This window comes from Capnocytophaga sputigena (assembly GCF_002302495.1).
In the GTDB taxonomy this organism is placed as follows: domain Bacteria; phylum Bacteroidota; class Bacteroidia; order Flavobacteriales; family Flavobacteriaceae; genus Capnocytophaga; species Capnocytophaga sputigena.
Genome location: NZ_CP022379.1, coordinates 2,453,357 through 2,511,027, shown reverse-complemented (window position 1 = coordinate 2,511,027; position 57,671 = coordinate 2,453,357). Strand labels below are relative to the sequence as shown.

The following is a 57,671-nucleotide window of genomic DNA, read 5'->3' as shown; positions in this document are numbered from 1 at the left end:
GACTTTCATTTATGGTAGGCGAGAATACTAAAGTGCATTGGCGATACACCGACAGCTATATACACAATGTATTACGACAATATCCTGAAAATTTTAACTTTGAGGATGTAGAGAGACTTCCTGAAGCACAACAAAGGGAATACCACATAGCCAACAATGCTAAAGATATCAAAGAACGTTTATTTATAGTGGGGCACAATGAGGAAATCACAATGGTTGCAACAGCTACTTTTGTGCTCACATTATTGCTCTTTACTGTACGTATTACCTCGTTGCGTACAGTGTTACTCTCTATTGTTTGTGGTGGAGTGCTGTGCTTGCTGCTCGGCTTAGTGCTCATATTTGTTTTGAGTAGCAATATGTTTGGAATGCGAGATGTATATGTAGTGCTGGAAATTTTATGGTTGACTTACCTTTCAACAATTGCTTTATCTATTTTCTCTGATAAAAAACAATATCGAGGTATTGCAATGAATATTTCACTATTTGGTTTTTTGCCTATGACAATTGTTACTCTAATAGCTATTGTTGAGAGATATGATTGGTGGTATCCTTCATCAATTACTGAGGAAATTTATTATTACTTTTGGTACAATATAAAAGAACTTATAGTTTCGATAGGAGGAATACTGCTTTCACTTGTGTTTATAGGACTTTACACGAGTGTTATCAAACGATGGAAGGCATTGCCGGAGTAGAGGTTAGGGGTCAGGCGTCAGGGGATAGGTATCAGGGGACAGGTTTTAGGGGTTATAGGTTATTAATTATAAAACATTTATTATCAATTGAAAAAATATTTATTAGAACGTTATCCAGCAATTTGGAATACGCAGGTGGTACTGTTATTACCACTGATATTCTTATCTCATTTAGTCTTTTTCGCTTTGGGATTTATAATGCTCAATGATGAAGCAATGAGTAATTATTACTACTATTTGGGAGATAATTTCAAAGAATTGCCTTTGTTGTTAAGTTTTATTATAATGGTATTGTTATCAATAGGTTGGCTTATACTTCTTTTTAGAAATAATGCTTTTAAGCGTTTCTACCCTGTAAGTCGTTGGCAATTGTTTGGGCGTTTTGTAGTGTACCTTGTGATTATCTTTGGAATGACAAGCACTTATGTTTCGTTTATAGCAGGTGAGAAAGCTAAAGTTCATTGGCGGTATAGTGATAGCTATATCCATAGCGTTTTGCAACAGTACCCTGAGAATTTTGACTCTCCTTACAAAGAAGTACGATATAGTAATGAAAACCAAATAAAAGAGTTCTTTATTGCGCGAAATGCTAAGAATGTGAAGACCAATACGTTTATAGAAATAGTAAAAGACGAATTGAATACTATTACAGCTATAACTTTTGTACTCACATTGTTGCTCTTCACGGTGCGCATCACCTCATTGCGCACGGTGCTATTAGCTATTGTTTTTGGAAGTTTGTTTTTTCTATTTATCAATTTGTTAGGTTTACTTATTTTATATCTTGTGGGCAATGAGAATGATTTGTTCACTTCTATCACAATAGCATGCGCAAGTTTCCTCGTTCTACTCGGCATTTCTGTAAATTCTAAAAACAAGCTATATAGAGAGATTGCTATGAATAATACTATTTACTTTTTTTTGCCTATAATAGCTGTTGTTTTTACAGACATTGTAGAAGAATTTCATTTGTGGCACTTTATAAAAGACCATTATGGAACGTTTTGGGATAACCTACGAGAATTGCTTTTTTGGGGTATTGGTATATTGCTAACCATACTTTTTATAGGGCTTTATACAGGAGTTATCAAGAGGTGTAAAGCAATGCCGGAGTAGAGTGTCAGGGGTCGGGGGACAGGTGTTAGGTTTTAGGGGGGGTAAATTGTTAATTATTAATTGTAAATTGTAAATTGAAAAAATATTTATTAGAAAATTATCCATTGATTTGGAACACTAAGCTGTTGCCAATGTTAGGTCTCGCTGCTTGCGGACACGTTTTTTTCTTTCTGTTGGGCTATATCGTTGATAAAGGCAGTATATATGAAAGAGTTTATACCATAGGAGAAGAATTTTTCCCTCTTCCTTTTTTGTTACACCTTATTGTGAGTATCTTGCTATTAGTGTTCTGGCTAATGCAACTCTCTAAAAACAATGCTTTTAAACATTTTTACCCCAGCAATCAGCTGAAGTTACTCGGTTTATATACACAATACTTTATAATTATATTTGCGGTACTCACTTTCTCTCTTTCGTTTATGGCTGGTGAAAAAACGCACTTACTTGTGATTGATAGACCGTTTTATGGCGCTGAGGAAGGAACTATTGTGCAAGGGCTGCTCATCGCATCGCTTTTTATCTCACTGTTAGTGCTTTGTGTACGGATTACTGAGGTTAGAACCTTATTGCTTACAATTGTATTTTCGGGGGTATTATCACTCGCGTTAGGGATGGTGTCGGCATTTTTATTCAGTATTTTTTCTGATGCCAATTTGTTTTTTTTACTTGTTGTTTGGATGTATGTGGCAATTCCTTTTATTGCTATATTGATAGTTGTCACTAATTTAGCAACAATGCCCAAACTCTTTTCGGGGATTCTCATCAACTTTTCACTGCTGTTCTTTACCCCTGCCCTTTACGGAGCTATCTTATTAATTTTCAAAGAAGAGACTTTTGACAATATGCCTGTATTGAATTATGGGATACTCTTGTCTAATTTCCTTTTCATATTGTTATACGCTCCTGTACTGCACCAATGGAGAGCAGTGCCGGAATAGGTGTCAGGTATCAGGTGTCAGGGGGCAGATGTCAGGAGGCAAGAGGCAGATTTTATTAATTATTAATTGTTGATTATCAATTGAAAAAGTATCTTTTAGAACATTATCCATTAATTTGGAGTAGCCGAGCAGTGCCAATGCTAATAGTTGCTCTTGGCGCGCATTTGTTATTCTTTTTGTTAGGACTTATTGTTCCTAACAGAGGAGGAATGGGATTTGCTGAAGGCTTTTGGGCACTTCCATTTGAAATCTATCGCATTGGGCTTATTGTCTTCTTTGTGAAATGGCTGATGGATTTGTACAGATTCAATGCCTTTAATTGGTTTTATCCTAATAGTCCGCTAAAGTTGTTTGGAACTTTTGTACTCTTTTTTCTTGTAACCCTGAGTATAATCGCTCTCCCTGTATCATTTGCTTTAGGGGTGTTATGTACTTCTTCTTTTGCAGGCACCGAGATTAGTGATTTAACTAATATTCATTTCTTTATCACCAAAGCTCCTTTTTCACTTTTTGCCTTAGGGATTGCACTTATCATCTTCTGTGTGTATATTACCAAATTGCGAACTTTCTTACTCACCATTGTTTTCACCAGTATTTTAGCACTCATTTTAGCGATGTTGTGCATTATAATTGCTATTGTAGGTAATATTGATTTTCAGTTAGTTGTATGGATATATCTATTCACTTACTTTGCTGTAGCGATAGTCTCGGTTATAGGAGCACCTTTGCTTCCCAAACTCTATAGTGGTATTCTCATCTGTTTCAGCCTATTGCTCTTCCCTGCTGCTATTTTCACCATTGCTTTGCTAAAAGTAGATATCGACCAATTTTCTCAATCACTTTACTACCAACTTTTAGCTGTGGCTTTCCTATTTATATTTCTATACAATTACCATATTCAGCAGTGGAAGGCAATGCCAGAATAGGTTTTAGGGGTCAGGTATCAGGTATCAGGGGTTAGGGGTTAGGAGATTAAGATTTTTTATTTCTTACGGGGAAGAAAAAAGCTCTGGGGCGTTCTTTGAAGGCTCGCCATACACACCTAACTAAGTATTTGAGCTCGGAAGCTGGAACTTCACGAGAGCGCAAGGCTATCCACAACGACAGACCAAAACTCACTATAAAATTCCCTAAACCAATGATACCTATTCCAAAAACACACCAAAGGATATTTTCTAAACTGATGATAAAATTCATACCATACAAGCCATAAGCGAAATTACCGCTTGAAAAAGTGATGTGGCGTATATCGATAGGTAAACCAAAGAACTCACCTACAGCCCAAGCGCTCCCCATAAACACTCCAAACCAAATATTTGAAACAATACTTGGCCACTTTTTTTGCATCCAATTGGCAACGCGTTGCATACGCATTTTGCCAAAAAATCCTTTGAGGAAAGGGTGCTCGGATAGGCGGTAATAGAAGTTATTGAAGTTATTCACACTGGCAACATTACCGGCAATAATACCCGATAAAAACAAAAATACCCCAGCAATACAAGCGTGTAAAAATACTGGTGAGTGCCATATATTGAGATCTTCTAACAGATGCAAACTCTTTTTAGTGGCAATATTATAGCCCTCTAAATAACTCATTCCTATCACCAAAAGCATTGACACGGGGAAAGCTCCAAACACATTGCCCACAAAAGCGATGAACTGCGAACGGAATAAACGCGTGAAGAGTGCTGAGAACTCAGTATATTGACGGCGTTTTTGTTTATCATTGTTGTCATTTAGGTTCTCTAAGGTTTTGGCAATGGTAGAAGCCGTCATTGCAGGTTGCTTGGTAGCTAAAGTAGATCCTGTGAGGTAAATAATCACAAAACCAATAGCATAGTTTAAACTATAGTTCAAAGCACGGAAAAACGCACTTTGGTCTGGGTCCATAGACATATAGAGCTTTATCAAGCACATAAAACTCACAATTACCCCTCCCCATAAAGCGGTTTTGAGCATTTTGAAATACTCCCTACCTGTGGAAGTGATGTAATGTTCCCCCGTTTTACCGGTATAATTTGTAATCTCGTAGGTAATGTTGTAAACACTATCATTTATCAATTTGCGAATATTGTTTTTCTTAGAATTGGTTTTTACCATATCTAAATAGAAAGCAATTGCTTTTTCGCGCTTGTCGGCTTCTTTTTCTATAAACAAGTAGTTATAAAGACGCTTGATGCGTTTAATCTGCTGACGGATAAGCAAAAGTGTTTGGTTCACGCTAAAGGTTACCCCATATTTTTCGGCGTTAGCATCGGCTTTGTTTACAAAATCCTCACATTGGGCAGCTAAGATATTGAGTTGTTTATAGTCTAATTCGTGTTCTTGTATATAGAGATAAGGTTTATTTTCTTTAGAAAGGGTACGTGCTAGTTGGTTTAGTTCATCGTCGAGAGCAATAAAAGGACTATTGAGTTGAGCATACTCAGGCACCATACGGTGTACATCAGTTTGTAGAGCGAGTCCTCCCATACGTTGTGAGAGAATCATTATCGCCAAAAGGATTTGTTTAGAGGTTGTTTTGCGCTCTGTATCTTCATAAAAAGTATTAAAAGAGAGGATATCGAAAAGTTCCTTCCAATTGTCTAATGGGATTTGCAACACCCATTTAGCATCGGAAGGGCGATAAAATATTTGGTTTAGTACGTATTGGATATTCTCTTGAGAAGGTTGATCTGGCAAGAGCTGACGGCTGATACGGCGGCGCAATTCCTTGAAAAATGAAACGCTATTGAGCAAGCCAGCATCGGTAAAAAGAAGTACTTTTTGTTTGTTAGCAAATACATTGTGGAGTTTTTCTTGGAAGAAAGCGATGCGCTCGGGATCGTGTTTAATTTCGGCTATGAGTTCATCGATATTGATAGGAGTTTTTTTATCTTTACTTTTGCGACGAAAGTAGTTCACTACATCAAACACGAAGTCGATATCTTCATAGTTAGATGAGTGCATATAAGTCTCAAAGATTTCATAGATAGATTTATATTTTTTTGCGAATAGCAACATATTTTTCAATTAACAATTAACGATTAGCAATTAATAATTTAGAATGGGGCAAAGATACGAAAAATTTGTCAATTCCCCAATTTGTTAATTTGCAATTTTATCAATAAAAAAGCTGCCCTCGTGATGGGCAGCCTTTTATTACTTATTATTTGTTACTTAATTACTTATTAGAAGTTATATCGTACAGCAAAGCTAAAGGTACGACCTTCGCCGAAGTATACTTGGTTTCTTACATCAATACCTTGATAAGTTTTACTACGATCAGTAGTATGGATACTTGTGTATGATTCAGCGATATAGTAAGTATCTAATAGGTTATAAGCGTGAGCTGAGAAAGTGAGACGTTGTTTATCAGTAAGTTGCCATTTATAAGAAGCTGAAAGGTCAAACAAATGATAAGCAGGTAATTTTATAGCTCCTTTTTCGGCTACTGTTTTTTCAGAAAAAGTACCTATATTTAAATTAGCATATAGGTTATCTACATAGCGCCAATCGATATCAAGATTTAATCCTTTAGCAAAACGAGGGAGGAAAGATAACCCTAAAGCAGCTGTTGTTTGAGCTGTTTGTCCTACTTTTGCTTTATCTAAGTATAATTTAAGTTCAGCAGCCCTACCAACAGGCACCTCATTTCCTTGTAAGTCTATAGCATTACCATTCTCATTCAAAAGAGTTCCTGAGGCATCGCCTTTGTAATACCAGTCACCAAATGAGAACATACCATTGAGCTTTAAGTAATCAGTAATAGTAGCTTTGAAATCTACTTCCACCCCATTGTGTATTTCTTGAACACCCAAAATGTTTGCATAGCCTGTATTACTGCCACGTCCTCCTGAAGAACTTCCGAAAGTGTAAGTTTGACGAAGGAATCTATCTTTCCAAGTAGTGTGATAAAGGTTTAAATTACCACTGAAGAATTTAGATTTAAAACCATATCCAGCTTCTACTCCAAATATCTTTTCATTGGCAAGCGAAGGATTTAAATAGTTTAGATTGTTAGGATATACAGCGTTGAAGAAAGGTTGTTTAGAATAATATCCTATGTTAGCATACACATTATGTTGTTCGTTGATATTATAATTCACTCCTCCTTTGATATTATAACCTATTAAGTTCTTAAATCCTGTTTTAGTATACATTACCGTATTAGGATTTGTAGTTACAGCACGAGAAACTCCATCTTTCAAAAAGTTATCGATACGCTGGTAGGACTGCATTGAGGTAGATCCTTGTACGAAAGCTGAGAAATGATCGTCAGAGTATTCAAATTGAGAGAAAAGTCCCATCCATTTCACCTCTCCTTCGCTACTATAGCCTATACGATTTTCAAGAGGTTCTACTTTTTGGAAAGGATTCCAAGATGGTCTAGTAGATACCGCAGAGCGAATTACAGTAGGGGTTGCCAAATTCTTGTTGTTATTTCGTGTATTATCGGTATAACTGTTGTTACCCAACAAATCAGTTACTACTTGATAGTGATAACCATAGTAATAACGACCATCTAATCCCATATTCACAGTGAAACGGTCATTAATTTGGTGTTGCAAGTTAGTAAGGATACCATACCAGTCGTGTGAATTTACTGAGCCATTTAAGGTAAAGCCTTCACCATAACCTGTAAATGCACGGCCACCACCTGGATTAGCAATTGTTACGTTCTTACCAGCTTCTCTTGGATGTTGCATAGGTAGCAAATTATCTACAGTTTCACCATTGTTATAGCGCACAACCTTATCAAAATCTATTTGCCCATCATCTTTACGGAAAGAATTTAGATAGTTTTTTTGAAGTGAATAAGTAGTGGTTCCACTAGAAGTTTTTGAAGAGATTGAGTGTGCTACCCCTGATGAGTTTGTACCCATACCACGACCTAATGAACCATATATCACGGTACTAAGAGAAGTACTTTCGTTGATATTCCAATCCCAGTTGAGCATTGCTACGGGTTTGTGGTAAATATTCTTTTTAATAGTATGTTCTTCACCATCTAAGTATCCCCAATCAGAATTGTATCGACGGTTAGGCTTATCTTCAGAACCATATTTTTGATAATCGGAGATAAGCGGGCTCACATTGCGTTGATTATGCCATTGAGGAGCCCCTGTGAAGGTAAATTGGAAACTGTGTTTTTTAGAAGGTTCATAACCTAATGCAAAATAATAGCTATAGCCATCGAACTGAGTTCCATCAACATATTTACGTCCAGTATTTTTGCTGAATAACACAGAAGCAGACCAACCAGTGAGGCTTTTCCCCGTATTGTAAGAAACAGTACCTTTATACTCTTTGTTAGTACCATAATTAAAGGCAATATTTCCGCCTTCTTGCATATCGGAAGCGCGCAAAATAAAGTTCATAGTTCCCCCTACTGATGCAATTGCTAACTTAGAAGCTCCCAAGCCGCGTTGTACTTGCATTGCAGAAGTTACATCTGAAAGTCCTGACCAGTTACTGAAGTATACGGTACCGCCTTCCATATCGTTTACAGGCATACCATTTACCATTACAGCAATGTTTTTACTATCAAAACCGCGCATATTGATTTTAGAGTCGCCAAATCCTCCTCCGCCTTTGGTGGCGTAGACAGAAGGTGTGCGATTGAGTACTTCAGGAAGTTCACGTGTACCCAATTTTTCGACAATTTCAGTAGCTTGAATAGTAGAGACAGCTACTGGTGTTTTACGCTCTTTAGCAATGTCTAACAGCGTACTTTTTGCAGTTACGACTACTTCGCCCAACGATTGTTGGTCGGTAGAAAGAGTAACCTTTACGTGTGCTTTACCGTTTACTAATTTGTAAGGAACGGTCTTGGTTACATACCCGAGGTATGAAAACTCCAAGGTGCCTGTAGGGGCATTTACATTTAAGGAATACTTACCCTGCATATCGGTGGAGACACCGTGGGAGGTACCCTTAACCAATACATTAGCCCCCATCAGAGGTGCATTGTACTCACCATCAATTACTTCACCCGTTATTGTTCCGCTTTGGGCATAGGTAATTGTTGCAAGCAATAAAATTGCGACATTTAAAAACCAGCTTTTCATTTATATTTAGTTAATTAGTTTCTCAGCCGATAGTTAGTAGATTGCTCATACACAAAGTGACTAAAAAAACAAAAAGCCGTTTCACTTCTTATTTCAGCGGCAAAATTAGTGTTTTTTTATGAAATGCAAACTTTTTTGTTGGTTTTTTTATAAACAGAGTAATCAACATATTATCAAGCATTGAATATATAGGTAATTTATAAATTTTATCTCTAACAATAAAAAACCACAACAAGGTTGATAATAAGACGCTTACATTTATTAGTTGCAATTATAACAAAAATATATTGTTAAAATTTAACGTTTATTTAGATATAAAATGTATTTTTGCAGGCTAAAATTTGACCAATTACAATGAATAAAACAAAAAAATGTATTAAAACTTTTGTATTTATTGGAATTCTATTTTTCTTATTTGGTGGTATTACAGTATTAGTACAACTATTAGTTCCCTACCTAAAAGATATTTTTGAACTCAATTACACTCAAGCAGGACTTATACTCTTTTTTTTCTTTTTACCTTATTTGTTATTTTCCATCCCTGCAGGATTGATTATCAACAAAATAGGATATCAACGAAGTATTACCTTAGGACTTATTATTGTTGCCCTAGGTGCTATGCTTTTTTACCCTGCTGCCGAAATACGCTCTTTTTGGGCATTTATGACAGCTATTTTTATACTAGGTAGTGGCATTACCTTCTTACAAGTAGCCGCTAACCCTTACATTGCTGCCTTAGGCAGGGAAAGCTCTACCCCCAGAAGACTCACTTTCTCTCAAGCTTTCAACGCTTTAGGGACTACTTTGGCTCCTATTATTGGGGGCGTCTATTTATTAAGGGATAAAGTGAAAACAGGGGGCGAAATACAACTTTTAGATTCTTTTGAAAAAAGTATCTATTTACAAAATGAGGCACTAGCTGTACAAATTCCTTTTCTATATATTTCATTAATAGTAATTGCTTTGGCTATTGCATTTAGTATTGCGAAACTGCCTTGTCATCCCGCCGAGGAGGAAGAAACTATAAATCACACTAATTATTTTTCTCTTTTAAAAAGAAAATCATTGCTTTTAGGGAGCATTGCTATTTTTTTATATGTAGGTGCTGAAGTTGTTATAGGGAGTTTTACTATTAATTATCTAGTAAAAATCAATATGGCTGAAATATCGGAATGCCCTATAGGAGAACCTATGTGGCAAGCCTTAGGAGTCATTTTCGACAATCCCAACCTCATCAATGCCGATCCAAAGGCTATGGTTGCCATATTCTTGTGTTTCTATTGGGGGGGAGCTATGGTAGGAAGATTTATAGGAGCACGAATTAGCCGGCGTTTTTCTCCCTCTAAAATGCTGACGACAGTAGCTTTATGCAATGTTGCGCTCATCTTACTAGCTATCAACACTACAGGCCTTTTTTCAATGATAAGTTTGCTATCAGTAGGCCTTTTCAATTCTATTATGTTCCCTACTATTTTTGCTTTGGCTTGTGAGGGTATTGACGAACTGAAATCTCAGGCTTCTGGACTATTATGTACTATGATTGTAGGTGGCGGACTGATTCCTATCTTATTTGGTTTCTTTACCGACCAAGTAGGATTTATTTTGGCTTTTCTCACCTTAGTAGCGTGTTATGGTTATATCACTTTCTTTGGATTCTACAAAAGCAGTAGATGATTTTCAATTGATAATTCATAATTGCTAATTGACAAAAAAATCTGTTAATTTGCTTTAACAAATTGGCTGATTTTTTTGAATCCTTTATAAATTCCTAAAAGTGCTGCCAATCTCACCCCTTCATAAACCAATGGGGTTGCTAAATTTGCCAACTTCATTTTAGCTTCGTGTCTTGAAGCAAGCACATCGGCATCAATAAAATACAAAAAAGGAGAGGGGACTTGCCATACTATTAGTTCTATAATATAAAACAATAGAAATACATAAAATAACTGCCAGTGGTAATGCAACAACTTCTTTTTCTCTGTAGCCAAATACAACAGCAAAGCGCTGTTTAGCAAGCTCAATACACCAAAAATACCATTGTTGTTGAATTGCATCACAACACTAATTCCTACTAATATAGCTGTTATCAAAAGTAAATAACCTATATTTTTGCACAACATAAATCCATATAAATAATCTTTAAACTTTATATTTAGAGCCAACAAACGGTCACGTTGTTGTTTTTCTTCATCGTTTAAAAGCTCGTAAGCTGTTCCTGCTGAGGGCATCATTTCCTTCATTACCTCTTTGAGCAAACGTTCATCTTTAATCTGTTCAAGGAGTTCAGTAGGGTATTTCCCTTGTGCTAAAATCACTTTTGTTCGGGTAATTAATCTTTCTTTATAAGCTATTTTTTCAGTGATATTCATTACTATATTTTAAAGAAGAAAATGCCAAAGATTATAATACAACCTTTGGCATCTATAATTTACTAATTGAAAAATTGACTAATTTGTTAATTCTACAAACAGTTCTTCTCCTTCTTTTACTACTTTAGCAACTTTCTTGCTAGTAAGTCCTTTGATAGCCTTATCCCATTTCTTGTTAGAGAAAGCTGTTTGCGTTTTAAGAGTTTCTAAAAGAAGTTTTTCTGAAGTTTTTAGTAGTTCGAACACTACTTTTTCATCTTCTGACAACTCTACCGCTTTCTTTTCAGGACGCATTTGTGGGAAGAAAAGTACTTCTTGTATGCTTTCATTATTGGTAAGGAACATAATCAATCTATCCATACCGATACCCAAACCAGAAGTAGGTGGCATACCATATTCAAGAGCGCGCAAGAAATCTTGATCGATGAACATAGCCTCATCATCACCTTTCTCAGAGAGTCGCAATTGTTCTTCAAAACGCTCTCGTTGGTCGATAGGGTCATTGAGTTCAGAGTAAGCATTAGCAATCTCTTTACCACATACCATTAGTTCAAAACGCTCAGTAAGTGCAGGGTTGTCACGGTGTTCTTTGGTAAGTGGCGACATCTCTTTAGGATAATCAGTGATGAAAGTAGGCTGAATGAAGTTGCCCTCGCATTTTTCGCCAAATATCTCATCTATGAGCTTGCCCTTGCCCATTGTTTCATCTACTGCAATACCAATAGAATGTGCAAAGGCTCTTAATTCTTCTTCTGTTTTCCCTGTGATATCAAAACCTGTAAAGTGTTTGATAGCGTCGGTCATTGTAACACGAGGATAAGGAGCTTTAAAGTCTACTTCGTGTTTACCAAAAGTAGCTTTGGTAGTACCATTCACTGCCATAGCACAGTGTTCAAGCAAACGCTCGGTGAAGTTCATCATCCAATGGTAATCTTTATAAGCCACATAGATTTCCATCGCAGTAAATTCTGGGTTATGAGTTCTATCCATTCCCTCATTGCGGAAGTTTTTAGAAAACTCATACACCCCATCAAAACCTCCTACAATAAGGCGTTTTAGATAGAGTTCGTTGGCAATACGCATATAGAGTGGAATATCCAACGCATTGTGGTGAGTGATAAACGGACGCGCACTAGCTCCCCCTGGAATCGCTTGCAACACAGGTGTTTCTACCTCCAAATAACCTGCATCGTTAAAAAACTGACGCATCGCATTGAACAGTTTCGTACGCTTGATAAACACCTCTTTCACGTGTGGATTTACTACCAAATCTACGTAACGCATACGGTAGCGTTGTTCAGGGTCGGTGAAAGCATCGTGCACTTTGCCATCGGCATCTACTTTAGGCATTGGCAGTGGGCGCAATACTTTAGACAAGAGGGTAAAGTTCTTAACGGCTACAGTTTTTTCACCCATCTTGGTGATGAATAAATAACCTTCTACACCTATAAAGTCGCCTAAGTCGAGGAGTTTTTTAAATACCTCGTTGTAGAGTGTTTTATCTTCCCCAGAGCACATCTCATCGCGATTGAAATACAACTGCATTGTGCCCTCGCTGTCTTGTAAAGTAGCAAACGAGGCTTTTCCTTGTACGCGCAACGACATCAAACGACCGGCAACCACTACTTGCTTGCCTTCTTCATAATGATCGGCTACATCCTTAGAAGTAGTATCGACAGGATATAATGGAGCGGGATATGGATTAATCCCTAATTCTTTCAATTTAGAGAGTTTTTCTCTACGAATGATTTCTTGTTCTGATAACATTTTTTTTAATGATTAATGTTCAATGATTGATACTACTCTTTATACACTCCCATATTGAGGTATTTGTTCATACGCTTTTCAACTAAGCGGTCGGCAGGAAGTTTTTTGAGTTCTTTATAGGCGTCGAGAATCACCTTGCGCACGGTATTGAACATCATTTCGCGATCGTGATGTGCCCCTCCAAGAGGTTCTTTGATGATTTCATCAATGAGTTTGAGTTTTTTCATATCGGGAGCGGTGAGTTTGAGAGCTTCGGCAGCCTCTTTTTTATACTCCCAACTACGCCATAAAATAGAAGAACAAGATTCTGGTGAAATTACTGAATACCACGTGTTTTCAAGCATATATACCTTATCACCAATACCGATACCCAATGCTCCTCCTGAAGCTCCTTCACCTATGATAAACACAATCGTAGGTACTTTGAGCCGAGCCATTTCCAAAAGATTACGAGCAATAGCTTCCCCTTGTCCGCGTTCTTCGGCTTCAATACCAGGGAAAGCACCTGGGGTATCTACAAAACACACTACAGGAATATTAAATTTCTCGGCTTGTTTCATCAAACGGAGGGCTTTGCGATATCCCTCAGGGTTAGCCATACCAAAATTGCGATATTGGCGCATCTTAGTATTTGATCCTTTTTGTTGACCAATGAATAAGAAACTTTGATTATCTATTTTGCCAAAACCTCCTATCATTGCCTTGTCGTCTTTTACAGTACGATCACCGTGCAATTCTAAGAATGTATCTCCTGCAAGCGCCTTAATATAATCCAAAGTATAAGGACGCTCAAGGTGTCGAGAGATTTGCACCCTTTGCCAAGCCGTAAGGTTACCATAAATCTCTTTTTTTACTTGGTTGAGCTTCTTTTCTATTTTTTTGCAAGCGTCGGTCATATCCACATCACTCTCATCTCCAATGGTTTGACACTTTTGCATTTGTTCTTCTAACTCTTTGATTGGCTGTTCAAAATCTAAATATTCCATAGACTTAACTATTAATTTGGTTTATTTTCAGAGGGCAAAGATATAAATTAATTAACAATTGACAATGAACGAGTAACAATTTTAGTTTGAGGTGCCATATATTCTGCGTTTTGAAGGTTGTTCACATTCGTAGTGAAAAATAGTTTGAGGCTCTATTTTCAGCTTTTTAAGATCTGTAGTACTTTGTTGCAGTTCTAATATTTTAAACTTGTGATACTCAATATTGTTATAAGGATCTTTATAAACATTTTTAGAGGCGTCATACTGCAAAAAAGAGTCTTCAATATCAGACGAAACTGTCTCATCTTTAAGCTCCATATACATTGCTTGAGGATCGTTTAATACATCAAATCGAAGCATTTCTTCCAGCTCTTTATCAACTTCATCCTCGTCTTCTTTAGCAAAGGCGAATTCACTAAGTTCCTCTATAGGTATTTTTTTTATTTGCTTTTTAATACTTCTTACAGCTTCTTGATTCTGTTCAAGTGTCCCCACATTGATAAAAATCAAACAAGTATGCCCTTCTTTTTCTACCAAAGCTCCTGCTCCATCAAGTTGATAATGAGAATGCTCGCCATACCAAATGAGAAAATCATTATTGTCATTCAAAGTAAAACGAGCTGTATTTTTAAGTCCTTGCGTTAGCAAAGGCAACTCATTTGAAAAATCAGCAATAAGTGTTAGGGTATTGCCTATCTCTTTTTTACTAAATGTATGTACGTAACGACTTGGTAAACAATTAGGATTCTCATTGAACACAGAGAACGTTTTGCCGTTCTCATACTGAAGATAATTTTTTCCATCTTCAAAGTTGGCAAATCGAATACGTACCTCATCAGGTTTTAAGTTTTTGTTGTGATTGCCATAAACTAAAAAGAGAGGACTCTTCTTAGGTTTAAAGAGTACTATTCCATCGGGAAGCACTTCATAAGTCCCTGGCACTATCGTCATATAACCATATAGTACAAATATTTTGTTAGGAAAGAGAAAAATACCTCCTCCTCTACCTTTATAACTTCCCACTAAATCTTTATTTTGAGCAGAAACTACACCAAAAAGCATTAAAAAAATGAGTGGTATAAGAGTTTTGTTTTTCATAACGCTATTTTTTAGGGACAAAGATAGTAAAATAATTGACATTTAACAATTAACAACCGATATTTAACAATTAGCCAATTTCTTTTTATAAACTTTTTTTAAGAAAAATTTGGCAGTTTCAAAAAAACATCTTACCTTTGGCTCGTTTTTAAAAAATATTATTTACTATGACTTTCCCTACTGAACTGAAATATACCGCCGATCACGCTTGGATTCGCCTTGAAGGTGATATTGCAACTGTAGGTATTACCGATTTTGCTCAAGAGCAACTCAGTGATATTGTATATGTTGAAGTAGAAACCGTAGGAAGTACATTAGCTAAAGACACTATTTTTGGTACTGTTGAAGCTATCAAAACTATTTCAGACCTCTTTATGCCAATGAGTGGTGAGGTGCTTACCTTTCACGAAGCCTTAATTAAAAAACCTGAAATGGTAAATACTGACCCTTATGGTGAGGGCTGGATGATACAAATAAAAATTAGCGCACCACAAGAGTGGGATAACTTGCTTTCTGCAAGTGATTATCAATCCCTTATCAATGCTTAAAAATTATAAATACTCTTGGTTATGGGTGATTTGTACCATAGCAGTTATCTGCTTGAGTCTCATCTCCTCTAACAAAATGCCCAAACCTCCGCGTATTCCTTATGCTGATAAGATAGTGCATTTTGGGTTTTATTTTAGTTATACCACCTTGTTTGTACTCTCATTTGGGAAAGAAACACGATGGATACAACCTATTAAAAAAGTATACCTATGGGCACTTGTTACTGCCCTTTTATTAGGAGCTACAATGGAGATTTTACAAGGGCTGCTCACCACTACTCGTAGTGCCGACTCTATAGATATGCTTTTCAATACATTTGGCACAATTGTTGCTTTAATATTTATAGCAAGATATAAAGAATTATTTAAATAATTTCTTTCAACTATATTAGTAACCTTTAAAAAGAAAAATCATTATGCAACCTAAAAAAAATCCAAAAGCCGACTTGGCTAAAAGCAGTGGATTGTTCTTTGCAATAGGATTTGCTCTTGTTTCTGGACTATCTCTTTTCGCTTTTGAGTACACTCGCGAAGACAAAGGGCCAGATAAAGTCACCTTATCCGATGCCGACAAAAATCTCGACGAAGAACAAGAACAATTCGTAATGGAGCACCCTGATACTCCACCACCGCCACCACCACCACCAGCTCCTGCTGTTGTAGAAGATGTGAAAGTGGTAGATAACAAAACTGATATTAAAGAAGAAATTCTCGCTAGTACCGAAACCAGCAAAAAAGAAGAAGTAGTAGCTGTACAAAAAATTGAAACTCCTCAAGAAGAAGAAGTTGCTATTGATGTGCCTTTTGCTGTAATTGAAGATAAACCAATGTTTGAAGTTTGCAAAAACGTTCCTAAAGACAAACAAATGCAATGCTTCAAAGAGAACTTGGACAAACACGTGAAAAACACCTTCAAATATCCACCAGCTGCTCTTGAAATGGGTATCCAAGGACGTGTGAATGTGAGTTTCCGTATCAATACTGATGGTACTGTATCTATTCTTGGTGTTCGTGGTACTGATAAATTACTTGAAGAAGAAGCTAAACGTATCATCAAGTCTATACCTAAATTGATTCCTGGTAAACAACGCGGTAAACCTACCCCTGTAACGTTTGCTTACCCTATCAACTTTACACTTTCTAACTAATTAAATTAACAAAATATAAAGTCAGTAGTGAGGACTCCTTACTACTGACTTTTTTAATTACACAACTTTTATCAACCCCTATCACCATTCATATCATTATGAAAAATCTAATCTTTACACTTTTAGCTATGTTCTTCACTATTGTTAGCTATGCTCAATTAAAAGACCCTGACGGTAATCTTATCAGTCGTTACCCTAAATTCGACAAATGTAAAAATGCAACTGAAGAAGAGGCAGCGTTGTGCTTTAAAACAGAATTAAACAAATTCGTGAAAAGACATTTTATCTATCCTAAAAAAGCTAAAGAAAAAGGACTACAAGGGAAAGCTATCGTTTCTTTTTGTATCAATGCCCAAGGGAAAGTTGAAATCATTAATGTTAGTGCAACCGATAAAATCTTCGAGGAAAACGCAAGACGTCTTATTGAAAAACTTCCACAATTGATTCCTGCTGAAGAAAACGGAATTCCTACCCCTATAATGTTTGCTTACCCTATTAATTACTTATTAGGCAATAACTTTTAAAATTCTCCAAAAAATGAAAAAATATACACTTATACTCTTAACACTACTTTTTGTAGGTTTTAGCTACGCACAAAACAAAGAAGAAGAAACTGATATACCCTACTCCAGAGTAGAACAAAAACCAAGATTTCAGGAATGTAAAGATGTTCCTGAAGGTGAAACTTTCAAATGTTTTCAAGAAGTACTGAACAAACATATAGAAAACACACTAAAATATCCTACTGATGCTAAAGAGGTTGGGATAGAAGGAAGAGTAAATGTATCTTTTCGCATTAAAAAAGATGGCAACATAGAAGTTATAGGACTAAGAGGTGTTGATAAACTTTTAGAACAAGAGGCTAAACGCATTATCGAAAGTATGCCTAAACTTATTCCTGCCAAACAAAACGGGAAACCTATAACTGTAACTATTGCTTACCCTATTTTTTTTAAATTATAGTTATCAACTGATTAGATAATAACTTTCAAATCTTTTTGAAATGAAAAAATATATACTTATACTCTTAACACTACTTTTTGTAGGTTTTAGCTATGCACAAACAGAGGATAAAAAAGAAAAAACTACTGAAGTAGTAACATTTCCCCAATTTAAAGAATGTGAAAATGATAAAATGTCAAAAAAAGAACAATATATTTGTTTTATAAAAAACTTAGATAGGCATGTAGGAAAAATTTTTGAATATCCTGAAGAAGCTATAAAGGAACATATAACAGGTAGGGTTTACATAACTTTTTGTATCCGCACTGATGGGAGTATTAGTGTTATAAGTATTAAAGGTCCTCATAAACTTCTAGAAAATGAAAGTAAACGTATTATTGATAGTCTCCCTATACTTATTCCTGCCAAAGATAAAGATGGGAAACCAGTAGAAATAACACTAAATTATCCTATCAACTTTGAACTTCACGGTTAGTAATTTTCAACCCTCTTATATTTTGGCACACTTGTTGAATTACAGCTTATAACAAACAGTTAGAAAGCTTTTTAAACCTTTGTTGATAGTATTTTAATAACCTTTTAAAGAAAAATCATTATGCAACTTAAAAAGAACCCTAAAGCCGATTTGGCTAAACAAAGTGGGTTGTTCTTTGCAATTGGTTTTGCCGCTATCTCTGGGTTTACCTTATGGGGATTTGAGGCAAAAATGCAAAATAAAGACAACCTCAGCTATCAATATGCTGTAAATGACAAAGCTGTGATAGAGGAAGATCCCGTAGCAATTGAACTTCCTACTCCCGAAATGCCTCAGCAAACTCCTCCACCACCAGTACTTACTCAGGAAATTGAGGTAATAGAGAATGACAAACCTGTGGAAGAGGTACTTATCGGGAATACTGACCCTAGTGATCCCACTCCTTTAGCACCAGGAAGTATTCCAGTAGTACCAGATGTGGAAGAGGAAAAAATAGAATTGCCTTTTGCAGTGATTGAGGATAAACCTCTTTTCCAAGAATGTAAAAACGTGTCCAGAAGTGAGCAAATGAGTTGTTTTAAAGAACACTTAGACAAACACGTGAAAAACAACTTCAGATATCCACAGGCTGCACTTGATATGGGCATTGAAGGACGTGTGAATGTGAGTTTCCGCATCAATACCGATGGTACTATCACCATTTTGGGCGTACGTGGTACCGATAGAATATTAGAGGACGAAGCAAAACGCATCATCAGTTCCATTCCTAAACTGATTCCAGGCAAACAGCGCGACAAACCTACTGCTGTAACCTTTGCCTACCCTATTAATTTCAAATTAAGTCATTAATTTTTAAACCTTAGTCGTTAGTATTGTGTTGTTATCCTTAACACCCAATTACTAACGACTATTTTTATAAACAATTTTAAACCTAATGAAAACAAAAATACTTATACTATTTACTTTTCTTTTTGCAGGCTATAGCTATGCACAAATAGTAAGTTGCGATTTTAACGCCAAAGGGGTGCAAGAAGAAGAATTCCCTATTCCTTTTCACGTAGTAGAAGAGAAACCTAAATTTATGGCTTGTGAAGATGTTTCTAAAGAAAAAGAAGCAGAGTGTTTTAAAGAACAGCTCAACAAACACATAATTAGGTATTTCTATTACCCTAAAGAAGCGCTTGACAAAGGTATACAAGGCAGGGTAAATGTAAGTTTTCAAATTAACTCTAATGGCTCTGTAACCATTAGGGATGTTCGTGGAATTAGCAAACTCTTAGAAGTTGCTGCCAAAGAGATTTTTGAAAAACTACCTACTTTTATTCCAGGCAAACAAGGCGGAAAACCTGTGCCAGTAACCTTTAATTATCCTATCAATTTCAAATTGAGTAACTAAAATGAAAGCTAAAACTTTTGTATTCTTATTGTGTTTTGCTGTCATAGCGAATAGTTATGCCCAGCAAGATAATGATGAAGAAACAAATTATAGTGTGCTTTGTTCTATTTATGAACAAAGACCTATATTTGTGGATTGTAAAGACTTAGGATGGGATAAACAATTTCAATGCTTTGAAGAACAATTAGAAAAACATATCAAAACGCATTTCTGCTACCCTAAAAAAGCATTAGAAGAAGGAATACAAGACAGAGTAGTAGTAGATTTTACAGTCCAAATTGATGGAACTGTCGAAATTCTCAAAATAACAAGTACTGACAAGGAGCTCAAAGCAGTAGCAAGATCTGTTATTGAGAGTTTACCCCGACTTATCCCTGGTAAAAAGCACGGCAAACCTATAGCTGTAAAATTTAGCTGTCCTATCAATTTCAAGCTAACAAACGATTAATAACAAATATGAAAAAGTTATTACTAATACTTTTGTTTGCAATTACTTACTACAACAGCTATTCGCAAACCGATACTCTTTTCTATGCTAATGTAGAGGAAAAACCGAGATTCGCAGAATGTAAAGAGGTAGCTAAAACTCAAGAAATCCAATGTTTCAAAGAACAGATGGATAAAATTATAAGGGAATACATCAAAAGCATTACCTCTCAAGGGACTTGCGGCTTTATTCAAGGAAGGGTGAATGTGAGTTTCTGTATCAATCCCGATGGCACTACCAAAGTACTTCAAATGAAAAGTACAGATAAAGATTGGGAAGTTGTCGCACAATCTATTATTGAAAGTCTTCCGCCTTTTATTCCTGCCAAACAGAATGGGAAACCTGTAGTAGTAAAAATGTTGTGGCCTATACGATTTGAATTATTTTAAAAACTAAAGATACCAATGAAAGCAATAATTACCTTTACAATATTCTTCTTTGTAACATCAACAAGTTACTCACAAGCACGTTGTGGAGAACCAATAGCTTCAGATGTATCAAATCTTGACACGATTCCTTATGGGATAGTAGATAAAAAGCCAATATTTAAAGAATGCAAAAACTTAGCTAACAATGAACAACTTCTTTGTTTTAAACAACAGCTTGACAAACATATCGCAACACATTTGTGCTACCCTATAGAATTTTGTGGGCAAGGTAGAGTACTTGTAAGTTTTTGTATAGGTACTGATGGTTTTTCAAAAGTATTGAGAGTAAATAGTCTTGGATTACCTAAAGCATTTGAAGATGAAGCCAAACGCATTATTGAAAGTTTGCCTTGTCTTACTGCTGGTCAACAAAACGGAAAAACCGTAGCAGTAATTTTTGCTTATCCTATTCACTTTTAACTAATCGTTCCACTACGCTTCTATCGTTTGCTAATCGCTGTATTTTGTTCTGTCCACCGAGTTTGCCTTGTGACTTCATATAAGAGGCAAAACCACCTTCAGGGACTTCGGTTATTTTAAGGGGTTGGAGTACTTTACCTTGTATAAGGTCGTAGTAATACATATTCTGTTTTTGCAATGCCTCATCTATCACTTGGGCAAAGCGTTTCATATCAGTAGGTTTTTGCTCAAATTCTACAAACCATTCGTGATAAGGCAATTCACCTCCTGCCGGATTCACCTGAGGAGCAACCGTAAATTCTGTGATACGTGCTCCCGTAGCCTCTAAGCCCTCACGCATTGCCTCTTCCACTTCTTTACCAATCACGTGTTCGCCAAAAGCCGAAATAAAATGTTTGATGCGCCCCGTAACTACTATGCGGTAAGGCACCAACGAGGTAAATTGCACCGTGTCGCCTATATTGTAGCCCCAAAGTCCGGCATTGGTAGATATAATGAGCGCATAGTTTACCCCCAGTTGTACATCCTGCAAAGCCACTCGTTTGGGGGCATCGCTGAAGAAAGTGTCGGCTTCTACAAACTCGTAGAAAATACCCGAATTGAGCAATAAGAGCATTCCCTTCTCTTTCTGGCTATCTTGATAGGCAAAGAATCCCTCGCTGGCGGGATAGAGTTCTATGCTATCCACTTTGCGACCAATGAGGTGCTCAAACTGCTGACGATAAGGTTCGAAATTCACCCCCCCATAAATAAACAAATTGAAGTTAGGAAACAATTTTCCTATCTTGATACCTGAACGCGTGTATAACCGCTCGAAGTACATCAGCACCCACGAAGGAATCCCGCTGATGAGGGTCATATTTTTAGAAAAAGTTTCAGTAACAATGGCTTCTACTTTGGTTTCCCAATCTTCTATGCAATTGGTTTTGTACGACGGCATACGATTGCGCTGCAAATAAGCAGGCACATAGTGCGCTACTATACCCGAAAGTCGCCCAGTTTTGATGCCGTTTTTTTCACCTAAAATAGGACTTCCTTGCAAGAAAATCATCTTTCCTTCCACAAAATCGGCTTTTTTAGTTTCGTGTATATAACACAAAATCGCATCGCGTGCTGCCTGAATATGGAAAGGCATTGAGGCTTTGGTAATAGGGATATACTTCGCCCCGCTGGTAGTACCCGAAGTTTTGGCAAAATAGAGTGGTTTGCCTTTCCAAAGTACATCTTTTTCGCCCTCCACTACTCTATCGATATAAGGGCGCAAGGCTTCATAATCACGTATAGGTACGCGAGCCACAAAATCTTGATAGGTTTTAATTTCCTCAAAATGGTGGTCGCGCCCAAAAGCTGTATTTTTAGCTTGTTCTATAAGTAACTGGAATACTTTTTGTTGTGTGTCTATTGGAGCCTTAGCCCAACGGTCTATCTTTTTTTTAACGATAGAGGCAAATATTTTGGATAAATATGATTTGATCATAATGAAGTCTGTTTGACTCCGCAAAGATACTACTTTTTTTAATTTCAATATGATGAAAGCACTAATTTTATGCGTTTTGTGTGGGATATTGCCCTTACAAGCGCAATTTATTCTTCCTTCTAAAGATGTTTCGCTCATAGCAGTTATCGATAAAGAATATCATTTTTATCACCAAAAGAAGAACGGTAACTATGTAGCGATGCAACTCAACTTTCGCAGGGAATCCTTGCCCGATAGTACTTTCTACGCCTATACTCCTTATTGGACAATGGATGACAAAGAACTTAGCTACAATGATTTAGACTTGCGAAAAGATGCTTTTATTGAAATGAAAGATGTGCGCCCTACTATACTTGATGAAATGATTGGCAAAAACTTTGGTAACCCTACTGTGATGCTAAAAAAGCAGAAGACACATTGCTTTAGTTTGCTCAATACTTCGGTAGCCAGCGAAAGAAAATTAGAATTTGAAACCAAAGCATATAAGGGTGAGAGACTTATCATTGAAGACGAGAAGGGGTGGTCTCATATTGTTAAAGACACTCTACCGCGATGGGAATCTTACGAATTCCAATATTATGCTTATTTCGTTTTAGATGCAGGTAAAGAAAGATACTTTTTCTTACTCTCCGACTTAAAAAGCAGAGATAACACTCCTTATATCTCAAAAATTTATTTTCCTCCGAAAGAAAAAAATACAATCGCAGCATTAGATCGCTATAGTTGGCAAGAAAACATTAGCAAAATGGAAGAACTGCCTCCTATAGAGATGCGTTATACCAAATGGGTAAACTATTGGAATGTAAATGAGTTTTTGACACTTCGACCCCAAGGAAAACAATATGAGTTAGTAAATCGCTTTAACCACAAAGTGTTACCTAAATCCTATGACACCATTTACTACAATGAATACGGAGTCATTGGCAAGAATAAAAATTCTTTAGAGTTTTATAATTACCAGCATCAACCTATCAAATTCAAAGGGGTGAAAGTAGCTTATTTGTACAACATAGGTATAGAAGCTTTTACTGAAAAAGGAGTAGAACTATACGATATGGATGGACAGAAAGTTACAAAATTACCAAAAGCTTATAGAGGTTATTGTGGGCTCAGTTTTCGCGAGGAGGTGTATCGCCTCAATAAAGATACGATTGAGGGGCAGATTACTCATTATATAGATTTTAAAGATACTCCTCTGATGAGTGGTAGTGAAGTAGCTGATGAGAGATACCGCCTCATAGACCGCAATGCTGAAGAGGAGGTCGCCTTTATAAATGCAACAAACTATTACGAGAGAAGCTACTTAAGTTGGGATAAAAAAGAAGAGGAAAGAACACGTTTATTTCCGCACTTAGTCAGTGTAAAACGCAAAGGAAAAGTAGGACTTTTTTACTACGATTATTCAAAAGCTACAAACTATACAGATGAAGAAATACAAAATCTCTACAACAATTTCTTTTTTAAAGACAAAGATGGAAGCTCCATATTTATACTTGGGATGCTCCCTACTGTTATAAAATATATGAAAGGCAAACAGTTATTGCCTTTTGTATTCGATAAAATTGAGCAGAAAGAAAACGATGTGATCTACTTATACAAGGACGGCAAAATAGGATTCTACCCGCAAACCTCAGCCCAATACGACAAAGCCATTCCTCTCTCGACATCATTTTATGCAATAGAGAAGAATGGCAAAAAAGGGTTCTTGGATATTCACACCCTCCAAGAGTATTTTTAGTAAGGTATATCGTCCTCGGAAGAGGTGGTGGAAGGAGCACCAAAAGCCTGAGCAGGATTTGCCATTGGCACGGCATCAAAAGCTACATTTTGATTCATTTTAGAAGTAAATTCCTGAGGTATTGCCGATAAGAATCCACCGCTACTATATTCATCTAAATTTGCAAATCTACCTAAATGTCCTTCAAACTTCAAACGTATATTGTCTAACCCACCATTACGGTGTTTTGCTACAATAAATTCGGCTTGTCCAGCAGTAGGCGTTTGAGCTTCGTCATCCCATTCCATTATTTTGTAATACTCAGGGCGATAGATAAACGATACGATATCAGCATCTTGTTCAATCGCTCCTGATTCACGCAAATCGGATAGTTGAGGGCGTTTATGACCAGGGCGTGCCTCTACGTTACGCGATAATTGTGAAAGCGCAATTACTGGTATGTTGAGCTCTTTGGCAAGCGCCTTGAGGTTACGCGAAATGGTAGAAATTTCCTGCTCGCGGTTACCAGCTCCTTTGCTACCTCCAGCAGTCATCAGCTGCAAATAATCAATTACAATTAGCTGAATACCATATTGTGAGGAAAGTCGGCGTGCTTTAGCTCGAAGGTCGAAAATAGAAATAGAAGGCGTATCATCTATAAAAAGGGGTGCTTTTTCGAGGTCTTTCACGCGGTTGTTGAGCACATCCCATTCGTAGGCTTCCAATTTACCAGTACGAAGTTTTTCGGAAGAAAGTCCTGTTTCTGAGGAGATTAAACGAGTAATAAGCTGTACTGACGACATTTCCAAAGAGAAGAAAGCCACTGGAATTTTTTGCCCTACAGCGATATTGCGTGCCATAGAGAGCGTGAGGGCTGTTTTCCCCATACCAGGACGCGCTGCCACAATAATAAGGTCACTCGCTTGCCACCCCGAAGTGAGTTCATCTAATTTTGTAAACCCTGATGGCACTCCACTAAATCCATCAGTTTTGTTAGACAATTCTTCAATTTTCTTTACCGCTTTATACACCAAATCACCTGCTGTTTCAGTAGAGCGTTTTAGGTTGTTTTGGGTAACCTCATAAAGTTTTTGTTCCGCTTGGTCGAGCAGCTCAAAAGTATCGATAGTTTCGTTGTAAGCATCTTCTATAATTTCAGATGAAAGTTCTATCAAGCGGCGTTTGATAAACGTCTGCAAAATCAATTGAGCGTGGAACTCCACATTGGCAGACGATGATACGCGCTGAGTGAGGTTGATAAGATAAAGTTCTCCTCCTGCAGCTTCTAAGTTGCCATCTTTGCGCAATTGTTCAGAAACCGTGATAAGGTCGATAGGTAACGATTGGTTGAAAAGTTCAAAGATAGCTTGATAAATTAATTGATGTTGTTTTTTGTAGAACACATCGGGACTAAGCATATCGATAGCATTGTCAACACCGCGTTTATCAATGAGCATAGCGCCGAGCACTACTTCTTCGGCATTGAGGTTTTGCGGGGGGAGTTTACCGCGTTCAATACTCGTCTGTTGCTGAGTAAAACGCTGGTATTGAGGTGTAATTTCAGGAGTTATTATATTTTCAGATTCATTCATAGCGCAAAAGTACAAAAAAGAATGATACTTACTGTAATTATTTACTCACATAGATTGTTAATAAGGTGTTGATAACAATTTGCTGATTTGACGATTTGTGGATTTGTCAGTATATTAGAAATATAGAAGGTGTTGAGGATGAAAATAAAAATTGTGATACTTTCAATTTATAGTTAAACAAAAATAGATCACAAATAAATGAGTTTATTTTTAAGGGGGCGTTTGCAAAACGCCCCTACATAACATACTTTAAAAGTAATTGATTATCAGTTTTATAGACTTTTTCAAAATCCTTAGACTTTGACAAAATGTAATGATGCAAAAGAGATAACATTCTGTCAATCAGGGATTATTATTTTTCAACTATTGATTCATATTAATAACTATGAAATATGTAGATATTAAGGTTGCAGAAAGTTCTAATGGAAAAAATATTATTCAAAGTACAATAAAAAAAGCTCTAACTTTTGTTAGAGCTTTTAGTGACCTCGACAGGATTCAAACCTGTAACCTTCTGAGCCGTAATCAGATGCGCTATTCAGTTGCGCCACGAGGCCATTGTTGTTTTTGTTTTACGGGCGCAAAGGTACAACCTTTTTTGAAACCTGCAAATTTTTTAACAACTTTTTTTCAATTATTTTTTTCTTACTTCACTTGTACTCTCCATCCAAATGGGTCTTCAGCCTTGTTATACTGAATGTTAAGTATAGCTTGTTTGATTTTATCGGTATATAATTCAGCAGGACGATTTACACTGTAATCCTTGCCTTTATAGCCAAATCCAGAGATAGGGCTAATCACCGCAGCCGTTCCACAACCGAATGCTTCTTTCAATTCACCTTTTTCAGCAGCTTCGATAAGTTCAGTTACTTTCACTGGACGAATTTCGGTTTTGATACCTAATTTTTCGGCTACTGCAATGATACTTTTACGAGTTACCCCATCGAGAATACGCTCACTGGTAGGGCAAGTAACAAGGGTATCACCAAAACGGAACCATAGGTTCATTGTACCTGCTTCTTCTAAGAATTGGTGCGTAGCATCGTCTGTCCACATCACTTGTTGATAACCTTCATTAGCAGCTTCTTGGGTAGGGAAAAACTGACCTGCGTAGTTACCTGCAGCTTTAGCAAAACCAAAACCACCATTAGCCGCACGGCTGTAATAGTCGGCTATTTTTACTTTCACATCGCCTTTGTAATAAGCCTGTACTGGGGCGGTAATAATCATAAAGAGGTAGTTTTTAGCAGGGGCAGCTTGCACACCAGCAGTAGTAGCAATCATAAACGGACGCAAATAGAGAGCATTGCCAAATCCTGGTTTTATCCACTCACTATCAATATCTACAAGAGTGCGAAGTGCTTGATCAAACCATTCTTCAGGGAACTCAGGCATTGCCAATCGTGAGCAGGATTTATTGATACGTTTGTAATTTTCTTGTGGACGGAAGAGAAAAACGTGTCCGTTGTCATCTTTATAAGCTTTCATTCCCTCGAAAACAGCCTGCCCGTAGTGGAATACGCTTGCTGAAGGTTCAAGGGTAATAGGAGCATAAGGTTTGATGGTTGGGTTTTGCCACTGTCCATCTGTGTATTCACAGATAAACATATGGTCAGCAAAAGTTTTACCAAAACTCAGTTTTGAAAAGTCTATTTGGTTGATACGACTTTCTTTTACTTTTTCAATCTTTAAATTCATATTGTTTTAGTTTTTAATTCTTAAATTTTTGTCAAAGGTACGAAATATTTTTTAACTTTGTCGCTTAAAAGACAAAAATCTTTATTGTGTATCCACCAATATACTAATTATGAAATAATTATATTTAACAAATAACACTTTTTAAACAAATGAAAACAATTTATAGTATACTTATTATCTCTTTTTTCATAGGATATACCTCAGCGCAGGAACGCGATTCTATTGTAGGAGGATGGGAGTACCCTCAAAATTTTTATGAACTATACCGCCTTAACGCCAAGGGTGAAAAACTAACTACACATAGCAACGTTTTTATTATTCTTAAAAAACCGCAATCTTCATATACGGGAACTTATCAAAAAGGACAACCTTATGAAGGTTTTTTCATTCAAAAAGGTAAAATGCCTTTAAACTTTCGAGTAGATGAGTACGAAAAGGGTAAAAAAATAAAAGAATACTGCTTTGCTCCTCTTGGAAAAGAAAATAATAACTATCCCATCAAGTTAGATGAGATAGCAAAAGTAGAAAACGGGCAGGCTGTAACCGATGGCACTGTATTTAAAGAAAGAAAAATTGACAAAGTTACTTATCTAACAATCACTAATTACAAAAATGGCAGTCCGCATAAGTGTTTGTTTGTAATGTATCACGATATAATCAACGCTTGGTTGTTTAGTTTAGAAAAGGATTTTATTACAGTAGCTTATGAGGATAAGGAAGATTTGATGAACCTAAAAATCTATAAAAAAGACGATGAATTAGTAGGTGATTTACTGTCAGGAGGACGTACTTTTCATACAAGAAAACATAGTATCACTGTAGAAAAAGGAACGCCTAACGCAAGTATATACTACTATTTAGACGACAAGCAACAACTTAAAGAATACTTTTTTTTAATAAAAAGATATGACAATGAAGAAACAATAGCTTCTGATATTTTCATTACCTCCTTGTACACTCTTTTACCTATAACATATAAACACTCTATTACTGAAGCTTTTAGTGATTTAGTAAAAGGACTCAACAATGCTTTTGAAACAGAAGCTATCTCTTCTAAAGAACGTCTTAATTTTTTATCTTATCTACTCAATAAAAGTGAAGAAGAATTTACAAAGCTTTTAAAAAATGAACAAGTTATAGGGTTCTTAATCAATGAAGATGGAAAGCTTTACGGCACAAAAATCACTCCCTTACCTGATAAAACCTATCAAATCGACTGCTATAATGGCAATAATAAAAAGAAAAGTACTATAAAAATTAAAAAATTAGATGCTGAGATTATGCAAAATATATACCTAAAGATGTAATATATTACAATTTTCACTTGTTAGCTAAACAATGACTCACGAACTTATAAAAACCTCCGATGGCTCTACCAGCCTCTATATTCCGCAGTTAGATGAGACCTATCACTCAGTACACGGCGCACTTCAAGAAACTCAGCACGTGTTTATCAAAAATGGACTGCAACTATTTGAACAACAGAGCATCTCTATCTTAGAAATTGGCTTTGGCACAGGGCTCAATGCTTTGGTTACTTACAAGGAACACAAAGTCTTGCAGCTGAACATTCACTACGAAACGGTAGAAGCCTATCCTATTCCGTGGGAGGAAGCCTCACAAATGAATTTTTCGGAAGTGCTCTCCCCTACCCTATCCCCTATTTTTGAACAGATGCACTGCTGCCCGTGGGATGAAACTGTTGCTCTCTCTCCTACCTTCAGCTTCAAAAAACGACTACAACGCTTTGAAACTATTAATGATGTCGACACTTTCGACCTTATTTATTTCGATGCTTTTGGGGCGCAAGTACAACCAGAACTGTGGCAAGAAGCTATTTTTCAACAAATGTACGCTGCCCTCAAACAAGGAGGCTATTTGGTAACTTACGCTGCTAAAGGTAGTGTGCGCCGTGCGATGCAGGCTTGTGGTTTTATGGTGGAACGATTACCAGGTCCGCCTATGAAAAGGGAAATGTTACGCGCTCACAAGGATTAAAGCCCAAATGTCCGTTTTCTACATAGAGCGGAAAAGGTAAGTTGTTAGTATACAATGCTCCAGTACCTAAACCTTGAGGCATTGGACTGTGAAGTGTGTACGTCCACTGCGCGATGGCATTGAGCCCTATATTGCTCTCCAAAGCTGAGGTTACCCACCAACCTATACCCAATGTTTCGGCAAGCGTTATCCATTCTTCAGAACCTCGATAACCTCCTATGAGCGAAGGTTTTAAAATGATATACTGCGGTTGTATCTCTCTTAAAAGTCGTTGTTTTTCTTCAGAAGTAAATACCCCTATCAATTCCTCATCGAGGGCGATAGGCAGGGGTGTTTGTTCACATAGTTCAGCCATCGCTTCCCACTGTCCTGCGCGTATAGGCTGCTCGATAGAGTGCAATTGCAGGGCAGCTAATCGTTCTAAATACACCAGTGCTTCAGTTGCTTGAAACGCACCATTAGCATCCACCCTTATCTCTATATTACTTGCTGAAAACTCATTGCGCAAGGCTTTTAAAATACGATATTCCTCTTCAAAATCGATGGCGCCTATCTTCATTTTGATGCAACGAAATCCCTGAGCGAGTTTTTCTTTTATCTGCGCTTTCATAAAGTCGGGAGAGCCCATCCAAATAAGTCCGTTGATAGGAATTGCGTCTTTTCCTGTTGTAAAATCAGAAGGAAAAAGTTCGTACCACTGTGACGCTGCTGCCGACCTAAAGGCTTGTTCCACACCAAATTGTATAGAAGGAAAGGCAACGAGTTCTTTGAGCAATGCCTCTTCACCCAAATGCAGGTGTTGTTCTACCCATTGCAGTTTTGCTTCATAATCAGGTACATCATCAGCACTCAATCCACGAAAGAGGTTGCATTCCCCTATGCCTTTTTTGCCCTCTTGATCTATTACCAAAAAGAAGGTTTCTTTGGAGGTAAGCACCCCCCGTGATGTCCCCGACGGACGTTTAAAATTGAGAATATGTTTAATCATAATATCAATTTGCTAATTCGCTAATTCTTAATTTTCTATGATTTTTATCTATCTGTATCAATTCGACTATGGTATAAGTCTCTGGCAAGTATTTTTCAACTCTTTCTGCCCATTCAATAAAACACCAATCGCCAGAGTAGAGGTATTCTTCAAAGCCTATATCAAAGGCTTCTTCCTCATTTTTGATACGATAGAAATCGAAGTGGTAAATCTTATCATTAGTGCCTTCATAAGGGTTCACCAAACTAAAAGTAGGGCTGCTGACATTATCGGTACTGCCTAAAGCTCGTACCAAAGCCTTGATAAGGGTTGTTTTACCAAAGCCCATTACTCCCTTGAAAATCACTACTTTGGATTGCAAATGAGGAAGAATTTTTTCGGCAATAGCGTCTATTTCGGATAAAGTATAAGTAAATTCCATAAAGTTTGTTTCTTTTATTGGGCAAAGGTAGTAATAATTGAGAAATTAGCAAATTAGCAATTTTTCTAATTAGCTGGTCGTAGTTTGACCGGTTAGGGGTGTATTTTTGCCGGCAGAAAAAGGAAAAGTAAAACTTTTTTACACAAAAAGAAATACATATCCAAAAAAGTTTGTACATTTGTCATATAAGATTAAAAAATTACTTCAAAATGGAAGATTCTAAGTATCCTAAATTAGAGGAGAAAGTGTTAAAAGAGCTTTATAATACTTATGTCATACCTCCTTATCAACGTCCTTATAAATGGCATAAATCTCATGTTATTCAGTTACTTGATGATTTATATGAAAATATCTATATTGGCAGGCGAACTTATCGAGTAGGAACACTTATTGTCCACGATGAAGGTAATACTCATAATATTGTAGATGGACAACAACGCTTAACCACCCTTTCACTTATCTTATATTATTTGGGTGAAAAAGATAAGTTACTTCAGAACCAAGAATATACTAATGAGATTTCTAAAAATAATCTCGTCTATAATTATGACCAAATCAAACAATGGTTTGGTGCTAAGAGATTAGAAATAAATGAAGAAATGTTCTTAAACGAGTTAAAAGATAAATGTGAGTTTGTTGTTATTACAGTTTATCATCAAGATGAAGCTTTTCAATTGTTTGACACCCAAAACTCAAGAGGAAAAGAACTTTATCCGCACGATCTATTAAAAGCATTTCATCTGAGAGAAATGGATAAAGATGGTTATACAGATAAAGAAATAGAGCAATATGTTATCAAATGGGAAGATTACCTCCTTGATAAAGATAATCCTCTGCTTGACATTCTCAATAACCATTTGTACAGAATACGAAAGTGGATAAAAGGAGATCCTAAATATTCATTTTATAAGTCAGATTTAAACGAATTTAAGGGTATAAGCCTTTATAAAGGTGTAAAATACAATTATGAATTGCCTTTAAGAATTTTAGATGGAACTATACAGAATACAAAAAAAGATTTCTTACTACGTAATTTTGGTATTGCACAACATTATCCTTTTCAGATAGCTATGAATATCATCAATGGGCGAAGTTTTTTCGATTATGTGTTCTATTATATTGAACTAAAGAAACAACTTCTTGAAGGGAATAAAGAGTTTAAAGCATTCTATCAAGAAAGATGTCATGAATATTGGGGTTCTTGGAGAGTAGGTGATGTAAAGGTAAGAAATCTTTTTGAGAATATTTGTTTGCTTTTTGTAGATAGATTTAACCTTGAAGCTTTCAATGAAAGTGTCTATTATAAAGAATTTTACAAGAATGTATATCAACTGCGATTAGAGAATAAAGCAATATCAGAAAATAGTATTTTAAACCACTACAAAGCCTTTCGTTTCTTTAAGTCTATTCCTAAGAGTTATTCACCTGAGGAACTAAAAATAGATTTATTTTGTAACTATATTCCTAAAGGAGAGTGGAATGAAAATGAATATGTAAAGGGAGTAAAACCTATTTTTGATTTTTTAACCCATAAAGACAATGACGAATAATAAAGAAATAAAAAAAGCCATAACAATAAAAGAAGTTTTAAGTAACGACTCTTACATTATCCCTATTTATCAACGAAATTACGAATGGGAACAACCTCAAATAGAGCGTCTTATTAGGGATATTAATAGCATAGGAAAAAATGAACAGTATTATTTAGGTACCTTAGTCACCTTTAGAAGAGATGATAGTAGCTATGAACTCGTTGATGGACAACAACGCCATACTACCCTAAATCTTATCAAAGCTGTTTTAGATAAAAAAACTTCTTTTAACCTCAACTTTCAAGCACGCTCTGAGTGTGAACTATTTTTTAGAGAGCTTTCTAAAGGTATAGATAGCCTACCTGAAATTCCTGAAACAAAAAACATAAAGCTAAGGCAAGGGATTGAGATTATTAAAAGTGTTCTTAATGATATCGAAGATAAAGAAGCATTTAGAAATAAATTCTTACAACAAACTCATATTTTTAGAACAGAATTACCTAAAGAAACTGAACTAAATCATTATTTTGAAATAATGAATAATAGAGGAGAGCAATTAGAAAAGCATGAAATACTAAAGGCTCTATTTATGGATAAATTAGAAACAGACATGCAAAAGGAAGTTTTTGCAAAAGTATGGGAGGCATGTTCTTTTATGGGAGACTATATTTGGAATAATGGACTTCCTAAGGAATTATTAGAGAAAGAGGAATTCTCATTTGATGATATTGTGTCTTCACTTGGAAAAGATAAGAGTAGTAAAAACAATCAGCATCAAACAATAGTAGCCCTTTTAGAAAGGGGTATAGAAACACTTCCTGAAGGATTTAAGCAAGGAGAAGAAAGCAAAACGTATGATTATCGTTCTGTATTAGAGTTTCCTACTTTCTTACTTTATGTATATCGCCTTATAAATCCTAAAAAAGAAACTTCCTTTGATGATAAAAAACTTTTAGAGACATTTAAAGACTATAAAGATGCAGAAACTTTTATCGTAGCTTTACTCAAATATAGAATCTATTTTGATAAGTATATCATTAAAAATAGTCTCCTATCAAACGACAAGGAAAGCAATTGGGGAATAAGAGGATATGAATTTGAAAAAGAAGGAGTAGAAACAAAGGAAACTGCTTTTGAAAATACTGATGAAGAAAAGAAAATAGAGATGTTACAGGCTATGTTTCATTATGCAACTGTTTCTAATGACAAAAAGGATTGGCTCTTGAGGTTATTAAGAGATAAGGTAGAAGAGAAAGACTTATATAGTGTTTTAAAATCAGAATTAAAATCAGAATTAAAATCAGAATTAAAATCAGAATTAGAATTAGAAGAGGAAATTAAAGATATCTCATTAGGAGAAATTTCCTTTTGGTCAGTTTCTACTAAGATATTCTATTACTTTGAGTATATACTTTGGGAGGTATATTATGACTATGTAAGAGGGGAAGATAAAGTAGACAGTCCTGAAGCAATAAAATCTATCACCAACAGAATAAAGGAAGTTAGAGACCATTTCAAAAAATTCTATTTCAGACAATTGCCTTCTAAGGAGCATTTATTACCACAGAATAAAATTTCAACTATTGAGGTAGACAAAACGTTACCTCCTGACAAACAAGATGAGAAGCGAGAGAAAATACTCCATAGTTTTGGAAACCTTTGCTTAATCAGTAACTCTGAAAATTCATCAGCTAATAAAGAACATCCTGAATACAAAAAGAAATCATTTTATAATAATACAAGTCTTAAAAGACTGATGATGTTCGAAACTTTCTCAAAAGAAAAAGAATGGAATACCCAAGAGATTAAACAACATCAAGAAGAAATGGAAGCTCTTTTGAAATTTTATCAGCCTTCTAAAGAATAAACCTTCTCCCCTCCCCACTCCTAAAAAAGTGGGAATATTTTTTTTCAAAAAACACCACCATCGGTCATAGTTTGTCCATTTAATATTATATCTTTGCAGTATTATTTCTAAAGTTATACAATGAATCTTTACTTAGACGACCTCCGTACTACTCCTGAAGGCTTTGAGCGCGTGTATAGCTATGAGGATTTTGTAGCTTATCTTCAGCGTTATGGTTTGCCTGATTTTATCTCGTTTGACCACGATTTGGGCGAAGAGTTTTCGGGTTATGACTGTGCTAAATATTTGGTGGATTACTGCTTAGACCGTCAGTTGCCTTTGCCCGATTTTACAGTGCACAGCCAAAACCCTGTGGGCAAAGAAAATATTGAGCGGTTGCTAAATAATTTCAAAGAACAACAAAAAACAATTTTAAACGCAATTTAACTACTTAACACTTTTCACTTATTATGGCAAAACCTATTCAAATAGCACGTTTGGTGCATATCATTAGATTGCTTACTACTCATAAAAATGGGCTATCGGCTCAGAGTATTGCCGATTATTTAGCTGATGAAGACGATGAATATGCTTTCAGTAACCGCACTATTCGCAGGGATTTCGACGATATATACATCGCTTTTGGTATTGACATCACCCTTAATGCAAAGGAAAAAGTATGGGCTATCAACCCCGATAGCATTGCCAATAAACAAAGCATATTAGACCATCTGTTGTTAGTAGATGCGCACCGCAAGGCAAAAAATACGGGTACTCTCCTCTTAGAAGTACAACCTGAAAAGGGGTTGGAAATGCTCGACCCTATCCTTACAGCTATTTCTCAAAATGTATTGATTACCTTTACTCATACTTCCTTTGGCTGGGAAACTACTAAAGCATATCAGGTACTGCCTTATGCAGTGAAAGAATATCAAGGTCGTTGGTATCTCATTGCGACTGATAACAAACAGCCTATCAAACTCAAAGCTTTTGCTCTCGACCGTATCAGCAACTTAGAGGTAACCGACATCCAAGTGAAACGCAAAAAAATAGATATGGAGTCGTTTTTTGAACATTTCTATGGGGTTGCTATTACTGAAGGCGAGCCCTTGCAAAAGGTAGTACTTTCCTTTGATTATGAACAAGGTAAGTATATCAAATCGCTAAAACTACATCCTTCTCAAGTAACTCTAATAGATAATGAGGACGAACTACGCGTGCAACTCACTCTTGCTTTTCCTAATGGTAAAGCTCCCTACGATTTGGTGATGAAACTCTGTTCGTTTAGCTGTTCGGTAAAGGTTATCGCACCTCAATCTTTAGCTGATGAGGTTGCTCACTACCACAAAGCCGCTTACGAACAGTATCAGTCCTCGTAAAAAAATAGTCGTTCGTAAGTCGTTATTCGTAATTATTTTTTACCTTTGCCCATTAGAAATAAAAAACTTATGGGAAGCACTACAATTGAAGCACAGAACTACTGCATATATTTTAACGAAGAAGGAACGCGTTTTATCAATGATTTGATAGCTGAACGCCGTCCTTCTAAACTCTTCCTTTTAGTAGATAGCCATACTAACGAACACTGTTTGCCAGTATTCCTCCCCGATTTGGCTACCGATATCCCCTTAGAAATCATAGAAATAGAAGCCGGTGAACCCAATAAAAACATCGATACTTGCACTCAAGTGTGGTATGCCCTTTCTGAATTGGGGGCTGACCGCAAGTCGTTGCTCATCAATATAGGTGGAGGCGTTGTTACCGATTTGGGGGGCTTTGTCGCCTCTACTTTTATGCGCGGTATCGATTTTATAAACGTGCCTACGAGTCTGCTGGCAATGGTTGATGCCTCGGTAGGTGGTAAAACTGGGGTAGATTTGGGTGCTTTAAAAAACCTTATAGGGGTAATCAACAATCCGTTAGGGGTTGTGGTCGACACTCGCTTTTTGGCAACCCTACCTGCTGAAGAACTTCGCAGCGGAATGGCAGAAATGTTCAAACACGGTCTCATCAGTTCGCCTGAGTATTGGCAACAAATGTGTCAGCTAAATGAACTGCCCGTAGAATATTTGGGAGTGCTCATTCGTGAATCGGTAGCGATAAAAAATGAGGTTGTACACCAAGACCCTACCGAAAAAGGTTTGCGAAAAACGCTGAATTATGGTCATACTCTGGGGCACGCGATAGAATCGTATTGTTTACAAAACCCTGAAAGAGAACGCTTGTTACACGGAGAAGCTGTTGCCATTGGGATGGTGCTCGCTACTTATCTTTCGGTAAAAGAATTAGGCTTCCCGCAAGCTGAATGCGACCATATCAAAGCTGTTTTAGCTGAATACTTCCCCAAGCAATCTTTTTCTAACGAAGAAATCACCGATATTTGTCAGCTGATGCGTTTTGATAAGAAAAACGTAGGGGGCAATGTTTATTTTGTGCTTTTAGAAGCCATTGGCAAACCAAAAATTGACTGTATTGTTCCTTTTGAAGAGATTTATAAGGCTTTTGAATATTACCTCAGTTAATAACCATAACCAATAACTATATGAAGCAATTTTTAATCTTCTTATTATTTTGTTCTCTATGGGTAGGACGAGTGTCAGCGCAAAGTTATTGGCGCAAAACCAATTTCACTACCCAGCGTAGCACTCATTCCACTGACCCTTCTTTTCAGTATTTCATTTTAGATAAAGCTGCCTTTGCACGTGCGTTACAAGCAAGTGAAACAAGCCGAAGTGCTGCTATCATTGCCATTCCTAATGCCGAGGGAAAACTTATCAACTATTATATTACCCCTACTCAAGTGCTCTCGGAAGCGGTAGCACGCAAATTTCCTTCTATTAAAACCTTTGTGGGCAAGGGGGTAGACGATGATACTCAACATATCCGCTTTACGTGGAGTGATTATGGATTGGATGCAATTATGCAACAAAATTTGTATTATAGTTTTGTAGAAGCTGAAGATCAAGAAGGAGTTCATTATAGAGTTTATAAATATGAAAATACCGAAAAACCTTTGGTAGACTGCAAAACTTTGGATGTACCAGCACTTGTAGCAGAAAGTCAATCGCTACAACGCGCCACTTTTTCAAGCGCTAGTGTGCATCGCACTTTTAGAATTGCCGTAGCTTGTACCTATTCGTTTACTACGTATTTTGGAGGAAAAACACCTGCTTTTACACAGATTGTCAATATCTTAAACAAAGTGAATGAAGTATATGGACAACAGCTTTCTATAGCCTTTCAGTTGGTTTCAGACGACAGCATCGTTTTCGACAATGAAAATACAGACCCTTTTGCGGGGATTAACTACAGTAATTGGAATAATTATATCAACACTTCTACTACTCTACAACAAGTACTTGACAATAAGATAGGCAATGCTAACTATGACATAGGGCACTTATTCCACAATGGCAATAATGGAGGTAACGCAGGATGCATAGGTTGTGTGTGTGAAAGTGATGAAAAAGGGCGAGGTTTTTCGTCTTATCCTTTTGAAATAAGGGGAATCCTTCGCAGTGCTTTTGCTATAGATGTAGTCGCTCACGAAATAGGACATCAAATGGGAGCACGACATACTTTTTCATACCGCAGAGAGTTTGGTTCTGGCTCACAAATGGAACCAGGAAGCGGCACTACCATAATGAGTTATGCAGGTGTTAGCCGCGATTACGACGTGCAACAACACGCCGACCCTTATTTGCACCACCGTACAGTGTACGATATTACCGAGAACCTGCAAAGCAAATCGTGTGCTACGGAAAATCCTACAGGCAACACACCTCCTGAAATACCCGACCTAAAAAGCTATACCATTCCGTACGGCACTGCCTATCTGTTAGAAGGTTCTGCCACCGATGTTGATGGTGATGACTTGCTATACACTTGGGAACAAGCCGATAATTATACTACTTCTAACAGCTACTATTTCTCACCTACGATACGTTTTGGAGCTACAGCCCGCTCTATGAAACCCTCTACACAATCGTATCGCTATATACCTCGTTTAGAGCGCATTGTAGCAGGCACGCTCACCCAGCAGAGCCCCAGAAAAGGCGATGCTTGGGAAACGGTACTCAACATTGGACGCACCCTCCATTGGACGTTTATGGTGATTGACCGTCCTTTGGCAAGTAATCAAACGGGAAATACTGTTTATAAAACCATTGAGGTAGTAGTAAGTGCCGATGCAGGTCCTTTTAAAGTAACTTCTCACAACCAAAATAGCACTTGGGTAGTAGGACAGAAGGTGAAAATCGAATGGGATGTTGCCAATACTAATAAAGCTCTCGTATCAGTAAATAAAGTGAAAATACTCTTTTCTACTGATAATGGAGCTACTTTTCCACATACTTTGGCTACTGGCTTAGCTAATAATGGCAAAGCTGAAGTAACAATACCCGCAAGTCTAAAAACTACTCAAGGGCGTTTTATGATCAAAGCTGAAGAGAATATCTTTTTAGCAGTAAATGCGGGAACTATTACTATAAAAGAAGATGAAGATACCGATGGCGATGGCATAATGTCCAGTGTTGATAACTGTCCGTTTGTAGCCAATCCCGACCAAAAAGACACTGATGGCGACGGCATAGGTGATGCTTGTGATGATGATATAGATGGCGATGGTATTTTGAACGCTTTCGACAATTGCCCTACCGCATCCAACACTACCCAAAAGGACAGCGACAACGATGGTATAGGCGATGTTTGTGACAACGACATCGATGGTGATGGCATTCCTAACACTCAAGACAACTGTCCGCTGATTTACAACCCCGATCAAGCTGACCTCGACAGTGATGGTATAGGCGATAGCTGTGATGATGATATTGATGGGGATGGTATTCCAAATAAAGAAGACCCACAAGTGGATTACGTACTCATTTCCAATGCCTTTACTCCTAATGGTGACGGTATCAACGATACTTATACGATTGCTCACGCCGAAAAATATCCGCGTAACACTCTTTATGTATATAACAATTTAGGTCAGTTAGTATATGAAGCAAGAGGCTACAAGAACCAGTGGAACGGCAAAATGTCTAATGGAACATTGGTAGCTCGAGGCTCGTATATAGCGATATTCAGCATCGATGGCTCTGACGAAAAACAAACTAAATACTGGATTTACATCAATTATTAAAAGAAGATAAACTATGAAAAAGATATTTTTAAGTGCCTTATTACTCGCTGGAGTAGTTCAAGCACAAACTATCGACCCCTCTTATATATTTTACTATCAGCACCAAAACTTGGTAAACCCAGCAGCGGTAGGCTTAGAGAGAGGACACACCATCTCGGTGGATATACGCAACCAATGGCGCGGAATGACCGAAGCGCCTCAAACGCAAACTTTCTTCACCACTCACCGCCTTTCCGATCGCGTAGGGGTAGGACTTTCGCTTGCTAATAACAAAGTTTTTATACAGAAACAAGCTGGTATCTATGCCGATTTTTCCTACTCAATCCCTATTACTTACAACTCTAATTTGATAGGAGGTATAAAGTTTGGGGGAGATTTTTTTAATGTAGATGGCAGTGATTTGCGCACCTACAACAATATGTATAATATGTATTACCCTAATGGAAATCGTAAGCACCCCACTTACTACAACGACCCTTATTTGCAAAGTATTTCAGGGAAGTTTCAAACCAACTTTGGTGCGGGACTCTACTACGACCATCCTGATTTCTATATAGGTATGGCAATTCCTAATATGCTGGCTTCTGACAAAGTGCGTATGGATAACGAAGTAATGACTTCTATTGCCGATAATATGTTCTTCTATTCTATGGTGGGCTACTATTGGCGTGCAACTACCGATTTCACTGTAAAACCACGTTTCCAAACGCGATTTGGCAAAGGTGAAAAACCTTCTATCGACCTTACTGTCGCAGGCAATTTTGCTAATCGCGCCGAATTAGGTGTCACTTATCGCACTGATAAAGCTGTAAATGCTTATGTATTCTTTGAAATCCCTGATTACTATGTAGCAATAGGTTATGGGTTTGAAAGTTACTTCCAAACCCATCTCAACTTGCAATCGCGTAACTCTCACGAGTTTTTAGTTCAATTCAAATGGTAGTGTGAGCCACACGGACGATTATTTTACTATATATTGAAGTGTAGTGTATTGGGCAACGCGGAAAGCACCAAGAGGGTTTTCACGTTTGTTAGTTGTATTCACGATGTTGCCTATGGGGCGCGTAGGAATAGAAAATGGGCTTTGTCCTTCTGATAGTCTAACTAGCATTTGCACAAACTCCTTATATTGAGGATGAATACGGTAGAGAATAATATTCACCACATCGCCCTTGTTGAGTTTTTCGTCATTATCAACCCCTGCCATTATAAAGAAGAATTTATTATTAGCTATGTAATTATCGTCCAAGGTGCCATAAACAGTTTTAGAAATATTACTCTGCGACAACTTTAGTAGATAAGCATTAGCAACCCCATCATTAATACCATCGAAATAGAAACGCACCTCTTTTCGATCTGCTAAAAAGCCTCCATTTTCTTTCTGCACTATTTTGTTAGAAGGTATTACAGGGGCTTCAAGCATTTTATCTTTAGCAGTATAAGTTTGTCCGTCGAGCTCTACAATCAATTCATAGTTTTTGCCTAACTCAGGGGTGATACCCGCAGGAAATACATAACGGCTACCTCCTTTTAATTCATTTAGATTATCAGAAGTGATAGTAGAGGTACCATCCCAAAGGGTAAGGCTGTACGTTTGGCTACCCGAAACTATCTTCACCACTGCATTATTTACCGCAGGTGAATGTGTTTCACCAAAATAAGCTTCGGTATAGCTGATATCAACTATTGGGTAGGCTTTGGCTTCTCCTTTTTTCCAGTCGAGCGCTGCATCAATCACTAATTTCTTAGGAGCAGTATCCAAATTCAAATCGATAACCTCTTCGCAAGAAGTCAAAGCAAAGGCACTGAGGAGTATGATAGAAAGGTTTTTCATTTTATTCAACTATTTATAGAATTAGAAACTAAAATTATAAGTTACACTAGGTATAATACCAAAGATGGAGAGTTTCACGGCTTCATTTTTATGAGTATCTTCGTTTTCACGGAAGGAAACACTCACAGCATTTTTGCGGTTGTACACGTTGTAAACCCCAAATACCCATTCACTTTTCCAGCGTTTTGCTCTATCCGATTGTGGAGTATAAGTAGCCGATAAGTCTAAACGGTGGTAAGTAGGCAAGCGGTATTCATTGCGTTTGCTATAATCGGGGACAGTTTGTCCTAAGTAAGAATAGCGCCCTACAGGGTAGTTTGCAGGCAATCCCGATTGCAAGTTGAATATAGCACCAAACGTCCATTTAGGTGAAAGCTCGTAAGTAGCTGTAATCGAGAGGTCGTGAGGCTTATCATAAGGAGCATTATACCAATCGCCGTAGTTGATACCTATTTCTTCAGGGGTACGACCTTTGGTTTGCATTTCCGATTTTGAGAGTGTATAGGCTATCCAACCAGTAAGTCTGCCTGTATTTTTACGCAAGAGCACTTCCAAGCCATAAGCTCTGTTTTCTCCTGAGAGCAAGACACGTTCAATAGCTTCATTAGCTATTAAGTTTGCCCCATTGATATAATCCAAACGATTTTGCACCTTTTTGTAGTAAGTTTCTACCTCTATGCTGTATTTATCGTCAAAAACATTAGAAGCATAACCTAATGCCACTTGGTCGGCGATTTGAGGTTTGATAAACTCATCGCTAGGCGTCCATACATTCAAAGGCGAAGGAGAGGCTGTGTTAGAAATGAGATGTACATATTGGGCAGTGCGTGCATAACTCGCTTTTACTGATTTGGTATCGCTAAAAGCATAGCTCATTGTAAAGCGCGGTTCGAAATTAGAATACAAATCGATAATACGGTTACTGCCGTAGTATTTAGTACCTATAGCAGTACCTTGGTAGTACACTTGTCGGTTAGCATTGTAGCCCACGGGATTGTCATTAGGATAAATATTCACGGTGCGTTTGCCTAAACTGTAGAAATTACTAAAGCGCAAGCCGTAAGACACCGTAAGAGCTTCAGCTAATTTTTGTTCTACATCGGCATAGAAGCCCATTTCGGCAGCATAACGATGTTCGAGTATGCGTTCTTTGATAGTAGAAGCTGAAGTTTTAGGCACAATTTTCCCTGGTTTGAATATGTAGTACAAACCCTGTACTCCGTAAGTAAGTTTGAATTTTTCGGAAATATAGTTTTTGAAGTCGTATTTGAGGTTAAAATTCTCAATTCCCGACGTCCATTTCATATCAATAAAACTAAAATCAAACTTATAATCGTAGTTGCTGTAGATAGCCGAGAGATTAGAGAAAAGTTTATCAGTAAACAAGTGATTCCAACGCAAATTCACTAAGGCATTGCCATAAGTATTGGTGAGGTTCTCACTAAGTATAAAACTATCACGCCCAAAATACCCTGAAAGATAAAGCGCATTGTTTTCGTTGAGTTGGTAAGAAAGTTTAGTGTTGAGATCGTAGAAATAAGCTGAATTTTTATTGTCACTCAGTTTGAGGAATAGATGAGCGTAAGAAGCACGACCTCCTACTAAAAACGAGGCTTTGTCTTTCACGATAGGACCTTCGGCAAGCAAGCGTGAGGAAAGTACCCCTATACCGCCCGTTGCAGCGAATTTATTTTTATTACCTTCTTTTTGATAGATATCCAAAACAGAAGCGATACGTCCGCCGTAGCGTGCAGGAATTCCGCCTTTGTAGAGCTTCATATCGCGCACGGCATCAGCATTGAACACACTTAGAAATCCAAAAAGGTGAGAAGCATTGAAGATTGTAGCTTCGTCTAAGAGAACTAAGTTCTGATCGGCAGCACCACCACGCACATTAAACCCTGATGAAGCTTCACCAGCATTGCTCACCCCCGGCATTTGCATTAAGGTTTTGATAATATCCACCTCACCCACCAATACAGGAAGTTTCTTGACGGTAGTAATAGGAATTGTAGCAACGCTCATCTCAGGTTTGCGCACCGCAGTTTTAGGAACTGCTTGTGCATTGAGATCCACCCCTTTGAGTTCTATAGTTTCGGGAGTTAATTTGTAGTCCTTACGGATATTTTTGTTGAGCTCTATAGTTTCTTGGTGAGTGCCAAAACCTATATAGTCAATCACAATAGTATATTTACCTTCGGGTAAAGTAATAGAATAGAAGCCATACTCATTCGTAGAAGTACCCGTATGGAGTTCTTTGACAATGAAGTTTACCCCTAATAATTTTTCACCATTAGAAGCATCGGAAATAGAACCGCTAAGGGTGTACTTGTGTTGTGCAAATACAGCAGTTGTAGCTACTAAAAAAAGTAGTAGAAAGCACTTTTTCATAAAATAATTATTATTTTTTTCAGGGGCAAAAGTACAAATAAAAACTTTTAACACAAAATAAGTTTCTGATTCTCTATACCAAAAGAAGCTTTTCCTATACAAAAAAATCAGCAATTAGTTAAAACTAACTGCTGACTCTTATTTCATTTTGTTAATTTAATTATCTGTGTGGCTCGCATTATTTTCCTTTTCCTCCTATGGCAGGGTCTTTCATTCCCTCTTCAATCATAGTATAGAATTGGTCGAGTTTAGGCAATACTACAATACGAGTACGGCGGTTTAGAGCACGTCCATTGGCATCGCCATTGCTTGCTAATGGTACATAGTAGCTACGACCCGCTGCAGTCATACGTTCAGGAGCAACGCCAAAATCTTTTTGCAATACACGTACAATCTCGGTAGCGCGCATTACGCTCAAATCCCAGTTGTCACGGATACAACCTGTTTTGATATTCACGTTATCGGTGTGACCTTCTACCATAAACTCAAAGTCAGGTTTGTTTTTCACTACTTTAGCTACTTTTTCGAGTACGCTCTTAGCGTTTTTAGAGATGGTGTAGCTACCACTGCTAAAGAGCATTTTATCGGAGATATTGATGAATACCACTCCTTTTTCTACTTTCACATCTACATCTTGATCGTCCAAGTTACCCAATACACCTTTGAGACTTTGCACCAAAGCCAGATTTACAGAGTCACGACGGGTAACTGCATCGCGCAAGTTTTTGATAGTTAAATCTTTTTCGCGCAAACTTTCCAATGATTTTTCGAGGTTTTCAGCACCTTTTTGGGTAAGTGTAGTGAGGTTGCCCATATTGTTGATGAGCTGCTGATTGTTCTCTTTGAGCAAATCGTTTTGGTTTTTAAGACTTTCTAATTTGTATGACAAGTTATTCTTTTCATCTAAACACATATTGAGTTTTACGGTAGCAGTGTTTAGCAAATCTTCAGTTTGTTTGTTTCTCGCTTCTAACTCAGCATACTTCTTTTTAGATACACACGATGTGGTAACTAATGCCAACATCGATAGTGCGATAATAAATTTTTTCATACTAGTTTATGTTTTATAATTAATGAATATGTTACAATAAAAGTGCCAAGATTATCTCTTATTTGTTTTTTTGCTTGGCTTTGGATTTCTCTTTAGCGTTTTTGAGTTCTTTTTTCAGAGATGGATTGGCTAATATCATTTCGTCTTCATCTATCTCCTCAGGGGACTTCATTCCCTTTATTTCTTTAGGTTTTATCTTCTTCTCAGCATCACTATATATCTGTTCTTTACTGCGAATACGCTCGTCGCCTCGCCAGATAAATTCCTTAAACTTGCGATCGTTCACGTGCAATTTTTCTTCTGGGTATAAATTCCCCGAAGGTTGTGTAATAAACACAGTTTGTTGTAGTTGCTGTTTTTTATCTAAATAGAGCTTGATATGGCTGCAAGTGAGTTTGTTGATACCTACCAACTCTTTAGCATCGTTGTACACGTAGTAAATAGACTCAGTATTCTGCAAAAAGTCTATCTGTCGCAATGCATTATCTTTAAACTTGCCATACAAGAGCTTACCTTTCACTTGGTTATAACCATCGCCCAAAGTATCTTTTTCTACCACCAAAGCATTGTTGAACACTTTGAGGGAGTCTAACTGTTGAGTTTTTGTATTGGCTATCAGGTGGATATTGTCGCCCGTCATTTGGCTTTCCCCTGTCCACGCTACAGGTTTGCCTACCAATTGTGTGAGCCCGTTAGCTTCGTTAGAGTGGATGGAATCGCATTTGGCTTGCATATCGCTTTTGAAGATACGAGCATCGGGGTAAGCGCGAATCACGCGGTGTTGAGGTTTGCCTGTAACCAAAATACGCTTGCCGTGCATATACATCGAATCCTTCTCTACTAAGGTAATTACAACCGCTTTTTTGGTGATAAACATCGAATCTTTTGCCTTGTGAATCTCGCCGTAATGACCACGCACAAAGGTCTTGTTTATAGTATCCGAAATGAAAATATTGTTAGAACCCGATGAAAACTGTCGGCGTTTATCAAAATACAAGCTGTCTCCCACTAAAGTTTTGAGGTTGTACTCTATTTTAGCGTGCTTCATAAAATAGCCTTGCTCTCGCTTTGTATCATAAAAACCACGCTCACAATACACCTTATAATCAGCGCCTGCAATGGTAGTTTTACCATAAAAATAGGCATTACCAGAATTGTGATAATAGTCTAACACCTGAGAATTGACTGTAAAATCACGATTGACAATCTTTACTGAATTGGTAAACTGATTTTTTTTAGTAGTTACATAATATTTCCCCGTTTGGCTAGTAAGTTCATTCTCGGGGTCGGTTATTTTACCAAAATTATTGTAGTAAGCCTCTTGTTTGTTGCGATCGAAAAAGAGTTCTTCGGTCTCAAGAGTCATATTGCCATTGCGCAACACCACCCCCTCACGAGCTACTGCTGTTTTAGTATTTCCTTTATACGATATATATTGACTGTTCATCTGCAAAGTATCGCCTTGTTGCAACACTACATTGCCGTGAGCGATTACCTCATTTTTCTCCTCATAAAGCACTGCCAAATCACACCATACATCTAATCCTTGATGGCGAAACTGCACTCGCTGCCCATCCGATTTAAAAATAGTCGCTCCAGGGTATTTTACATTATCAATAGTAAATTCACCCCCATAGACAATTTCTATACGTTTAGTTTTAGGCTCATTGTTCTGTGCTACAATATTTTGTGCACCACAAACAAAAATTAAAAGTAATATGTAAAAAAATGTTTTTTTCATCCAGAAATTTTTCATTCAGAATGCAAAGATAGTAAATAATTGATAATTAGCAATTGATAATTGACATTTAATTGGCTAACTCCACAGGAGGTCTATAATTCACTCCTTGATGTAATAAGTAACTGAGTTGTCCTTCTAACCTATCAGTAAACGATTTCCAAGAACGCTGTTGCATTTGTGTCCAGCCTACTTCGGAGAGGGCAAGTGCACGCGGATAGGTCATATAAAAAGCCCTAAAAAGGTCTTTTACACTTTCGCCCCATAAGGTAGCTTCTACTCCTAAAATATACTGTTTTTCTTCTTGTGAAGTAAGAGAAAAAGCAGGGTTAAATTTATATACTTGTTGTAGCGTGAGGGTAGGCATCCAGTCTACATTAGGCAAATCATCTTTGGCTTGAGGATAATCAAAATAAGCATACTCTCCCGGTGAGCATATTACTTTGAAGTTATCTTTTTTAGCGCGTTCTAATACCTGTGGGGTAGTGTGCATCCGCCACAAATACATTACACTATTTTGAGGATAAGTTGGCACTTCGAGTTCCATCCAAATGAGAGGCTGCTTGCCATTTTTCGCTAAGGACTCATTTACCCTTTTGAAAAACTCACTCATCAGTTGCTGGTTGTTCGTAATTTGTAGTTCTTTTTTAAGCTGTTGCACTTTCGGATTTTCAAGCCATTTATCCAAAGGAGCTTCATCGCCACCTATATGAAAATATTTACAAGGAAACACCTCTGATAACTCACTGATAATATCATCTATAAAAGTAAAAACTTCTTTTTTGGATACACATAACAAATTCTTAGAAACCCCTGCTGTAGTACGCACCCCTATAATCGTATCATTACAACTGAGAAATGGGTAAGCTGCCACTGCCGCATCATTATGACCAGGCACATCAAACTCGGGGATAAGTTGCACATTGCGCTCTAAAGCATAGCGCACTAAGTCTTTCATTTCTTCTTGGGTATAAAAGCCTTCATTATTGCGCTTGCTTCCCTCAAAATCTGTTCGTTTAGCACCTACTTCTGTTAGCTTGGGGTATTTTTTTATCTCTATGCGCCAGCCTTGATCGTCGTTGAGATGCAAATGTAAGTAGTTGAATTTGTATTGCGACATTACATCGATATACTTTTTCAAATCCTCTATTTTCCAATAGTGGCGTGCGGGGTCTACCATTAGGGCGCGATAAGCAAAACGAGGGGCATCGGTAATGGTGAGACAAGGCAAGGAGTCCTTGCGTTCTTTTTTTACCTGAAATATCAATTGCTTAAGTGTTTGTGTAGCATAGTATTTCCCAGCTTCAGCGCTGTACTTAATGATAATTTTCCGAGGCTGGATAACTAACTGATAGCCTTCGGGATTGGCAATAGCAGGTTCTTTTACATAAGTAATAGGAGTATTTACCTTGCAACTGCCTTTATAGTAATGTACTTCATTAGGCTGTGGCACTACATTTATTTGTGCTGAAAGAGGAAAAACCAAAAGCAGTAATACATAATATAGTTTCATAATAATAGATTTGTCAATTTGTCGATTTACTAATTTATTATTTAATTTTCACATTTTTAGTGCGTTCTAACTTAAAGCGTTCTTTATTCCAATGAAAGGGTTTGAAGTCCTGATTTTTGATAATCTTATTATTGCGATAGATAAGATTTTCTACTGATTTAGCATAGAGAATAGGTTCATCGAAAGTTTCAAAAACATTGTCCTCAATGCGTATATTAGAGTGAAAATATTTTTGTTGTGCCTCTAAATTAGGGATTTCGGGGTAGATAGAGATAATAGCATTCGTAAACTGATAATTGGCAGTAAGTGCATTGACAAAATGGTTGTTTTTGATGCTTACATTGCGGCAAGCACCCGTTTCGTACCAGCCGTTGCAATCGCCACAGAGCAAGATAGCTGCCCCGTGGGTATGATCGAATAGATTATTACTGCACATCACTTTTTTAGGGGTACTAAAAAGTGCCCCACGTGCCCGATTGTTGCGCACAATATTATTTTTGAAAAGTACCTTAGGTGTCCAAGTGAGATTTTCTACTCCACAAGCAGTATCGGGGTTTACCTCAGCAGGTAAAGGCTTATCAAAAGTAATTTCAAAAATTTTCGCCCCTACTTCAGTAGGTTTATCAACAGCTTTTATCTGGTGAATTTTATAAGTTTTATCACCTATAGTTTCCATTGTTTTAGCAGCGACAAATTGCACTTGGTCACCCTTATTTCCCCAAAGAAATCCCCACGATTGAGGGTGCATATATTGCGCTTTGATAGTATAATCATTCTCACGAGTAATGACTTTCAAGTAAGTGCCGTGCACATTGATAGCATCATCAGCCATACCTTCATACAAACCATTTACCGAGCGTATTTTTCCTTTACAAGCTGAAAAATGGGTAGCATCGGCTTGAGTAGTGAAAAAACGTTCGCTCCCCTCCTCTATCGCTACTCGAAACTTATCAAGAGTCATATTTTCAGTGAGTTGAGCCAACAGCCCCATCCCTTGTACGTTGTGTACTGTGATATTTTCAAGAGTTATATTTTTGCTTTCGGTTACGAAAATAGCAGGTGTAGGTCGGGAATAAGTACGTAACACAAAGCGCTCACCTACTTGTAGATAGGGCAATTTGCCCATTCCCTCTATATAAAATTCGTTAGGAGCAAGTTCAACAATTTTTGTAGGTGAGAAAGGGACATCGATACGGCGGTAAGCCAAGTGTTTATTTGGAGCAAAAACCATTCCTCCAAAAGGCATTTCCTGATAATCTTCACCTGTGAAGTAGAGTTTTTCATTCTCAATTTTGTAGTTTCCTTGAGGGTAGAGTTGCGCCTTTATACTGTTGTGGAGGCTATCTACCTCGGTAATTTGTAACTGTCGGAGGTAAGGGGTTGCAAAATCTATTGAGAAGTTACGAAGAGTGAGATTGCTACAATTTTTCACTACAAAAGGCAAAATCGTACCGTGAAACACTAAATTCTGTCCCTTTCCATCAATGACTACATTGTGCAGATTTTCGTAGTAGAAAGCTACTTTTTTAGGGTTAGTTTGGTCGTGATTGGAGATGTACAACTCTTTGTCAATTGTTTGATTGATAGTATAATGAGTTGTTGTAGGAAGATAATGTACGCTTTGGCAAGAGCCGAAAAGCAAGGCAGTGAGGGTGATGATAATAGCTGGTTTCATATTTGGTGTTTTTTGTTAAATTCTTTCGGCTATCCAATGAGAAATGAAGGCGGGTTTTGCTCCTCCTATTTTCTGAGCATAGTGATAGAGTTCTACTAAATTATGAGCATCGTCTAAATACCTGCCTTTGCTTTTAAAGCCTTGCATTTCGTCGCCCATAAAAGTTTCGGAAAGGAAGTTGATATCGTACTCTTTGATTGTAAACTCACGGTGGTTGCGTTCAGTCATCATATCCAATGCCCATTGAGTGTATTTCACATTGTTCACGTGAGCATTCATATCAAGGTCGCTCACACGCACTTTAAATTGGTTCACTTGTTGCATATCATCGGGTAAAGCAATGCGTTCGGTGCGGAAATTAAGACCTCCATCGGTACGTGGGTAAAAAATTTCTTGTTGTTCAGTGAGTTCTATAGGGCGGCGGGTTGCTATGTCCATTGTAATCCAAGTGCTAGCACATTCGCCTATTTTTTGGTCGTTGTAATAGAGTTCAAACTCGCGGAAAGCATAGACCCCTTGTACTGGTAACGACCAAGTTTTCACAGTGATACGCTCATTCCACTGAGGCCAGTAGTTCATTTTAAGTTTTTGCTGAATCAGTGCCCAGAAGAAGCCTTTTTGCACTAATTGTTTGTAACCAAATCCTAAATAAGCTGCGTGTTCAGCAGCGATATCTTGGAGCATTCCTAATAGTCCGTATAATCCTAACTGATTGTTTAAATTCACTTGAGTGCTACGCACTTTATAAGTTTCGGTGAAAATTGTTTTATTATAGTCCATTGTAATATATTTTTAGGTTTATGATTGCAATAATTTTTCGAGGGTATGCACTACACCTGCGTGATTGTTGTCGTATTCGGTTACATAGTTAGCAAGCGCTTTGAGTTCCTCTTGCGCGTTGAGCATTGCATAACTATAAGTAGCCTGCTGAATGAGCTCTACATCGTTTAAATGGTCGCCAAATACCACAGTTTCATCAGGAGAGATGTTCAGTTGTGATTGTAAGTGCGCGATAGCATCCCCTTTATTCACATCTTTACCCGTGATATCCAGCCATATTTCTCCTGATACCACTACGTTAAACTCATTGCTATACTGTTTGAGGTACTGATATGAATTGAAACGAGAAATACCTCTATCACACACTGTTATCTTAAAAATATCATCATCGATAGCGGCAAAATCGGTTACATGAGTATGGGCGGGATAATGGCGAGCAATCTCATTGAAAATCCACTCGTCATCAGTTTTTACATAAGCGCTTTTCTTTCCGCAAAGGGCTACCCCTATTTGCTGAATCTCATTACAAGTACGCAAGATAGGAAAGAAAGAAGTAAAAGCGATAGGTCGCTCAAAAAGTGTATTACCTTGATACACAAGTGATGCCCCATTATCAGGAGCATAGGCTATTCGCTCTTTGATAGGTGCAAAAAGCTCGTGCAAACTCTGTAGTTGTCTGCCACTTGCTGCACAAAAAAGAATACCTTTCTGTTCAATAGTTTTGAACACTTCCCAAAAGCTATTGGGGATTTCCTTTTGGTTATTTACCAAAGTACCATCTATATCGGAAACAATAAGCTTGATCATATTATAATTTGGTACGAGCTGCACCGGTTGTTTGTCAATTTTCTAATTTGCTAATTTTTGATGTATTGATATTAAAATAAGAAAAGCTCTCCTTGGAGAAAGGAAAGCTTTCATTGGTTTACTATAAACCCGTGTAAAAATATTTACACAAAACAACACAACTAAATCTTATGAAGCGGTCTGGACGGGACTCGAACCCGCGACCCCATGCGTGACAGGCATGTATTCTAACCAACTGAACTACCAGACCATTTATCAGTAAATTGTGCAATTCATTTCTTCATTGCGGTTGCAAAAGTACAACTATTTTCAATACCTGCAAATTTTTTGAAGACTTTTTTTTATTTTTTTTTGAACTTTTTTCAAACCCTACTGATAATGAACATTTTGCATTATCACATATTTGAGGTGCGACTGGCAGTTTTTAGGTGTAATTCCAGTGCATTACTATCGGTAAGGCTCGCTACATAGCAGGTAATGCCCATCACTTTGTCGTATATAGACCCTTCTTTGCGGTATTTTTCAGGTAATTTTTTTAGCAAAAGTTTGTCAAATGATGTTTCCCTTCCATTCTCACTATTGATAATTGCCGTAAAAAAGATATCTAATAAATGCTGTAAAATCACATAGCCCGAAACTTCTTTCTCTACTACTTCGTCCGATTGATAGATGCGTTCTACACTGCAATCGATTACATCGGTGATTTGGTGACGGTATTTACTATTATATAATAAGGACTGATGAAAATCACCTGCGAGAATTGCTTCTTCATTCTGTAAGAAAATATCGGTAGCATCTTGCACCAATGCTCCAATCACTACAGCACGCAAATAAGCAATGCGCTCTTCCTTTGTTTGCAGTTTAGTGTATTTTTGAGTATTGATGCGATTATCGATGATAGCCCCTAAATATTCTAAAGCGAGTTCTTCGCTGATAAGCCCCAAGTTGATACCATCTTCAAAATCTATAATAGTATAACAAATATCATCGGCAGCCTCTACCAAGAAAGCCAATGGATGGCGCGCATAACGCAATTCACCCGCCTCACTATTCGATTTGAGCCCTAAAGTATCTGCTACTTCTTTAAAGAAAGCCTTATCACCTTGAAAGAATCCATATTTTTTATCGGCTATTCTATTGGTTGGGCGTATAGGCAATGATTCTTTAGGATATTTAGTGAAAGCCCCCAAAGTAGCATACGTAAGGCGCAAACCACCCTCTACTCCTAAGCGCGTTTCGTTGAGGATTCTAAAACCATTGGCATTTCCCTCGAAGTTACACAAATCGGCATACTCGGCATCACTGAGCAGGTGCTTGATAGCTGTTCCTTTTTTAAACTGAAAGAACTCACCTATCGCTTTTTCACCACTATGCCCAAAAGGTGGATTACCAATATCGTGTGCCACGGCTGCTGCTGCAATAATAGCCCCAAAATCATTGGTTTGATACCCTAATTCGCGCAAGTGAGGGTATTTGTTGAGCAGATGTTTACCAACCGAACGCCCCAAACTGCGCCCTACCACTGACACTTCTATACTATGAGTGAGGCGGGTATGCACAAAACCTGTTTTAGAAAGCGGAATTACCTGTGTTTTATCTTGCAGACTGCGGAAAGCACTTGAGAAGACCACACGATCGTAGTCCATATCAAAACTGAGACGTGTTTCGTCCTCTTTGAGGCGAGGTCGTGGAGTAATATCCCCATATTTATTTAATGAAAGTAATTTTTCCCAAATCATATTTTTTCAATTAACGATTGACAATTAAAAATTGCCCGTTTAGTATTCAATCCGCAAAAATACAAATAATTTGTAAATTAATGATTTATTAGAAAAATATTCCTTACATTTGCGCACTAATTTAAATCAATACTATGAAAAAAATCAATTTCATTCTACTACTTCTTACCTTTTACTTCTTACCTTTTACTTTAACAGCTCAACAAGGTGGTATGTGGATACCCTCTCTTCTCGAAGGTATGAATGCTAAGGAAATGAAATCCTTAGGTATGAAAATGTCGGTAAGCGATATTTATAGCATTAACAAATCAAGCTTGAAAGATGCTGTACCTCATTTCAATGGCGGTTGTACTGCCGAAATAATTTCTAATCAAGGACTCTTGCTTACAAACCACCACTGTGGTTACGGACAAATACAGGCACATTCGTCTGTGCAAAACGACTATCTTACTGATGGTTTTTGGGCTAAAAATCTATCGGAAGAATTACCTAACAAGAATTTGGTAGTTACCTTTATCGTTCGCATTGAAGATGTAACCAAAAAAGTACTCGCCGACACACAAAACCTCAGCGATGAAACCCTACGTGAAGCCCAAATACAAAGAAATATAGCCTCTTTAGTAAAAAACTCACCTAAAGAAAGCTGGCAAGAAAACCGCATTCGTGCCTTTTATGAAGGCAACCAATATATCCTTTTTGTAGTTGAAACCTTTAAAGATGTACGCTTAGTAGGCGCTCCCCCTTCCTCTATTGGTAAATTTGGTTCTGACACTGATAACTGGGTGTGGCCTCGCCATACAGGTGACTTCTCTCTCTTCCGCGTCTATGCCGACAAAAATAACCGCCCTGCCGAGTACTCCAAAGACAATGTCCCCTATCGCCCTAAACACTTCTTCCCAATATCGCTCAAAGGCGTGAAAGCAGGTGATTTCACAATGGTCTTTGGCTATCCTGGTCGTACTGAAGAGTACCTTCCTGCCGTAGCTGTAGAACAAATTGTGAATGTACTCAACCCTGCTAAAATAGGCATTCGAGATGTGATTCTCAAAACCCAAGACGGATTTATGCGCGCCAATAACGAAATAAAAATCAAATATGCCTCTAAATATGCTAGCGTTGCTAACTATTGGAAAAAATGGATAGGCGAAACTCAAGGTTTGAAAAAATCGAATGCTGTGGCTATCAAACGCGCTCAAGAACAGAAATTTATAAAAGAAGTTGAAAAACGCGGTAAAACTGCTGAATACGGACATATTTTACCTCAATTTGCTGAAAAATATGCTAAAATACAAGATTATGCTTTAGCAACCGACCTCTATTGGGAACTCGCTCAACGCAATATCGACCTAATTGCCAATGGTTACAAAATACTCCAACTTCGCAATGCCTTACGTGAAAAAGGCTCTCAATCGTTCGCTGACCGAAAGAAAAACCTTTTAAACAACTTTGAAACTGTATTCAAAAACTACGATATAAACGTAGATAAAGCTGTGTTTGAACAAGCGATTAACTACTACGCTAAAACAATGCCTAAAGCCTTGCTATCTCCTAACCTCCACCAATTTGATGCGCACGCTTTAGCCGATAAACTTTACAAAGAATCGTTTTTAGCCTCTAAAGCCGAAATGGACAAAGTGCTCAATCTTCCTGACGACGCTTTTGAAAAACGTCTCAAAAACGATGTGGGAGTACAATTTGTAGACCAAATCATCGCTCATTTCTATGAAACTGTAATGCCTACTTATCAAAACTTAGGCAGTGAAATAGCTGCTCTACAACGCACTTATATGAAGGCTATTTTAGAGTTTTCTAAACCTCAAGACCGCATCTTCCCCGATGCTAACAGCACCTTGCGCGTTACTTATGGCAAGGTAACGGGCTATTCCCCTTCAGATGCTGTAACTTATGATTATATAACTTATTTAGACGGGGTTATGGAAAAATATGTACCTAATGACTACGAATTTGATGTACCCGCTAAGTTACGTGAGCTCTACGAGAAAAAAGACTACGGCATCTATAGTGTTAATGGCAAAATGCCAGTGTGCTTTATAGCGACGAATCACACCACAGGAGGAAACTCAGGAAGTCCTGCTATTGATGCGCAAGGCAACCTCATCGGGCTCAATTTCGACCGCGTATGGGAAGGCACAATGAGTGATATACACTACGATCCTAAAATATGTCGCAACATAATGGTAGATATACGCTATGTGCTTTTCATTATAGATAAATACGCTGGAGCAGGCTATCTGTTAAACGAAATGAAACTGGTGAAATAATGACGAGTTACGAGTTACGAATGACGATAAATGAAATTGCTTATACTTTACATATCACTATTTTATCTCATAGGCTGTAACCTCTTTCAAGGAAAACAACCAGCAGAGGGAAGTGCTATAGTAGAGGAAAAGCAGGTAGAAACGTTTGTGCCAGTGGAGAAGGAGTTGTATGTCATTGATAAGGAAGAACGGGAAGATTATTATCTTTTCGGAGAGAAAATAAAAATAAGTGCAGAAGGAACTGAGTTTTACAAAACTAACAGAGGAGATTATATAAAAAAGAAAGATGTAGGCGATTGGAATACCCTGAAAACTAAAATCACTGGGGATGATCTTATAAAAAACGTAGATATTAACGGAAATTCTAACGATAGTATCTCTAAATACCTGAGTATAGATCAAATTTCTTATAAAGAATATCAAGAAGCTCTTAGAAATAAGATAGATTTTCTCATAGAAGACACCCTTGCAATTGTAAAAAAGAATAGCAAACTTACCTTCCCTTGTGAGCATAAAACAGTTTATCTAAAAGACCAGTCTGATAACGTTGAAGATCCTTTTTCTACAACCTATGCTTATGTAGGGAATGTTCCTATTCTCAATCAATATTTAGTTTTTGAAGATTCTGAAGATTTTTATGCTTATATTTTTATAGATAAAACCACTGGTAAGCAAACTGATTTTGAGCGTTTTCCCTTTCTCTCTCCCGATAAGAAGTATATCATTACAATAGGGAGAGCTTATGAGGATTTAGTGGGAACGATTTCTTTGTATCGCATAAAAAGCATTAAACCATTTGTGATTGAAACTTTAGTAAATGAATACACAAAATGGTGGGCAGCCTATGATTTTGATAAAGAACCCATCTTTTTTAGTAAAAATGGTTTCTTATACGCCCCGATGAATGTTATCCCAAACTTTTTTGACGAGCATAATAATCCTAACAAACAGCGAATGTATATCAAGATAGGAATTAGAAATTAGAAATTAGTAAACAGCATTATAACTAATCTATGAAATACTTTATCTCTCTTATTTTAACACTATTGTTTGCTGGCTGTAACCTTTTTCAAGGGCAACAGCAGGCAGAGCAAGATGTAGCTCTTACTGAAGAACCTCAAATACAAACAGAAACTTCTGCTAAAGAGGTTAAACTTACAGAAAAAGAGCTTTTAGAAACAATGGGAGATACTTCTGACACTAAGGATTTTGGGAAATATTTTACTATAGCAAAGATTTCAAAGCAGGAATATCTACAAGCATTGAAACATCGCTATTATTTCCTCTCTAACGACAACTTAAGAATTGAAAAACAAGATGGTGTGATTGAACTTCCTTGTAAAAATAAAATCGTTAGAATGGAAGACACTGAGCAATCTGAAAATGATGGAGATGCTGAGATATACGATTATTTAGGTGAAATACCTGATTTAAATCAATATGTAGTGAGATATACAGTTTATAGAGCTCAAGAAATTCTTTTTATTGATAAACAAACAGGTAATCAGACTAAAATGGAGGGCGAACCACTCTTATCACCTGATAAAAACTATGTAATAGGAACACATAGCAATGCTTTGGGAACATTTTTAATGTTTTATAAAGTAAAACAAGCAAAATCATTCACTTTAAAAGAACTTATTACTGTTACCCCTCAATATTGGACAATTGATTACAATGAAAAAGAACCAATATTCTTTAGCAAAAACAACTATCTGTATATATCTATAACATTTAAAGAAAATTACAATCAACGAGAATATATTAAAATAGGTATTAGGGATTAGGTGTCAGGTGTTAGACATCAGGTATCAAACATCACACTTTCTTATCTCTTACCTCTTAACTAAAAAAACTATGGAATTAAACAAACTAATTGACCACACGCTTCTAAAAGCTACAGCTACCATTAGCGAGATTGAAACTCTTTGTAAAGAGGCTGTGGACTACGATTTTTATTCGGTATGTGTGAATAGCAGCTATGTAGCAACTGCTAAAAAATTCTTAGCTGGCACTGATATCAAGGTGTGTAGCGTAGTAGGCTTCCCCTTAGGAGCAATGTCGGCTAAAGCTAAATATTTTGAAACGGGTGAAGCCCTTGCCGATGGCGCTGATGAGATTGATATGGTACTCAATGTAGGTTGGCTCAAATCGGGGGAGGTGAACCAAGTGTTAGACGAAATTATCGCTCTTAAACGCTGTGTAGGCGAGAATCGCGTACTAAAAGTAATTCTTGAAACTTGTTACCTTACCGACGAAGAAAAACGCTTAGCTTGCCGTTTAGCTCTTGACGCTCAAGCCGATTTTGTAAAAACTTCTACCGGCTTTGGTACCGGGGGCGCAACACTTGCCGATGTAAAACTGATGAAAGAATGTGTGCAACACAAGGCTAAAGTAAAAGCCTCTGGAGGTATACGCGACTATGAAACAGCTATCCAATACGTAAACCTTGGTGTTGAGCGCATAGGCACTTCTAACGGAATTGCTATCTTAAAAGGAGAGAAAGGAACCGGCTACTAATGAAGATTATCAGTTACAATGTAAATGGCATAAGGGCAGCCC

At 37.3% G+C, this 57,671-nt stretch carries 51 protein-coding genes and 2 tRNA genes (2 of these 53 running past the window's edge); 31 read left to right on the top strand and 22 right to left on the bottom strand.

Translation table 11 applies throughout. The features are described 5' to 3' along the window. From CGC57_RS11310 to CGC57_RS11295, 4 genes are all read left to right on the top strand, one after another. On the top strand, nt 1-698 hold the 3' portion of the coding sequence (locus CGC57_RS11310) for a hypothetical protein (protein WP_095899209.1). The gene continues 337 nt to the left of window position 1, outside the view; the window shows 698 of its 1,035 coding nt (coding positions 338-1,035); the start codon falls outside the window, past its left edge; the stop codon is at nt 696-698. Between the two features lie 87 nt (nt 699-785). After that, entirely contained in the window at nt 786-1,814 is a 1,029-nt protein-coding gene (locus CGC57_RS11305; RefSeq protein WP_095899208.1) for a hypothetical protein, read from the top strand. 74 nt (nt 1,815-1,888) lie between these two features. Continuing rightward, on the top strand, nt 1,889-2,752 hold the full coding sequence (locus CGC57_RS11300) for a hypothetical protein (protein ID WP_095899207.1): 864 nt from the start codon (nt 1,889-1,891) through the stop codon (nt 2,750-2,752). Between the two features lie 80 nt (nt 2,753-2,832). Next, nucleotides 2,833-3,678: a hypothetical protein gene (locus tag CGC57_RS11295; RefSeq protein ID WP_232747244.1), complete on the top strand. Its 846-nt coding sequence runs from the start codon at nt 2,833-2,835 to the stop codon at nt 3,676-3,678. A gap of 46 nt (nt 3,679-3,724) precedes the next feature. Here CGC57_RS11295 and CGC57_RS11290 read toward each other — a convergent pair whose 3' ends face one another. Beyond that, nucleotides 3,725-5,755: a transporter-like protein gene (locus tag CGC57_RS11290; RefSeq protein WP_095899205.1), complete on the bottom strand. Its 2,031-nt coding sequence runs from the start codon at nt 5,753-5,755 to the stop codon at nt 3,725-3,727. Between the two features lie 167 nt (nt 5,756-5,922). Beyond that, complete coding sequence (locus CGC57_RS11285) at nt 5,923-8,802, bottom strand: TonB-dependent receptor (RefSeq protein ID WP_095899204.1); 2,880 nt, start codon at nt 8,800-8,802, stop codon at nt 5,923-5,925. 354 nt (nt 8,803-9,156) lie between these two features. Between CGC57_RS11285 and CGC57_RS11280 the strand changes: the two genes are divergently transcribed. Beyond that, on the top strand, nt 9,157-10,476 hold the full coding sequence (locus CGC57_RS11280) for a sugar MFS transporter (RefSeq protein ID WP_002677503.1): 1,320 nt from the start codon (nt 9,157-9,159) through the stop codon (nt 10,474-10,476). 44 nt (nt 10,477-10,520) lie between these two features. On the opposite strand, the gene CGC57_RS11275 is transcribed toward CGC57_RS11280, so the two are convergent. The 4 genes from CGC57_RS11275 to CGC57_RS11260 all read right to left on the bottom strand — a co-directional run bounded on the left by CGC57_RS11275 (nt 10,521) and on the right by CGC57_RS11260 (nt 15,022). After that, nucleotides 10,521-11,171 (bottom strand): hypothetical protein, encoded by a 651-nt coding sequence (locus CGC57_RS11275; RefSeq protein WP_002677625.1) that lies wholly within the window; start codon nt 11,169-11,171, stop codon nt 10,521-10,523. Nucleotides 11,172-11,249: 78 nt separating this feature from the next. Further along, the gene (gene lysS, locus CGC57_RS11270) at nt 11,250-12,938 is read right to left on the bottom strand and encodes a lysine--tRNA ligase (protein WP_095899203.1); all 1,689 of its coding nucleotides are present in this window, start codon (nt 12,936-12,938) and stop codon (nt 11,250-11,252) included. A gap of 32 nt (nt 12,939-12,970) precedes the next feature. Continuing rightward, the gene (locus CGC57_RS11265) at nt 12,971-13,924 is read right to left on the bottom strand and encodes an acetyl-CoA carboxylase carboxyltransferase subunit alpha (RefSeq protein WP_002677623.1); all 954 of its coding nucleotides are present in this window, start codon (nt 13,922-13,924) and stop codon (nt 12,971-12,973) included. Nucleotides 13,925-14,005: 81 nt separating this feature from the next. Continuing rightward, on the bottom strand, nt 14,006-15,022 hold the full coding sequence (locus CGC57_RS11260; RefSeq protein ID WP_095899202.1) for a hypothetical protein: 1,017 nt from the start codon (nt 15,020-15,022) through the stop codon (nt 14,006-14,008). A gap of 167 nt (nt 15,023-15,189) precedes the next feature. Here CGC57_RS11260 and gcvH point away from each other — a divergent pair, with 167 nt between their 5' ends. The 11 genes from gcvH to CGC57_RS11205 all read left to right on the top strand — a co-directional run bounded on the left by gcvH (nt 15,190) and on the right by CGC57_RS11205 (nt 20,887). After that, nucleotides 15,190-15,570, top strand: a complete 381-nt coding sequence (gene gcvH, locus CGC57_RS11255) for a glycine cleavage system protein GcvH (protein ID WP_002677366.1) — start codon at nt 15,190-15,192, stop codon at nt 15,568-15,570. Next, a complete protein-coding gene (locus CGC57_RS11250) occupies nt 15,563-15,943 on the top strand; it encodes a VanZ family protein (protein ID WP_095899201.1) in 381 nt (126 codons plus the stop codon). Before gcvH ends, CGC57_RS11250 begins: the two co-directional genes overlap by 8 nt. 43 nt (nt 15,944-15,986) lie before the next feature. Beyond that, entirely contained in the window at nt 15,987-16,718 is a 732-nt protein-coding gene (locus CGC57_RS11245; RefSeq protein WP_002677414.1) for an energy transducer TonB, read from the top strand. Nucleotides 16,719-16,816: 98 nt separating this feature from the next. Further along, nucleotides 16,817-17,242, top strand: a complete 426-nt coding sequence (locus tag CGC57_RS11240; RefSeq protein WP_050772779.1) for an energy transducer TonB — start codon at nt 16,817-16,819, stop codon at nt 17,240-17,242. A 13-nt stretch (nt 17,243-17,255) separates the two neighbouring features. Beyond that, entirely contained in the window at nt 17,256-17,681 is a 426-nt protein-coding gene (locus tag CGC57_RS11235; protein WP_095899200.1) for an energy transducer TonB, read from the top strand. 40 nt (nt 17,682-17,721) lie between these two features. Further along, nucleotides 17,722-18,156 carry an energy transducer TonB gene (locus CGC57_RS11230; protein WP_095899199.1) on the top strand — a complete coding sequence of 145 codons (435 nt, stop codon included), beginning with the start codon at nt 17,722-17,724 and terminating at the stop codon, nt 18,154-18,156. A gap of 120 nt (nt 18,157-18,276) precedes the next feature. Beyond that, nucleotides 18,277-19,005, top strand: a complete 729-nt coding sequence (locus CGC57_RS11225; protein ID WP_095899198.1) for an energy transducer TonB — start codon at nt 18,277-18,279, stop codon at nt 19,003-19,005. An 85-nt stretch (nt 19,006-19,090) separates the two neighbouring features. After that, a complete protein-coding gene (locus CGC57_RS11220) occupies nt 19,091-19,552 on the top strand; it encodes a TonB family protein (RefSeq protein ID WP_095899197.1) in 462 nt (153 codons plus the stop codon). A gap of 1 nt (nt 19,553) precedes the next feature. Then, complete coding sequence (locus tag CGC57_RS11215) at nt 19,554-20,000, top strand: energy transducer TonB (RefSeq protein ID WP_095899196.1); 447 nt, start codon at nt 19,554-19,556, stop codon at nt 19,998-20,000. Nucleotides 20,001-20,008: 8 nt separating this feature from the next. Beyond that, nucleotides 20,009-20,428 carry an energy transducer TonB gene (locus tag CGC57_RS11210; RefSeq protein WP_002677590.1) on the top strand — a complete coding sequence of 140 codons (420 nt, stop codon included), beginning with the start codon at nt 20,009-20,011 and terminating at the stop codon, nt 20,426-20,428. A gap of 15 nt (nt 20,429-20,443) precedes the next feature. Continuing rightward, entirely contained in the window at nt 20,444-20,887 is a 444-nt protein-coding gene (locus tag CGC57_RS11205; RefSeq protein ID WP_095899195.1) for an energy transducer TonB, read from the top strand. Here the strand turns inward: CGC57_RS11205 and CGC57_RS11200 are convergent. Next, nucleotides 20,874-22,364 carry a GH3 auxin-responsive promoter family protein gene (locus CGC57_RS11200; RefSeq protein ID WP_095899194.1) on the bottom strand — a complete coding sequence of 497 codons (1,491 nt, stop codon included), beginning with the start codon at nt 22,362-22,364 and terminating at the stop codon, nt 20,874-20,876. The genes CGC57_RS11205 and CGC57_RS11200 overlap by 14 nt on opposite strands. Before the next feature lie 52 nt (nt 22,365-22,416). Here CGC57_RS11200 and CGC57_RS11195 point away from each other — a divergent pair, with 52 nt between their 5' ends. Beyond that, a complete protein-coding gene (locus CGC57_RS11195; RefSeq protein ID WP_232747242.1) occupies nt 22,417-24,102 on the top strand; it encodes a hypothetical protein in 1,686 nt (561 codons plus the stop codon). On the opposite strand, the gene dnaB is transcribed toward CGC57_RS11195, so the two are convergent. From dnaB to CGC57_RS11180, 3 genes are all read right to left on the bottom strand, one after another. Continuing rightward, nucleotides 24,099-25,673, bottom strand: a complete 1,575-nt coding sequence (gene dnaB, locus CGC57_RS11190) for a replicative DNA helicase (protein WP_095899192.1) — start codon at nt 25,671-25,673, stop codon at nt 24,099-24,101. The two genes, CGC57_RS11195 and dnaB, sit on opposite strands and share 4 nt — an antisense overlap. A 483-nt stretch (nt 25,674-26,156) precedes the next feature. Beyond that, nucleotides 26,157-26,230 (bottom strand) — tRNA-Arg (locus tag CGC57_RS11185). Nucleotides 26,231-26,318: 88 nt separating this feature from the next. Then, a complete protein-coding gene (locus CGC57_RS11180) occupies nt 26,319-27,371 on the bottom strand; it encodes a branched-chain amino acid aminotransferase (RefSeq protein ID WP_095899191.1) in 1,053 nt (350 codons plus the stop codon). A gap of 149 nt (nt 27,372-27,520) precedes the next feature. Here CGC57_RS11180 and CGC57_RS11175 point away from each other — a divergent pair, with 149 nt between their 5' ends. Further along, nucleotides 27,521-28,678, top strand: a complete 1,158-nt coding sequence (locus CGC57_RS11175; protein ID WP_095899190.1) for a hypothetical protein — start codon at nt 27,521-27,523, stop codon at nt 28,676-28,678. Nucleotides 28,679-28,709: 31 nt separating this feature from the next. Beyond that, entirely contained in the window at nt 28,710-29,369 is a 660-nt protein-coding gene (gene mnmC2, locus CGC57_RS11170) for a tRNA (5-methylaminomethyl-2-thiouridine)(34)-methyltransferase MnmC2 (RefSeq protein WP_095899189.1), read from the top strand. On the opposite strand, the gene CGC57_RS11165 is transcribed toward mnmC2, so the two are convergent. Together CGC57_RS11165 and tsaE are read right to left on the bottom strand one after the other, a co-directional pair. Continuing rightward, nucleotides 29,332-30,357 (bottom strand): o-succinylbenzoate synthase, encoded by a 1,026-nt coding sequence (locus tag CGC57_RS11165; protein ID WP_095899188.1) that lies wholly within the window; start codon nt 30,355-30,357, stop codon nt 29,332-29,334. The genes mnmC2 and CGC57_RS11165 overlap by 38 nt on opposite strands. A gap of 4 nt (nt 30,358-30,361) precedes the next feature. Next, nucleotides 30,362-30,778 carry a tRNA (adenosine(37)-N6)-threonylcarbamoyltransferase complex ATPase subunit type 1 TsaE gene (tsaE, locus tag CGC57_RS11160; protein ID WP_095899187.1) on the bottom strand — a complete coding sequence of 139 codons (417 nt, stop codon included), beginning with the start codon at nt 30,776-30,778 and terminating at the stop codon, nt 30,362-30,364. Between the two features lie 209 nt (nt 30,779-30,987). Between tsaE and CGC57_RS11155 the strand changes: the two genes are divergently transcribed. The 7 genes from CGC57_RS11155 (at nt 30,988) to CGC57_RS11125 (ending at nt 40,242) form a co-directional block, all read left to right on the top strand. Continuing rightward, entirely contained in the window at nt 30,988-32,328 is a 1,341-nt protein-coding gene (locus CGC57_RS11155; RefSeq protein WP_095899186.1) for a DUF262 domain-containing protein, read from the top strand. After that, nucleotides 32,318-34,177, top strand: a complete 1,860-nt coding sequence (locus CGC57_RS11150) for a DUF262 domain-containing protein (protein ID WP_095899185.1) — start codon at nt 32,318-32,320, stop codon at nt 34,175-34,177. Before CGC57_RS11155 ends, CGC57_RS11150 begins: the two co-directional genes overlap by 11 nt. 120 nt (nt 34,178-34,297) lie before the next feature. Then, complete coding sequence (locus CGC57_RS11145) at nt 34,298-34,603, top strand: cyclic-phosphate processing receiver domain-containing protein (protein ID WP_095899184.1); 306 nt, start codon at nt 34,298-34,300, stop codon at nt 34,601-34,603. Between the two features lie 23 nt (nt 34,604-34,626). Further along, nucleotides 34,627-35,535: a helix-turn-helix transcriptional regulator gene (locus CGC57_RS11140; RefSeq protein WP_095899183.1), complete on the top strand. Its 909-nt coding sequence runs from the start codon at nt 34,627-34,629 to the stop codon at nt 35,533-35,535. Nucleotides 35,536-35,604: 69 nt separating this feature from the next. Continuing rightward, entirely contained in the window at nt 35,605-36,678 is a 1,074-nt protein-coding gene (gene aroB / locus CGC57_RS11135; RefSeq protein ID WP_095899182.1) for a 3-dehydroquinate synthase, read from the top strand. A 20-nt stretch (nt 36,679-36,698) separates the two neighbouring features. After that, complete coding sequence (locus CGC57_RS11130; protein ID WP_095899181.1) at nt 36,699-39,299, top strand: thrombospondin type 3 repeat-containing protein; 2,601 nt, start codon at nt 36,699-36,701, stop codon at nt 39,297-39,299. Between the two features lie 13 nt (nt 39,300-39,312). Then, nucleotides 39,313-40,242: a PorP/SprF family type IX secretion system membrane protein gene (locus CGC57_RS11125; RefSeq protein ID WP_095899180.1), complete on the top strand. Its 930-nt coding sequence runs from the start codon at nt 39,313-39,315 to the stop codon at nt 40,240-40,242. An 18-nt stretch (nt 40,243-40,260) separates the two neighbouring features. Here CGC57_RS11125 and CGC57_RS11120 read toward each other — a convergent pair whose 3' ends face one another. The 10 genes from CGC57_RS11120 to dgt form a co-directional block, all read right to left on the bottom strand. Beyond that, on the bottom strand, nt 40,261-41,133 hold the full coding sequence (locus tag CGC57_RS11120) for a DUF4249 family protein (protein WP_095899179.1): 873 nt from the start codon (nt 41,131-41,133) through the stop codon (nt 40,261-40,263). 21 nt (nt 41,134-41,154) lie between these two features. Then, nucleotides 41,155-43,524: a TonB-dependent receptor gene (locus tag CGC57_RS11115; RefSeq protein ID WP_095899178.1), complete on the bottom strand. Its 2,370-nt coding sequence runs from the start codon at nt 43,522-43,524 to the stop codon at nt 41,155-41,157. A 178-nt stretch (nt 43,525-43,702) separates the two neighbouring features. Next, the gene (locus CGC57_RS11110) at nt 43,703-44,575 is read right to left on the bottom strand and encodes an OmpA/MotB family protein (protein ID WP_002677356.1); all 873 of its coding nucleotides are present in this window, start codon (nt 44,573-44,575) and stop codon (nt 43,703-43,705) included. A 58-nt stretch (nt 44,576-44,633) separates the two neighbouring features. Beyond that, nucleotides 44,634-46,316, bottom strand: a complete 1,683-nt coding sequence (locus CGC57_RS11105) for an OstA-like protein (RefSeq protein ID WP_002677226.1) — start codon at nt 46,314-46,316, stop codon at nt 44,634-44,636. A 67-nt stretch (nt 46,317-46,383) separates the two neighbouring features. After that, on the bottom strand, nt 46,384-47,826 hold the full coding sequence (locus CGC57_RS11100; protein WP_002677631.1) for a beta-N-acetylhexosaminidase: 1,443 nt from the start codon (nt 47,824-47,826) through the stop codon (nt 46,384-46,386). A 37-nt stretch (nt 47,827-47,863) separates the two neighbouring features. Then, a complete protein-coding gene (locus tag CGC57_RS11095) occupies nt 47,864-49,501 on the bottom strand; it encodes an alpha-1,3-galactosidase-related protein (protein WP_095899177.1) in 1,638 nt (545 codons plus the stop codon). A gap of 15 nt (nt 49,502-49,516) precedes the next feature. Continuing rightward, nucleotides 49,517-50,281 carry an acyl-[acyl-carrier-protein] thioesterase gene (locus CGC57_RS11090; RefSeq protein WP_095899176.1) on the bottom strand — a complete coding sequence of 255 codons (765 nt, stop codon included), beginning with the start codon at nt 50,279-50,281 and terminating at the stop codon, nt 49,517-49,519. Between the two features lie 18 nt (nt 50,282-50,299). Continuing rightward, on the bottom strand, nt 50,300-51,088 hold the full coding sequence (locus CGC57_RS11085; protein WP_095899175.1) for an HAD family hydrolase: 789 nt from the start codon (nt 51,086-51,088) through the stop codon (nt 50,300-50,302). Nucleotides 51,089-51,264: 176 nt separating this feature from the next. Continuing rightward, nucleotides 51,265-51,338, bottom strand: a tRNA-Asp gene (locus CGC57_RS11080). A 145-nt stretch (nt 51,339-51,483) separates the two neighbouring features. Beyond that, nucleotides 51,484-52,827 (bottom strand): dGTP triphosphohydrolase, encoded by a 1,344-nt coding sequence (gene dgt / locus CGC57_RS11075; protein WP_095899174.1) that lies wholly within the window; start codon nt 52,825-52,827, stop codon nt 51,484-51,486. A 134-nt stretch (nt 52,828-52,961) separates the two neighbouring features. On the opposite strand from dgt, the gene CGC57_RS11070 reads away from it, so the two are divergent. The 5 genes from CGC57_RS11070 to CGC57_RS11050 all read left to right on the top strand — a co-directional run. Then, nucleotides 52,962-55,109: a S46 family peptidase gene (locus CGC57_RS11070; protein WP_095899173.1), complete on the top strand. Its 2,148-nt coding sequence runs from the start codon at nt 52,962-52,964 to the stop codon at nt 55,107-55,109. 30 nt (nt 55,110-55,139) lie between these two features. Further along, the gene (locus tag CGC57_RS11065) at nt 55,140-56,093 is read left to right on the top strand and encodes a hypothetical protein (protein WP_095899172.1); all 954 of its coding nucleotides are present in this window, start codon (nt 55,140-55,142) and stop codon (nt 56,091-56,093) included. Between the two features lie 29 nt (nt 56,094-56,122). After that, nucleotides 56,123-56,896, top strand: coding sequence for a YdgH/BhsA/McbA family protein (locus CGC57_RS11060; protein WP_095899171.1), 774 nt, complete (start codon nt 56,123-56,125; stop codon nt 56,894-56,896). A gap of 70 nt (nt 56,897-56,966) precedes the next feature. Further along, on the top strand, nt 56,967-57,629 hold the full coding sequence (gene deoC, locus CGC57_RS11055) for a deoxyribose-phosphate aldolase (RefSeq protein ID WP_095899170.1): 663 nt from the start codon (nt 56,967-56,969) through the stop codon (nt 57,627-57,629). Then, nucleotides 57,629-57,671 carry the 5' end (the start) of an exodeoxyribonuclease III gene (locus tag CGC57_RS11050; RefSeq protein WP_095899169.1) on the top strand. Its footprint extends 722 nt past the window's final position, so 43 of the gene's 765 nt are visible here — the first part of the coding sequence; it begins with the start codon at nt 57,629-57,631; the stop codon falls past the right edge of the window. Before deoC ends, CGC57_RS11050 begins: the two co-directional genes overlap by 1 nt.

Bases quoted from the DNA above. Each gene is read 5' to 3' on its own strand.
- CGC57_RS11290 (WP_095899205.1), bottom strand. From the start codon at position 5,755: ATGTTGCTATTCGCAAAAAAATATAAATCTATCTATGAAATCTTTGAG.
- CGC57_RS11285 (WP_095899204.1), bottom strand. From the start codon at position 8,802: ATGAAAAGCTGGTTTTTAAATGTCGCAATTTTATTGCTTGCAACAATT.
- CGC57_RS11280 (WP_002677503.1), top strand. From the start codon at position 9,157: ATGAATAAAACAAAAAAATGTATTAAAACTTTTGTATTTATTGGAATT.
- CGC57_RS11275 (WP_002677625.1), bottom strand. From the start codon at position 11,171: ATGAATATCACTGAAAAAATAGCTTATAAAGAAAGATTAATTACCCGA.
- lysS (WP_095899203.1), bottom strand. From the start codon at position 12,938: ATGTTATCAGAACAAGAAATCATTCGTAGAGAAAAACTCTCTAAATTG.
- CGC57_RS11265 (WP_002677623.1), bottom strand. From the start codon at position 13,924: ATGGAATATTTAGATTTTGAACAGCCAATCAAAGAGTTAGAAGAACAA.
- CGC57_RS11260 (WP_095899202.1), bottom strand. From the start codon at position 15,022: ATGAAAAACAAAACTCTTATACCACTCATTTTTTTAATGCTTTTTGGT.
- gcvH (WP_002677366.1), top strand. From the start codon at position 15,190: ATGACTTTCCCTACTGAACTGAAATATACCGCCGATCACGCTTGGATT.
- CGC57_RS11250 (WP_095899201.1), top strand. From the start codon at position 15,563: ATGCTTAAAAATTATAAATACTCTTGGTTATGGGTGATTTGTACCATA.
- CGC57_RS11245 (WP_002677414.1), top strand. From the start codon at position 15,987: ATGCAACCTAAAAAAAATCCAAAAGCCGACTTGGCTAAAAGCAGTGGA.
- CGC57_RS11240 (WP_050772779.1), top strand. From the start codon at position 16,817: ATGAAAAATCTAATCTTTACACTTTTAGCTATGTTCTTCACTATTGTT.
- CGC57_RS11235 (WP_095899200.1), top strand. From the start codon at position 17,256: ATGAAAAAATATACACTTATACTCTTAACACTACTTTTTGTAGGTTTT.
- CGC57_RS11230 (WP_095899199.1), top strand. From the start codon at position 17,722: ATGAAAAAATATATACTTATACTCTTAACACTACTTTTTGTAGGTTTT.
- CGC57_RS11225 (WP_095899198.1), top strand. From the start codon at position 18,277: ATGCAACTTAAAAAGAACCCTAAAGCCGATTTGGCTAAACAAAGTGGG.
- CGC57_RS11220 (WP_095899197.1), top strand. From the start codon at position 19,091: ATGAAAACAAAAATACTTATACTATTTACTTTTCTTTTTGCAGGCTAT.
- CGC57_RS11215 (WP_095899196.1), top strand. From the start codon at position 19,554: ATGAAAGCTAAAACTTTTGTATTCTTATTGTGTTTTGCTGTCATAGCG.
- CGC57_RS11210 (WP_002677590.1), top strand. From the start codon at position 20,009: ATGAAAAAGTTATTACTAATACTTTTGTTTGCAATTACTTACTACAAC.
- CGC57_RS11205 (WP_095899195.1), top strand. From the start codon at position 20,444: ATGAAAGCAATAATTACCTTTACAATATTCTTCTTTGTAACATCAACA.
- CGC57_RS11200 (WP_095899194.1), bottom strand. From the start codon at position 22,364: ATGATCAAATCATATTTATCCAAAATATTTGCCTCTATCGTTAAAAAA.
- CGC57_RS11195 (WP_232747242.1), top strand. From the start codon at position 22,417: ATGAAAGCACTAATTTTATGCGTTTTGTGTGGGATATTGCCCTTACAA.
- dnaB (WP_095899192.1), bottom strand. From the start codon at position 25,673: ATGAATGAATCTGAAAATATAATAACTCCTGAAATTACACCTCAATAC.
- CGC57_RS11180 (WP_095899191.1), bottom strand. From the start codon at position 27,371: ATGAATTTAAAGATTGAAAAAGTAAAAGAAAGTCGTATCAACCAAATA.
- CGC57_RS11175 (WP_095899190.1), top strand. From the start codon at position 27,521: ATGAAAACAATTTATAGTATACTTATTATCTCTTTTTTCATAGGATAT.
- mnmC2 (WP_095899189.1), top strand. From the start codon at position 28,710: ATGACTCACGAACTTATAAAAACCTCCGATGGCTCTACCAGCCTCTAT.
- CGC57_RS11165 (WP_095899188.1), bottom strand. From the start codon at position 30,357: ATGATTAAACATATTCTCAATTTTAAACGTCCGTCGGGGACATCACGG.
- tsaE (WP_095899187.1), bottom strand. From the start codon at position 30,778: ATGGAATTTACTTATACTTTATCCGAAATAGACGCTATTGCCGAAAAA.
- CGC57_RS11155 (WP_095899186.1), top strand. From the start codon at position 30,988: ATGGAAGATTCTAAGTATCCTAAATTAGAGGAGAAAGTGTTAAAAGAG.
- CGC57_RS11150 (WP_095899185.1), top strand. From the start codon at position 32,318: ATGACGAATAATAAAGAAATAAAAAAAGCCATAACAATAAAAGAAGTT.
- CGC57_RS11145 (WP_095899184.1), top strand. From the start codon at position 34,298: ATGAATCTTTACTTAGACGACCTCCGTACTACTCCTGAAGGCTTTGAG.
- CGC57_RS11140 (WP_095899183.1), top strand. From the start codon at position 34,627: ATGGCAAAACCTATTCAAATAGCACGTTTGGTGCATATCATTAGATTG.
- aroB (WP_095899182.1), top strand. From the start codon at position 35,605: ATGGGAAGCACTACAATTGAAGCACAGAACTACTGCATATATTTTAAC.
- CGC57_RS11130 (WP_095899181.1), top strand. From the start codon at position 36,699: ATGAAGCAATTTTTAATCTTCTTATTATTTTGTTCTCTATGGGTAGGA.
- CGC57_RS11125 (WP_095899180.1), top strand. From the start codon at position 39,313: ATGAAAAAGATATTTTTAAGTGCCTTATTACTCGCTGGAGTAGTTCAA.
- CGC57_RS11120 (WP_095899179.1), bottom strand. From the start codon at position 41,133: ATGAAAAACCTTTCTATCATACTCCTCAGTGCCTTTGCTTTGACTTCT.
- CGC57_RS11115 (WP_095899178.1), bottom strand. From the start codon at position 43,524: ATGAAAAAGTGCTTTCTACTACTTTTTTTAGTAGCTACAACTGCTGTA.
- CGC57_RS11110 (WP_002677356.1), bottom strand. From the start codon at position 44,575: ATGAAAAAATTTATTATCGCACTATCGATGTTGGCATTAGTTACCACA.
- CGC57_RS11105 (WP_002677226.1), bottom strand. From the start codon at position 46,316: ATGAAAAAAACATTTTTTTACATATTACTTTTAATTTTTGTTTGTGGT.
- CGC57_RS11100 (WP_002677631.1), bottom strand. From the start codon at position 47,826: ATGAAACTATATTATGTATTACTGCTTTTGGTTTTTCCTCTTTCAGCA.
- CGC57_RS11095 (WP_095899177.1), bottom strand. From the start codon at position 49,501: ATGAAACCAGCTATTATCATCACCCTCACTGCCTTGCTTTTCGGCTCT.
- CGC57_RS11090 (WP_095899176.1), bottom strand. From the start codon at position 50,281: ATGGACTATAATAAAACAATTTTCACCGAAACTTATAAAGTGCGTAGC.
- CGC57_RS11085 (WP_095899175.1), bottom strand. From the start codon at position 51,088: ATGATCAAGCTTATTGTTTCCGATATAGATGGTACTTTGGTAAATAAC.
- dgt (WP_095899174.1), bottom strand. From the start codon at position 52,827: ATGATTTGGGAAAAATTACTTTCATTAAATAAATATGGGGATATTACT.
- CGC57_RS11070 (WP_095899173.1), top strand. From the start codon at position 52,962: ATGAAAAAAATCAATTTCATTCTACTACTTCTTACCTTTTACTTCTTA.
- CGC57_RS11065 (WP_095899172.1), top strand. From the start codon at position 55,140: ATGAAATTGCTTATACTTTACATATCACTATTTTATCTCATAGGCTGT.
- CGC57_RS11060 (WP_095899171.1), top strand. From the start codon at position 56,123: ATGAAATACTTTATCTCTCTTATTTTAACACTATTGTTTGCTGGCTGT.
- deoC (WP_095899170.1), top strand. From the start codon at position 56,967: ATGGAATTAAACAAACTAATTGACCACACGCTTCTAAAAGCTACAGCT.